The sequence below is a fragment of the Bifidobacterium sp. C0047B3 genome (assembly GCF_056590535.1).
Genome location: NZ_JBWPWH010000006.1, coordinates 1 through 57671 on the forward strand (window position 1 = coordinate 1; position 57671 = coordinate 57671).

The window sequence follows — 57671 nt, forward strand, 5'->3', positions numbered from 1 at the left end:
GTGGTTGATAGGCTAGACGTGGAAGCCCTGTAAGGGGTGGAGCTGACTAGTACTAATGGGCGATGGTGACATTCTTCTCACATTCTTGTGTGGGGGGTTTGAACTTTTGAGTATTATTCTTCTAGCGTTAATGAGTACTGAATGTTTTGCTTAACGATCAGTTGATAAAAGAGTTTTTATTCGCGTTCATGTCCGGTTCCCAAACCGCCACGTGTTGCCACTCACTGTTGGTGAGTGTATAATTTAGTTTTGCGGTGGTCATGGCTCAGGTGAGACGCCCGGTCCCATTCCGAACCCGGAAGCTAAGGCCTGACACGGCGAGGGTACTGCACTCGATAGGGTGTGGGAGACTAGCACGCTGCCGCATTAATCTTTCTAGCGGGGAACTTGATTGTTCCCCGCTTTTTATTATTCCCACATGCTGTTTTTCGGGGTTATAGGCCGAAAAGTGTGTAAAGTTAAGCTGATGAATCTTCTGCGCGTATAAGCCACATTTTAAACACTGTTACAAATTCAGTCGAGTATCCAAAGAAAGTAACGGTAATCACACAAACACTGTTAATAATTCAGTTAAGTATCCAAAGAAAGTAACGGTCATTACTCAAATACTGTTACAAATTCAGTCGAGTATCTGAGAAAGTAACGGTCATATGTTACTCGCGCAGTATGTAATCTACGTTAATAACGAATAAGCGGGGTTATACGTTACTCGCGCAGTACGCTATCTGCGCCAGTAACGGAAAACGACCGAAACTGTGCAGACGTGTAAAGTTTATGCCGCTTCCCAGCTATATTCCGACCAAAACTGTGCAGACGTGTAAAATTTATGCCGCGAACGCAAGAAAATCCGACCGAAACTTTACAGCTGTGTAAAGTTTATGCCGCTTCACAGCTAGATTCCGACCAAAACTTTACAGCTGTGTAAAGTTTATGCCGCCTACGCGCTAAACCGCAACGCTCAAGCAGGTCGTCAGCGCATACCAGTCACAGCAGAATTCCTAATGAACTACCACACAAACCTGCCCTGCCTTCGTCTTTATTGACGAAGGCAGACCTCGCTTGCGTTGAAAGCACACCGTGCTTTCAACCCTGAGCAAGCTCGGCGCGCAAATGTAGCGATAATAGTAGGGGTCAATATTCTAAAATACTGACCCCTACTATTATTTTGTAAACTGCTTATAATTTACAATTTTGTTTATTTTTATTTTGCATGTGCAAAATTTGAAAGTTTTGCAGCTTTCTTTTCTCTCTTTTTTATGACAATTCCAACTATTGAGCAAACTATTACAGCCACTGCCAACGGCGTATAAAGGTAATATGTAAAGCCACAAGTGTAATTATCTGAAGGAAGTACATGACGGAGCTCTGCATCATAATTCATAAGAAGTGATGCGGCTGCTAAGATGAGTGCAAATATAATATTTGCAACAGGCTTATTTAAAAGCGTAAACAATAGTATAAAAAGTATCGCTACAATCAGTGTAATTATAAGTACAATATTGAGTATTGCTTCACCTTTATCAAAGTTGTACCCATGATAATTGTCTTTCATTAAGAAATATAATCTAAGATTTTCTAACATCGATAAATCTACAGCGTCAATACGTTTAAAACCTATTTCTTCTGCAAGGAAGGCATTCGGATTTGACAGCAAAAAATTCCTGCATTCTCCGCATGATGAAGAATATGGTAGAAATAATCCAATTAAGCCAATTCCGCTAAAAATGAGATTAATAATCTGGTGAGTTTTTATTTTTTTTTTCATATTTTCCTACCTATAAGACTATTTAGAGTTGTTAATTTGTTTTTTGATTTAATATTTTATCAGCAAGATTTAGAATTTGCCTCATGGTAGTGATTAAATGATGATAGTCGGTGCAGAAGCAAGTGAGCTTTGAGTATTCTTTGAGTATTAAGGTATTGCGCCGATTGCAATTGGGCCAGCAATTGAGTTGATAATTGGGCTATCAATTGAAATAAAATCAAGTAATTAAGAATGCGGAATATTGTAACTAAAGCGATTGTGCTATTTGCAATAATGCTGCTAGCAGTAGAGCAATTTGCAATTATTCTGCAAATTTCATACAAGGAGTAGGTATGAATAAAGCCCTTATTAACATTGATTATACGAATGATTTCGTGGCAAGCGATGGCTCTCTGACTGTAGGTGAGCCTGCGCAAAAGCTAGAGAAGCGTATTACCGAGATTTCGCAGGAATTTCTTGACGCTGGTGAGTTCGTGGTTTTTGCGATTGATACGCATCATTTGAACGATCCGTATCATCCTGAAACTAAGCTTTTCCCACCTCACAATATCGCCGGAACTCACGGTCAGAAGTTATATGGCACGCTTGGTGATTTTTATGAGGCGAATAAAGATAAAAGCAACGTGTATTACATTCATAAAACTCGCTACTCTTCGTTTAATGGCACGGATTTGCTGATTAAGCTTCGCGAACGACATATTGAGGAGCTGCATTTGGTGGGAGTTTGCACGGATATTTGCGTGCTTCACACTGCTGTCGATGCGTATAATCTTGGTTTTAAGATTGTGGTTCACAAAGATGCAGTTGCAAGCTTTGATCCTGCAGGTCACGAATGGGCTTTGCGCCACTTTAAGACTTGCCTTAATGCGGATATTGTAGAAGGCTAAAAGTTACTTTTAAAAAATATTAAATAAGTATTAAATTATTAAATAATTGCGCTGGTTGCTTTAAGCTGCCGGCGCTTTTTTATTCGGAGTGTCGACTTGCTATTAATGAGAATCATTATTATTATTAGTAGACGTTGTTAAAAATCTTCAATAATTATTTGCGAAAAGAAGAGCGCATATAACGATAAGAAGATGAAGTGTAGAGAGCGAAATAGTAATTATGACTCAGGTCATTAGGAATATTGTGAAGCGTGCTTTTGCAATGGCAAGTGTTGCAATACTTGCGTTTGCCGTGCTTGCATCAGGATTTAGTGCAGCTTTACCAGCAGTTGCATTAGAAAATAGTAATCCTGGTGAAAAATACGATCCTACAAAAAAAGAAGTGCTAAGTCACGGTCATACAGACGTGTTTTACCCAATTCAATACAATGGTAAATTCATTATGACCGTCGAAAAAGACGCTGAAACTTTCTTAAAGCCTGAAAACACTACTTTGCGCGTAGCAAAAAGCACATACACTACAAAATCGCAACTTCCTTCTCTCGCTACTGAATACTACTATCTTGATAGCTCCGGAAATCAAAAAGGAAATCCTCTCTTCCCGGGTTGGGACACAAGTTATGCTGCAACTTTAGTTGGTGCATCTCACGCAGATGACGCAACAGCAGATATTGCAATTCAGCAAGTTACTGGACCAATGAACGGGCGCATTCTGCTTTGGACTACCGGTGGCATTGGTAAAAATACGAAGAAAGTATCATTTGAAGAAAATGATTTAGACGACGAACCTGATACTGATGGCAGTCGATTTATGCTCCCTGGCGTAATTCACCAACATACTGCTGGTCATATGCATGCAAACTGGGGATTTACGCAGCCTGGCGTTTACAAGCTAAAAGTAGCAGCAACTATTACAAATAAGAACACTAAAAAGCAGATCACAACCGAGCCTGCAGAATACACTTTTGAAGTAGAAGACACATATTCTGGCGAAGTGCCTGCTTCTGGTATTACGGAAACGCTTGATTTGCACCGTCGCGGTGATTTTATTAATCCTGACGATGATGAAGAAGCGCACGAAGCTTCCAAAGAACATAAAGACACGGATAAAGACGATGGTGGCGATATGCGCATCGGCAATATTCGCGATTCTGGAGAACACCCACATTATCATTCATACGAAGGTTATGGTGGTTTAGACTTAAAAGTAGTTAACAAACCAAAGGGTGCTCGTATTGAGTGGAGATATGTGCGCGCTGACGAAGGCCCTGACGCGTATGGAACCACTCTTTTTGCTGAGAGATTGCAGCTTCCAGCTGAGCCTGCAATGAATAAGATGAAAGTGTATGCTCACGCAACTGAAGGCGAAACGCAAGTTGGCAAAGATACTGCGTCTGCAACTATCGCTGTTGAAGATCACGGTGCTGATGGGCATCCTGTAGTAAAAGCGATTGTTCCTTATAAGCGTTTCAAACCAGGGGATACTTTACATGCGAAAACAGTATTGCTTAATCCTCATGTTGCAACTGATGCTACTACCGGTGATCCAATCGATGACCCTACGAATCCTGTAACTTCCATAGTCAAAGATTACGTTTGGTTGATTAAAAAGGAAGGGGAAAACGATTTTAAGCGCATTCCTGGTGCTGTTAGCAGCAAGTTGGACTTAAAGCTTGATGCATCAATGCAAGGTGCAACGATTCGTCCTTCCTTAGTTTTAAAGAACGGTGAGCTTTATAGAAATAGCAAATTTGATGAGTTTTGCGATTATGTTATTGAGATGAAGGGTGTTCCTCACTCTCATAACAATGATAGCGATGATGATCAAAGCGGTTCTGATTCTGAAGATGATGAGAATCCTCATGGAAAAAAGCGTCATAAGAAGCGTCATAAGAAGAGCAATAATAAGCATCATAATAAGCGTAGAAATAAGACTAAGCATTTTGTTGGTGGAAAGAACTTTTTGAAAGGTGTATTCGGTAGCACTGAAAATTCTGGACTATTCGGATCTAGTTTTAACAGTGGATTCCAATTCGAATCTAATTTCTTTAAGAAATCCAACAAAAAATTAAAGCGCACAAAGAATAATCGCAATAATACTAACCGCACTAATCGTAAGAATAATTCTAAGAATAATTCTAAGAATAATACGCAAAGTGGTTCTGGCTCTGGCTCTGGTTCTGGCTCTGGTTCTGGCTCTGGTTCTGGCTCTGGCTCTAGCTTTTTTACAAGAACAGAAAATTCAAGCGGAAAATCGTCGCATAATTCATCGCGACGAACTTCTGGTGGAACTCATACTAAGAACAAGAGCTCTAAGAAAAGTGGGCAAACTTTTCGTAATTTCGTAAGAACAGATAATAATTCTGGAAATAGTTCCGGCAATAGTTCCGGCAATAGTTCTGATTTTGTTAAGAATAATGAACGCCATGCTTCGCAGGATGCAAGGCAATACGACGAAGAATCTGATGAAGCTTATGAAGATGATTCAGATGATACGAAAGGTAATAGTTCCTCGAATAAATTGGTTGCAGTCGCAGCTTCAAGCGCGAGCGTTGGCTTATGCACAATAACTGGCGCATGTGGCGCATTGGTACGTTCTAAATTGAAATTGTTGTAAATAGTATTCGTATTATTACTAGAAAGTTTAAATAATGAATTACAAACAAAATGAAACATTGCGAGCAAAACGAAAGCATGCATATTCTACTGCGTTGCTTGCGCTCATATTTTCTTTAGTAACTTTGGTTGCATCTTTATGTGCACCAAATCCAATGCAGGAAACTGCTTATGCTAATGAAGGCAACCAGCCAGTTATGATTCAAGCAGGTCATGCTGATTTTGGACCAACGCTAATCGACGGCAAATGGAAATTGAAGATCCGCGATGATACTGGTGACGAACCAGTGTGGCGAGACCCAGAAAGTGTGGTATTTAAATTAGGTGGCAATTCAATAATTCCTATGCCTGATGACGCTGCTTACAGTTTTATTGGCGAAAAGCCTGGAACGAAGCTGTATGTTATTCCACAAACTCAAAATCCTGATGTGCCGTGGCTTGGTTGGAATACGCAGGAAGGTGGAGTGCTTAACGAACTCGATCGTGGTGCGAACCTTTCGCTTGAAGGAGTAAGCGGTCCAGGCAAATTGCATGTTTACTTAGAAAATGGCAACAATAATCCACAGCAACTTTGGGATAGTACTAAAGGTTATCCGCAAAACAGCTGGATTGAAACTAACGCTCATACTCACGTGAATTGGGTGTTTTCTAAGCCTGGAATTTATCATGTGAAGCTTACTTTTTCCGGCAAGCTTAAAAATGGACGCTCTGTAAGCGATACGCGTGTTCTTAATTTTGCAGTTGGAGATAATGCTGATCCTAATGCCGCTTTAGGTGCGGGCGCTGCTGCTGGAGCAAGTGGCGACGAGGGTGACGATGGTGACGAAGAGGATCAAGATGAAGAAGACAACGATGAAGCTGGAAAAGATGAAGCTAGCCATCATAACAAACTTCTTCACAACAAGCATAAGCACTCTCACAAAGTATCTGAAAAAAGTGACGATACAGCTTTAGTTCTTCAAATCGTAGGTATTTTTGTGGCTATTATTGCCGTAATTATTGTGATTTTTGTGCTAATAGCTGTAGTTAAAAGCAAGAAAGCACGAAATCTTGCGCTCGCTAAGCAAGTTTCTGCACAAGCTAATCAACAGTATGCAAATAATGCAAATTATGTGAATACTGCAAATGGCGAAAGTGCTTTGTCGGATTTAGTGCGTGATCAAGAAACGACAGTAATGTCGCCAATTAATAATTCTCAATATTCTCAATCGGACGATATGCAATCTGATGGTACTCAGTGGAAATAATGGTGTAACGAAAATGGTTCGTAATAGTATAAAGAAATTATCTCGCGCTTTGTTGGTGGGCGTGTGCTTGTGCGGCATGATGATGGGAACGCCTGCGGCTTTTGCTGCTGGCAATGGTAGTGACGCAACTGTTGCAAGCGGAAAGAAATCTTCTAAAGATTTTGCCGAAATAAAGAAAGCTAATTTTGAAGCGTGTGCCGCTGCTCGCTTAGATAAAACTGCTTCGCAACCTGCGGCTGATAGTAAAGCTACAATGTGCCACGCGTATGAAGGTCATACTGACGTTTTTGCAACTTTCTTTGATACTACAAATAAGCGCATGGTATTAGGTACCTTGGGTGATTCGTTTGAAAGTAAAGATCATAATGGCGCTCGTTACGATACGAATCGACTTATTTTTGAAGTCGGCTCCAAAAACATCATGCAACTTTCAAAAGATGAGAGCAATCCGGCAATAAAAGAAATCTACGCAACAACTCGCGAAGGTGTAGTTTGGTTCTTTGATCAGTCGGGAGCTGGGAAGACTGGCGCTTTGTGGCCTGGTTTAGATACTAGACCGTTATATGAGGGAGCTGGTGCTGCAAATGTTAATCCAACAGTTAAATTGTCGCTAACTGGTATCGAAGCACCTCACGACGGCGAAGTTTTTATGTACACTCGCAGCGGTGACGATTATGAGAAAATGCTCGGCTCTGTTGAAAGCTGGCCGAAAGATGTTGACATCACTGAGACTGGCGGCAAGCATTCGCACATGTATTGGTCTTTTAACCGTCCTGGTGTGTACAAGTTAAAAATGAAGGCTACTGCTACCGTCGGTGGCGAGGAGCAAAGTTCTGAGCAGACTTATACATTCCACGTAACTAATCATGATGTAACAGCTGGCGATTTTGCTGATTATGATGGCGCATCTTTTGACGGTGACGAAGATGGTGAAGACGACGAAGAAGATTCAGATGATGATGATTCTCAAAGTGAGGATCACAGCATTAATGTGCAACAAAGTAATGGATCTTTCTTCATTAACGGCAACAACAACACTGTGTATGTGACTCCATGGCCTGGAGCAAAAATGCAGCAACAAGGTCTTTTTGGAGGAAATAACGGACTCTTTGGAGGAAATAACGGACTCTTTGGAAACAATAACGGTGGTCTTTTTAATGGTGGACATAACGTTAAAGGCGGAAAGCAAGATTCTCAAAAGCAACAATCTGCTGCAACAAAGTTTAAAGACATCAAGGGTGACAAACTTGTTATAGACCACGGTCACGTTGATATTGCTGTATATACTGGCGATTCAAATAATGTTGATATGGCTGTGCAAGAAGATGTGACAGGAAGCCATGTCTTTAGAGACACAGACACAGTTGTATTCGCAGTTGGTGATGCTGGTAAAACTAACGGCGTGTATCGCATACCGCAAACACAAATTGATGGTGTGCCATGGATGGGTTGGAATAATCAGTCTATGAATCCGCATAAGCCAACTCAATTGAGCCTAACAGGAGTTGAAGGTCCTGGAAACGTGCGCGTTTGGATGTTCGGAGGCTTGGGCGGTGGAGATAAAGAGATTTTCTCCACTCAAGGAGCAACAGATTATACGATACCTGCAAATACGCATGCTCATGCGAATTGGGATTTCGACAAACCGGGATATTACACATTGCAATTCCAAGCTTCCGACGGAAATTCTACAGTAACTCGCAATATTCACGTTGCTGTTGGCGTAGATCCACAAGAAACGCCAATGGGGTATGCTGACGGCGGTGGAAAGGATGAAAAAGAGAATCCACAAGGCAAAAATGGTGGGACTCCTACACCTAAGAATCCACCAAAACCTGCTAATGGAAATAATGGCAGCCGCGGAAACGGTGCCGTTGGTGGCGGAAATCCTTTTGTTGGTGGTCGTGGTTTTGGATCAAATAATTCACACTCTGGAAAACAATTGCCAAGAAAAGCTAAAAAGCATAAAGGTCTTGTTTCAAAAATTAGTAACAAGAGGCTTGCTAAAAGTTTGTACCGACAGAAGTTGAACGATAATGACGATGTTGTGAAGTCTGAAGCAAAAGGTGTAACAGGATTATTTAAGCGAAATCCTTTACTTGCTTATTCGCTTCTTGCTGGTGGAATTATTGCTGTGCTTGGCGTTTTGGGTGCAGGAATTTGGTATCTACACAAGCGTGGACTTGTTAGCTTCAACTGGTTGTTGCGCTATTAAGTTGCACTATTAAGTTGCACTATTAGTAGTAGGAGTGTGTAAGGGTGATTCGTAAGCCCAAAAAAGTAAAGCAAACTTTGTTCTCTTCGCTTGCTGCAATTGCATCCGTTGCGCTTATTTTGCCGCTTTCTGCTTGTGGTAGTGCTAACGGGAATCGTGTAGGACATCGCGATGGTCGCATTAATGTAGTTACAACTACAGGCGTTTTGCGCGATATGGTGGCGAATGTAGCAGGTGATGCTGCAAATGTGAGCTCAATCGTGCCTGATAATGCAGATCCGCACTCTTACGAGCCGCGATTGCGTTCAATTCGAGACGTTGTGTATGCGGATGTGGCTTTTAGTAATTACATGATGCTTGAGGAGCATGGTGTTATTACTGCTTTAGATGCGAATTTGCGAAAAGGCGTGCCAAATGTGCAACTTGCTGAAGAAAGCGTGAAACATGCTGCGGATATTATTCCAATGGTCGAAGATGTGTCATTAGACACTATTTGGCTTGGTCTTGCTACAGAACGCCAAACTTCGCAGCCGGTTGAAGAAGCTAAAGACGCTAAAGAGCAGCAAAAATCTGAAGAGAAATCTCAAAAGAAATCTGATAAGTTGCAGTCTTCTCAAGTTTCTCAGTCTTCGCAATCAAACGCTCCTTCAACTGTAACGAAAGAAGGACGCGCTACTGTAATAAAGCCAAAAGCATACAACATGAAGCGTTCGGACAGGATCCGCTTAACTGCAACTAAAGTAACCGGTCCTGGTTCGCTTTTCGCTTACCTTACTGGCACTTTTGGAAGCGTAGAAACTTACGTTAATTCAGCAAACGGAATTAACGATGAAGATCATGTGGATTTGCCTGCTGACGCGCACACGCATTTAAGTTGGGCTTTTAGTAAGCCAGGAGAATACACTCTCGATTTCCACGCAGATATGCTCAATGCTCAAAACGAAAGAGTTGCAAGTTTAGGAAACGCAACTATGCGTTTTGCTGTCGGCATTAACGCGCAGAAATTAGCGAAAAAACGTGGAGCTAGCGTAGTTTTGAATCAAGGTCATGCAGATTTGGCTTACGATTTAGCTAAACGCGGATTTTTGTACAGAGTTGACACTTTGCAAGAAAAGCGGTCAGTTGCGCCAAAGCGCGTATACTATGAGCCGCGAGACATAGTAGTAGAAGTGCCGACTAATGCTTTAAAAGAAATTCCAGCTGAACAAGGCTATAGATTCCTTGGATTTGCAAGGCAGAAAATTTATCAACTTCCACAAGCTGTTCTTGGAAAACATGTTCACGGAGATATTGATCCGCATTTATGGCAGTCAGTGAAAAACGGAATTGCTTATGTGCGCACAATTGCGGACCGCTTGTGCGAAGTAGATCCTAAAAACGCTCGCAAATATCGCGCAAATGCGGATCGGTATATTAACAAACTTCTCGACGTAGATGCTTATATGCGTAAAAAAGTTGCGTCAATTCCAAAAGAGCGTCGCAACTTGGTTACAACGCATGACGCTTTTGCATACTTAGGTAAAGCTTACGGCGTAAATATCGCAGGATTTGTAACAATCAACCCTTCAAGCGAGCCAAGCGTGCAAGATAGGCGCAGACTTTCGCAAATTTTGCGCGACTTGGAAATACCTGCAGTGTTTTTAGAGCCGAATTTGATTTCTCGCTCGTCTGTACTTAAAGAGCTTGCAGCTGAAGCGCATGTGAAAGTTTGCCCAATTTATGGTGACGCTTTCGACGCGAATGTGCGAACTTATGCGGATATGATGCGAGCTAACGCGGATTCTTTAGCGAAATGTTTGAAGTGAAAGTGTTAAAGGTAGTAAATATGGAAGAAAATGCAGTAATTTGCGCACAAAATTTGAATATTTCGTACGGGAATCGCGCTGTTGTAAAAGACGTTTCTTTTACCATTAATAGTGGCGAATTCGTGGGATTGCTTGGCGCAAACGGTGCCGGTAAAACAACGCTATTTCGTGCAATTATGGGTTTGATTCCGCATACTGGAAAACTCGAAGTGCGTGCTCCTCATATGGAAGGTGCGAAACTTAATTCTCGCGTATCTTACGTTGGATATGTGCCTCAACGTCACGATATTGCGTGGGATTTCCCACTTTCTGTTTTAGATGTGGTGATGATGGGTAGGATTCGTCATATTGGTTACGTTCGTCGCGCTAAAAAAGAAGATTACGAAATCGCATTAAACTCGCTTGAACGCACAGGAATGGCTGATTTTCAAGATCGCACGATTGGAGAACTTTCTGGAGGTCAACGTCAGCGCGTACTTGTTGCTAGAGCATTGGCTGGAGAGCCGCGTTTGCTTCTGTTAGACGAACCGTTTACTGGACTCGATATGCCTACTCAGGAGCTGCTTACCGATTTGTTCTTAAAATTGTCTGCTTCTGGTGAAGCAATTCTCATGAGCTCGCACGATATTATTGGCTCAATTAACTCATGCTCGAGAATAATGCTATTTGATGGCACTATCGTGGGCGACGATGATCCGCAAAATTTGCAAACAGAACAGTGGGTACGAACCTTCCACGTAGCTCCGCAAAATCCACTTATTAAAGCAGTTGAGCGCGTAATTGGTAAGGAAAGTGTGGTAAAAGAGTAATGTTATCTCCAATAGAATTTATACAAGATTTAACAAATCCTGACCTTTGGTTTTTGTTAAAAGCGCTTATTGTAGCGTGTCTTTCTAGCGTAATTTGCGGTGTAGTTGGATGCTACGTAGTGCTTAGAGGAATGGCGTTTATTGGAGATGCTGTAGCTCACTCAGTATTCCCAGGACTTGCAATAGCCTTCGTATTGCAAGGCAATTTGTTATTTGGAGGAGCGCTCGCAGGAATTGCAACCGCGCTAATCGTATCTATTTTTAGCCAAAATCGCAGGCTTCGCGAAGACTCATTTATTGGCGTATTTTTCGTATCTGCTTTCGCTCTTGGAATTGTGATTATTTCTAAAGCATCCGGCTACGCAGGTTCTTTGGAATCCTTCTTGTTTGGCTCGATTACAGGTATTCCTGATTCAGATATTGCTGTTGTCGCTGTTACTGGTTTGATTATTTTGGCTATACTATGCATGTTCCACAAAGAGCTTGTGTGCGTATCGATGGATCGCGAAACTTCGCGCGCAATGGGATTGCCAGTTGCATGGCTAGATGGAATGTTATACGTTTTGGTGGCGATTGCTGTAGTTGTTTCCGTGCAAATTATTGGAAACGTGCTTGTGCTTGCTCTGCTTGTGACTCCTGCTGCAACTGCGCGACTGCTTACGGATAGGCTGTCGAGAATGATGATTTTAGCTCCTGTTATTGGTTGCGTTTCTTCGATTGTTGGAATGTATATTTCGTGGAGCTTTGATACAGCAACAGGCGGAACAATTGTGCTCGTAGCAACCGCTCTATTCGTGCTTGCTTGGGCGTGCTCTCCTAAACATGGGTTGATTGCAAAAGTAGGTCGTAGCGTAGGTTTATAGCGTGCGGCACAATAGAAAGCATGGTATCAAAAGGAAAACCTTCGCCAAGAAGTGCAGTAAAACCACTCAGTGATGAGCAAGTAAAGCTTTTAGCAAGTAAACACAATTTAGTTGATCCAACGTATTACTATCCGGCAGGAAAACGTAAGCCAAACCAGGCAGAAATTGACGCGCAAAATCCTAAAGCCGCCGAAAGACTGCTCGAAGGAACGTCGCGCGTATTGCGTTCGCGCTGCAAAGTAAAGGCGTGGGGATTGGAAAACGTGCCAGAAGAAGGCGTGTTTATTACCGCTTGCACACACGTGACGATGTTTGACGTTTTCATACCAATGACAGCGCTATTCCACCAAGGACGCAGGCCGCGCTACATGGCAAAAGCGGAACTTGCGCACTGGCCAATCTTAGGCAAATGGTTCCAACTTGTAGGCATGCAGTCTGTGCCGCGCAGAAGCGGAAAAGCGCGCGAAATTGAGGAAGAATCAATCAAAATCCTCACAAACGGAAGACCTTTAAGCATTTGGCCAGAAGGCACATTAACGCGCGATCCTAAAAAATGGCCTATGAGCATGAAGCCCGGAGTTGGAATAATCGCTCTCGAAGCATCGCGCAGGCTCGGGCATCAAATACCGCTATTTTGCGCTGTCACATGGGGTGCTGCAAGCATTAACCACTGGTGGCCGTGGCCGAAGAAAAATGTTGTAATGTGCTACGATGCTCAGCTCGATTATGCTGACTTGCTAAAGGGAAGCGAAAACTGGGGGGAGATGCCTCCAATGGAATCTGCTGAAGAGTTGGCTCGTCGCGTGCGTGTGCGTATGACGCAAATTATGGAAGAGATTCGTGGCGAAAAAGCGCCTGCTGGATACTTTGATTACAGGCAGATGAAACGCGTTACGGAAGAATAAAAAATATACGGAAGAATAAAATAAAGTATCTTTTTAAAATCCCGTAAAGCGGCATGTGTAGAATTATGTAATAGTGTGATTACAAATAAAAATAGCTATACAGTAGCTTATAAAACTCACAACCGAAAGGCAGGACGTAAAACATGAACGTTACGGTGTTGGGTGCTGGTGCTTGGGGAACTGCGTTTGGACAAGTGCTTGCGGATGCAGGAAATCAAGTGACAATGTGGGCAATAGAGCCGGAAATTGTTGAAGGAATTCGCGATCATCACCATAACGGCGTGCGCTTGCCAAGCGTGGAAAAACTTCCAGAAAACATGACTGCAACTGGGGATCGCGCAGAAGCTGTTGCGAACGCGGATATTGTAGTCGTGGCGATTGCAGCACAGTTTGCTCGCGTTGCGTTAGCAGAATTTGTGGGGCTGATTCCGCAAAATGCGATTGTTGTTTCGCTTATGAAAGGCATTGAGCGCACAACAGGAAAGCGTATGGATGAAGTTGTGTGCGAAGCTTTGAACTTACCGCGTAACCGTTTTGCTGCACTTTCCGGACCAAACTTAAGCAAGGAAGTTGCTTCTCGCCACCCGGCTGCAGCAGTAGTTGCTTGCGCAGAAAAATCTCAAGCAGAAGTAGTTGCAAAAGCATGCTCAAACAGCTACTTTAAAGCATTTGTATCAACCGACGTAATCGGCGTAGAAATGTGCGGCTCGCTTAAAAACGTGGTTGCGCTCGCAGTTGGTATGGCTCGAGGCGCAGGATACGGCGAAAATACTGCAGCTATGATTGAAACGCGTGGTCTTGCAGAATTGACAGCACTGGGCGTTGCAGAAGGAGCAGATTCTCGCACTTTCGCAGGTCTTGCAGGCTTTGGTGATTTAGTGGCAACTTGCGGATCCCCTCTAAGCCGTAACTACACTTTCGGTGCAAATCTTGGAAAAGGCATGAGCGTTGAAGAAGCAACTGCTGTAAGCAATGGCGTTGCAGAAGGTGTGCCAACCACAAGCGCAGTAGTTGCAATGGGCAAGCGTTTGGGCGTTGCAACTCCGCTCGCAAGTGCAATGGCTCGCGTGCTTGAAGAAGGAATCTCCTGCCAAGAAATGCTCGCAATGCTTTTCGACGACGATGTTTGCGAAGAGTAAGTAGCGTTTGCGAAGAGTAGCGCGCGTAAATAATAAAAACTAATCCAGAATAATTAGAATAATTCAAAAATATATAAAGGAAAAAAATGACGAAAAAGCGTGTAGTGTTCTTGTATGGCGGTAAAGCAGACGAACATTCGATTTCTTGCATATCTGCTGCTGGAGTGCTCAGTGCTGTAGACGAAAATCGTTTTGACATTGTGCGAATAGCAATCACAAAACAAGGCGAATGGATTGTTGGCGGCGAAGATCCTCGTAACTTCCACATGGAAGAAGGCGAGTTGCCAGTAATCACAAAAACCGCTGGAACGCGCGATGTTGTGCTTGACCCTGCAAAGGGTGCAGACGGATTTTTGGTGCGAGAGGCAGACGGCACGCTTGAAAGTTTAGGTCATATTGACGCTGTTTTCCCAGTTCTTCACGGTCCGAACGGTGAAGATGGCACTTTGCAAGGCTTGCTTGAAATGATGCAAGTTCCATACGTTGGTTGCGGAGTGTTGGCTTCGGCTGCATGCATGGATAAATACTACGCAAAGCAACTGTTTAAAGCTGCCGGAATTGACGTGGCTCCGGGAATTGCGTTGGATGCGCGCAAGTTTGCAAGCGATGCTGTAGATCGCTTTAATGCATGCGCAAACGAAATTCTTGAGCAGGTTGAAGCTGCGAAACTCGAGTATCCGCTTTTTGTAAAACCAAGCCGTGCAGGATCTAGCTTTGGAGTTACAAAAGTTGAATCGCACGATGCTAATGCTTTGGCACAAGCCGTTTATGAAGCTTCAAAGCACGATTGGCGAGTGCTAGTAGAGCAAGGAATTAACGCGCGCGAAATTGAGTGCGCAGTCCTTGCAGCTCGCGATGGCGAGGAGCCGAAAGTAAGTTTGCCAGGCGAAATTGTGCTAGACAAGCGTCAGGCTGGTGAAGACCAGTTCTACGATTTTGACAGCAAATACATGGATTCTGCAGCTTCGCACGTTGAAGTTCCAGCAAATCTTCCTGCGGAAACTTTGGAGCTCGTGCGTAAGACAGCACTCGCAGCATTCAAAGCAGCAGACGGTAGAGGATTAAGCCGTGTTGATTCGTTTGTGACTCCTGAAGGTCATGTGATGATCAACGAAATCAACACAATGCCTGGATTTACGCCAATCTCCATGTATCCAAAAGCTTGGGAAGCAACCGGAATAAGCTATAGCGATTTAATTACAAAGCTTATTGAAGGTGTGCTTAAGTAAGCGTGAATAGCGCGAGCAGCGCAAGTAATGCGAGTAAGCGAGTATCGCAAGTGTTGCAAACAGCGCAAACTTAGCACACGTCAAATAAAAAGCGAAAAATCCAAATAAAGCGTAAAAAATAATAAAAGGATGAGTATGCAAGATATACAATACGACGACCAATATTTGTTGGCGCAAAAGCGACAAGGAACTATTGGAATGTCATTATGCGTGTTCATGGTTGTGTGGATTGCTGCTGCATGTGTGCTAAGCGTATGCTTTCCGTATTTTTTGCCTAAAGAATTTTTAGAAAAATCTATTGGAACAATATTAGTATCTGATATTGCGCAATATTTAATAGCGCTTCCTATTGCAATGCTGATTATGCGAGCAGTGCCAACTCTTGCGTCGCGTGAATTTCCTATGTCTTTGCGGCAATTTTTGGGATTCTACGCAGTTAGTGTGCCAGTTATGTGCGTCGGAAGCTTAATTGGTACAACATTAGCTTCAATTATTACAGACGGTAAAGCAAAGAATCGCATTTCAGAAACTATTGTGTCTGGAAATATGTGGGAAGCGCTTGTATTCGTAGTAATTCTTACTCCTATTGTGGAAGAATGGTTTTTTAGAAAGCAAGTACTTTCTAGATTGCGTGCATATGGCGAAAAGAAAGCAATTGTGTTTTCTGCTTTAGCTTTTGCGTTATTCCACATGAATATATTCCAATTTTTCTACGCTTTCGGGCTTGGGCTTATTCTCGGCTACATGTACGTGCGCACTTCTAAATTGCGTTACAGCATATTTCTTCACATGATTGTGAATTTCCAAGGAAGCGTTGTTGCTTTATGGTTACTAAAACAGATGACAGATGCAAAAGGAAATCCTATAGAAGTTGACAAACTATCAAATGAAGAGTTAATGAATTTGCCTTCTGGATTCGTGTTAGCTGGATTATATGAAATATTTATGTTTGCAGTGTTTGTAGTTGGAATAGTATTAATTGTTCGTAATCGCCGATATTTAGTTTTCTTTGATGCGCCTTTGGAATTGCCTAAGAAAGATAATTTGAAATCGCTTTATGGAACTGTAGGAGTAATTACATTTTTGATTATTTCTGTGATTCTTAATGTGATGATGCTTTTTTCGTAGCTGTTATTTTTGGCAACTGCTATTTTTAGTAACTATTATTTTTAGTAAAAAAGAAAATTCAAAATTCAAAATTCATGACTTAAGGAGGCGAGTTATATGTTAAGCAAAAAATTAGCTAATAAAACTATTCGCGTTGGATTGCTTGGTGCAGGAACAGTCGGTTCGCAAACAGCGCGACTTATAGTTGAGCAAGGTGATGAGCTCGCGTCTAGAATTGGCGCAAATATTGAGCTCGCAGGAGTTGCGTGCTTGCGTCCGGAAGAGGTTGACGCGCCTTGGATTAAGCGTGATTTGCTAACTACAGACACGGCATCGTTGTGCACTCGCGAGGACGTTGATATTGTAATCGAGCTTATTGGCGGACTTGAGCCTGCGCATACTTTTGTAAAAAGCGCGCTGAGCCACGGAAAATCTGTTGTTACTGCAAACAAGGCGCTGCTTGCAAAGTTTGGTCCGGAATTATACGAGTGTGCAGAAAGTCACGGAGTTGACTTGTACTTTGAGGCTGCTGTAGCAGGAGCGATTCCTATTGTTCGTCCGCTTCGAGAGTCACTTATTGGCGACGAAATTACGCAAATTTTCGGAATCGTAAACGGAACTACTAATTATATTCTTGACGAAATGACTGTGCGCGGCCTAGATTTTGACTCGGCTTTGCGCGCAGCTCAAGAGAAGGGTTATGCCGAAGCGGATCCGACCGGAGATGTTGAAGGTTTTGACGCTGCAAATAAAGCTGCTATTTTGGCAACTCTCGCATTCCAAATGCCAGTAAGTATTGACGACGTTTCTGTTGAAGGAATTAGTGCGATTACGGCTGAAGATATTGCGGCTGCAGGTGCGGAAGATCGTGTAATTAAGCTGCTTGCGGCAGTTGAAAGGCATGATGACGGGGCAAGCGTTAGCGTTTATCCAGCTCTTGTTGGAGCGGAGCATCCTTTGGCGTCGGTTCACGGCAGTTTCAACGCTGTGTTTGTGAAGGCGCAGGCTGCAGACGATTTGATGTTCTACGGACGCGGTGCCGGCGGCGCTCCAACTGCAAGCGCTGTTGTGGGAGATGTTGTTAGTGCTGCTCGAAATATTGTGCGTGGATGCGCAGGTTTTGACGTGCCAATGTACAACAAGTATGTGCCGGCTTCTAGCGAGAAGACTAAAGCAGATTTTGTAATTCGTTGCAACATGGAAGATACTTCTTTGGCTTTGTGCAGCGAAGTTATGGATGTTTTTGCAGATCATGGCGTTGCAGCTGAGCGTTTGGCTTCGGCGTGCCAGGCTAAGTATGCTCAGGCTGAAGGTGATTCGGATTGCCCACAGTGCGGTCTTGGTGGACCTGGCAGCATGCGTGTGCTTGTGAGCGAATGTTCGGAAGCTGCAGTTCAAGCTATTTGCGAGGATTTGCAGAAATTGGACGTTGTGTGCGGAAAGCCGCTATTTTTGCGCGTTATAAAGTGAAAAGCGAGAAGGTGATCGTATGAATCCGGTATGTAACAGTGTTTCCGTGCGCGTGCCAGCAACTAGTGCAAATCTCGGTTCTGGGTTTGATACAGCCGGTATTGCGCTTGATTATGCGGATTCTTTAGTTTTTACTCTGGATGATAATCATTCTAAAAATTCGCTTGATTCGCTTGATTATGCTGGAAACGTGCGCGTAATTATTCACGGCGAAGGCGAGGATACGCTTCCAAAAGATGAAACGCATCTAGTTGTAGCGACTTTTCGCAAAGCTTGCAAAATATTTGGTCTGCCAAACTTGCGATTTACGTTAGAAGCGCATAATCGGATTCCGCAAGCGCGCGGTATGGGCTCTTCTGCAGAAGCGATTGTGGCTGCAGTTGCTGCTGCTTGGGCTTTTGCGCACGAAGGCGAGCTTAATCGCGAAGCAATTTTCGAAATCGCGGCTGCAATTGAAGGCCACCCAGACAATGTTGCTCCTGCAGTTTTTGGCGGTTTGACGATGAGCTGGAAGCTTGATGCTGGAGAAGGCAAAGGCTCTGTGCGCGTTGCTGGAGATTGCGAAGCTCCGCTTTCTACCGGTTTTCATACTGTACGATACAAAGTTTCGCAAGATATTTCCGTGTCTGTATTTGTTCCTGATTTCGAGCTTTCTACAGAGCTTGCTAGGCGCGCGCTTCCTGCAAAAGTGCCGTATGGTGACGCAATATTTAACGTGTCGCGAGCTGCAATGCTTCCGGTTGCTTTTGGTGAGTTAAATAGTGATTCGGAAAATGAATTAGGCACAGTAAAATCTGATATTTCGCGAAATGCGTTACTTTTTGCAGCAACTCAAGATGCTCTTCATCAACCGTATCGCGCAAATCTTATGAAGGATTCGTGGAAGCTGGTGGAAACGTTGCGCGAGAATGGTTTTGCGGCAGCGATTTCTGGAGCAGGATCGTGCGTTGCTGTATTTTATGCAGGAGATGCTGAGTATAAAAAGAGTGCGGCTCAAAAAATCGACGCAATTGCCGAGCCGTGGCTTTCGCGTACTGGCTGGCGCGTTTTGCACGTGCCTGTTGATTCTACTGGCGTTGCAATAAGTCGCGAATGATTTGTGCGAAGTTGTAAAGGCGTAAAAGGAAGAGTAAGGTATGACAGTTTCGTTGATTTTGGCCTCGCAGTCTCCGGCGCGTAGAGCGGTTTTGGCGGCAGCTGGAGTGATTCCGGTAATTCACGTAAGCGAAGTGGATGAGCCGGTTGCTTTGCGTGATGCTGCTAGTGAGCGAGGTACAAGCGTTGAGCAGTTGAGTGCATGTGAGCGCGTGTCGATTTTGGCTCGCGCAAAAGCTCAAGCTGTGTACAATGCGTGGAAACTTGTGGCGGATGCAGCGGCGAGTGCTAGTGGCGATTTAGTTGTGGGGTATCCGCTGGAAGCTGAACCTGCAGAATCTGCTGAATCTGCGGAATCTGCTGAATCTGCTGGTAACGCTTTAGCAAGCGATTCGCAATCAGATGTAACACATAACGTAGATACGGCGCAAACTCGCGATTTTTCAGGCGTAACTGTTCCTACAAAAACTTTCGATATCCACGATTTTGCATATACAAATAAATCTTCTAATGATTGTAGCGGTGTGCTGATTGTTGGCTGCGATTCCATGTTCCTGCTCGATGGCGAATGCTACGGGAAGCCGCATACCCCCGAAGTTGCATTTGAGCGAATCAAGCAAATGAGCGGAAAAACAGGACAATTGTGGACTGGTCACTGTTTAATCGACGCAAAAACCGGCAAAATCGTGTGCAAAACAAGCCACGCAAGCGTAACTTTTGCGCAAATGAGTGACGCGGAAATTCGCGCGTATGTAGCAACTGGAGAGCCGCTGGAAGTTGCAGGATCCTTTACGCTAGAAGGTTTTGGCGGAGCTTTTATTGAAAGTATTAATGGAGATCCGCACGGTGTTCTTGGAATCAGCTTGCCGCTTCTTCGCAGTATGGTCACCGAGCTTGGGTACGCATGGCCGGATTTGTGGAATAAGGAAAGCTTGGAAGAAGTTGGCGAAAAGAACGATCCGACTTCCACGGAGGTGCCTAAAGAAAATGTGCATCAGCCGGGAGATGGATGGGTGCATTGCGATTGTGGTCGAAGGCATTGGGGTCATAACGGCGCTGCCGGAGTGCTGCTTGCTAGGCGAGATGCTGAAACTGGTCGCGTGACGCACGTTGTGATGCAACATCGCGCGCTTTGGAGCGCTGAAGGTGGCACTTGGGGAATTCCGGGCGGCGCAATTTCCGATGGCGAAAGCGCGATTGAGGGCGCATTGCGTGAGTCTTTCGAGGAAGCGAATATTACTTCGGGAGATATTGAAGTTGTTGGAGCTTACCGCGAAGATCACGGAAACTGGCGTTATACAACGGTTTTTGCGTTTGAAAAGCCGGGGCATAGTGTGGATCCTTGTGCGCACGATGACGAGAGTATGGAAATTAAGTGGGTGCCGATTGACGACGTGCCTAAGCTGAAGCTGCTTACGGCAATGCGCACGGATTGGCCGTCATTCCGCGCTCGTCTCGATTCGCTCGCCTCGATTCGCTAGCAGCGCTACTGTAAAGTTTCTGCCGTTTTTTCGCGCGTAGCCGACCGTTTCTTTACGCGACTGTAAAGTTTCTGCCGGGATTGCACGTGTAGGCGGCATAAATTTTACACAGCTGTAAAGTTTTTGCCGTTTTTTGCCGGTTTTCCGACCGAAACTTTACGTCGCTGCGCAGTTTCTGCCGGATTGAGGTGGGAAACGACTTTTCCTTTACAACGCTGTAAAGTTTCTGCCGTTTTATCGCGTTTGTTTTAATTCTCTTGCAGCAAAAGATAAACGCGTACGCAATCACCCTAAAACGGCTGCAATTACGGCTATGCAAATTGGGCTAGTGACAGTAGAAAACAGTATGCCGTCGCGCGCAAAACTTAAGCCGACGTTGTAGCGCGCAGCATAATTGTAAACGTTTTGACCGGTTGGAAGCGCAGCTAACACAACGCACGCATACAAAGTCGCACCGCGAAAACCCATCACAAAGTAAGCCAGCAAAAACGCAATTGCAGGCATAATAAGATTTTTTAGCACAGCAACCGTGGCAATAGCAGCTCGATTAGAATCTTTTTGCAAAGGCTTGCTGCCGTAAAGCGACATTCCAAAAGCCATTAAAATCATTGGAACTGCAGAATCGCCAATCATCTTAATTGGATCGTAAAGAAAATTCGGAACAGGGAAGTAGCCAACTTTTGCGGAAATTGCAGAAATAATAATTCCACCAAGCGAACCAATTAAAAGTGGCTGTTTTAAAGGCTGCTGAGCTATGCGCTTAAGCGAACATTTTCCAGTAGTTGTAATGTCGAGAACCGTCAAACCAACAGGAGTAAACACAGCTTGTTGCATAACTAAAATCGGAGCAACAAGCGCAGGATTTCCCAAAATATAAGTTGCAACTGGAAGGCCAATATTGTTTGAATTCAAATAAAGAGAATTGAGAGCGCCTATAGTGCAGTCGGCTGCAGGAAGATGGAAACAAATGCGATTAAGCAGTACGAACGCAATTCCAACAATCATCGCAGAAAAGAATGCAACAAAAATCGAAGAGTGAAAAATCTCAAAAATAGGTTCTTTAGAAAGGATCGCAAACATTAAGCAAGGGCTGGAAACGAAAAAACTTACGCGATTTAGCACCATTTGAGCTTGTGAACCGCCAACGCGCATGCGAGCAGTAACGTAGCCTGCAGCAATAACAATGCCAATTACGCAAAAGCCTTGCATTGCGCTGATTAAGCCCATTTCTTGCCTCCAAAGGGTATCCAAAATAGTATTTCCAAATAGTAAGTAGTGCGCAAATATATTCGCACAAACCTCTGCTGCAACTATAGGAGCGATACGCAACTTTTGTGCGTGCTATGGATGAGTTTGAAATTATTGGAATTTTTAGTAACTGCTAATTGGCTTAAAGCAGTGATGCAAATTTAATATTCAACGAGTTATATATTTGACTCGGCAATATGGCATACTAGAGAGCGGTGGCACTGCAAGCCGCCAGGCAATCGATGGCGTCGATCCCCTCGTGAGCGTTTTCCGAGGCTGGCGTCCGCTGTCGCGCAGCTAGACTTTGTAGAGAGCTTTGGGGTGGCTCGCGCACGTGCGTGCTCAACTTAAAGCCAGGGATGCGAGGCGATGCAGCGTCTCGTGAGGAGCATAGTGCCCAGAATAATAAGAGAACGCTTCAATGAATCTGAAGCTGAAAATAGTAGAACTGTGTTTAAAACTGCTACTTCTGCGGATATGTCCGAAACAATGCAATCTGCAGATTCTTCGGAAAGTAACATAGCTGCCGGTGATACTTTGCAGCAAAGCTCTGGTGTTACGCGTCGCCGTCGCGGTCGACGAGTTACGCGTGGTGCCGGTGCGGCTGGAGAAGCAATGGAACTAAAAGTTGAGGATTCTAGTGCGAAGAATTCTGAGCCGCATGTTGTTAAATCGCGCCCGATAACTTCGCTGCTATTCCAGGAGCCAGTTCTTCCTAAGGTAGTGAACGATCGTAGTGAAGAAAGCAGCGGTTCGCGCGACGACTTGCGTGACGGTTTGCGTGACGGTTTGAATGATGACTTGCGCGATGGCTTGAATGATGATTTGCGTGATGACTTGCGCGATATTTCTCGCGGAAGGCGCGCTGGACGCAATGGCCGTGATGCTCGTGATGCTCGTGATAGTCGTGATAGTCGTGATTCTCGCGATAGTAGAGAACGCAAGTCACGTTCTGAAAGACGCGAGAATTCGAGCGAAATGAAGCGTGATAGCGGCAGAGGAAATAGCCGTGAAACATCGCGTGAAACAAGTCGTTCTATGTATTCTCAAGATTCTGAGTACGCTAAGGATTTTCAGGATTCGCAAGATGGTCGCGATGAAAAAACTCGCAAAAACCAGCGTTCTCGCCGTTCTCGCAGGTTGAATGCTGTTGAGCGACGTGCTGCAGCTGAAGTCGAGCAAATTGAAGAAGATCTTACATACGACAATATTGTTTACGCTCCTATTGATACGCGCATCGATGAAACTCTTGACGTTAGCGATATTTTATCTGCAGAAAATACTTCAAATAGGCGTTCTAATCGTCGCAATATGTCAAATAACATTTCTGATGATGATGACGCTCGAAATGAAAGCGATGCAGTAGACAGCAGAAGTGGCAGCGATAGCAGAGATAACAGAGGTAATCGCAATAACAGAGACGGTCGCGATAGAAGAGATAGCCGCGATAGCAGTGACGAAAGCGATAACAGAAGCGCAAACGACGACTATAATGCAAATAATGACAATGATGACGACGAAATAATGATTACGCGCCGCCGTCGTCGCCGCCGTAACTCTCGCGCTGATCGCAACGAAAGCCGCAACGAAAGCCGCGATTTCGACATCGATATTTCTAACGATCTTGACGATGACGCAAATTCTCGCACAAAACGCGCAAGAATAGATGAAGTCTCTCAAGAAGATCGCGATTTAATTCCAGATCCAGAAGAACTTCGTGAGCAAGATGAGGAAGAAACTCTTTATACGCGTCGCCGTCGTCGCCGCCGTTCTAAATCATCCGATGACGCAAATTCCGCATCTTCTCAGGAAGAGTCGTCCGACTACACTAATGCGAACGATGACGACTTGACTTCTCGCCGCTCGCGCAAGCAGCAGTATATAGACGAAATTACGGATATTGAAGGCTCTACGCGACTTGAGGCAAAGCGCCAACGCCGTAGGGATAATAGACGTGAGCGTAGCCGTCAGAACCTTCTTATGGAGCAAGATTTCCTTGCTCGTCGCGAAAATGTTGAACGATTAATGGTTGTTCGTGAGCGCGATCGCCACACGCAAATTTCCGTTATTGAAGACAATATTCTTGTTGAACACTACGTTTCTGATATTCAAGAAGTTGCTACTGTTGGAAATATTTATCTTGGGCGTATTCAAAACGTGCTTCCAAGCATGGAAGCGGCATTCGTAGATATTGGTCAAGCCAGGAATGGCGTGCTTTATGCAGGCGAAGTTAATTGGGATATGGCTCGTCTTGAAGGTCAGCCTCGTAGAATTGAGCTTGCGTTTAAGTCTGGCGATCCTGTGCTTGTGCAAGTTACTAAGGATCCAATTGGACATAAGGGTGCTCGATTGACTTCGCAAGTAACTCTTGCAGGGCGTTTCTTAGTGCTTGTGCCATCTGGCGGCATGACAGGTGTGAGCCGCAAGCTTTCGGATCGAGAGCGCTCGCGTTTGCGCGCTATTGTGTCGAAGATTGCGCCAAAAGATATGGGCGTTATTATTCGTACTGCTGCTGACGGTGCAAGCGAGGAGTCGATTGAAAAAGACTTAGATTCGCTTGTTAAGCAGTGGGAGCGCATTGAAGCTAAGCGCGAAGAATACTTGCATGGAAAGCGCCCTAAGCTGTTACAGGGTGAGCCTGATGTGGCAATTCGTGTTGTGCGTGATATTTTCAACGATGACTTCCAAAAGCTTATTGTTGAAGGCGAGGGAGTGCGTCAGCGAATTGATGAATATCTTGAGATGATGGCTCCAGATTTGCGCAGCAAGGTTGAATATTGGGATCCTGCTGAGCATGAAGGCAAGGACGTTTTCGATAAGTGGCAGATTGATAGTCAGCTTCGTAAGGGCATGGAGCGTCAGGTTTATTTGCCGGCTGGCGGCTCTATTGTGATTGATCGTACGGAAGCAATGACTACGATCGATGTGAACACTGGACGATTCATTGGGCGCGGTAAGTCTTTGGAAGAAACGGTTACTCGTTGTAATTTGGAGGCTTCTGAAGAGATTGCGCGCCAGCTTCGTTTGCGCGATATTGGTGGCATGGTCATGATCGATTATGTTGATATGGTTATGCCAGCGAACCGCGATTTGGTTTTGCGTAGGCTTTTGGAATGCTTGGCTAGGGATCGCACGAAGCATCAAGTTGCTGAAGTTACGTCTCTTGGTCTTGTGCAAATGACACGTAAACGCGTTGGTCAAGGCTTAGTTGAAGCGTTCTCTGAAGAGTGTCCAACGTGCAAGGGACGTGGATTTATTTTGCACGATGAGCCTACTGTTTCTTCGGAATATGCGGATCCTTACGCGCTTAAAGGCGGAGATCCTTTTGTTAAAACAAACAAGTATGGTCATGGAAGCGCAACGGAACAGCCTGCTCCCGTTAAGCAGCAGGGTTCTAGCGCGGAAGTGAGAGCTAAGTTAGCGCGTATAGCTGCCGCGTCTGTAATCACTGACGCAGCTCATAAATCTGAAGAAGAAACGCAGTATAGTAATTTTTTGAATTCTGAAGAAGATTCTGTATCTTCTAATGCGGATGAAACTGGCGAAATTGCGGAAACTGGCGAAGTTGCGGATGCTGGCGAAATTGTGGAAACTAGCGAAGCTAGTGAAACTGCGGAAGCTAGTGAAGCTGCGGAAACTAGTGAAGCGGATAAAACTTCTGAAGAATTAGTTGAAAATAATTTAGAGGATACTACGCAAGAGATTGCTGAGTATGAGGAACCTGCGCAAGAACCTGCGCAAGAAACTACGCAAGAAACTGCGCAAGAAACTGCGCAAGAAACTACGCAGGAAACTGTTCAGGAACCTGCGCAAGAACCTACAGAAAGTGATGATTGCGCCTCTGAATAGTGACTAAGTATATGCCTTGAGTACAATATTGAATATTGTCTGCATTGACTCATGAATCTAGCGACTTGACGTTAGTACATGGGTAGGTGTATTTTTGATAGTCGGTGTCTTGCCGCGCGCGTTTTGCTGTGCGCAAGGCAAAAGTAAGCTTTCAATTGAGCTAAGGAACGAATTATGTACGCGATTGTGAAGGCCGGTGGCCATCAAGAGAAGGTCGAGGTTGGCGACGCCATTCTCGTGAACCGTCTCGATGCAAAGAAGGGCGATACCGTGGAATTCCCGGTCGCGCTCGTTGTTGACGGTGCTAAGGTGACCTTGAGCGCCAAGGATCTTGCTAAGATCACGGTGAAGGCAGAAGTCTTGAACGACGAAGCCAAGGGTCCAAAGATTAGCATTATGAAGTATAAGAACAAGACTGGTGTGGCTCGTCGCAAGGGTCATCGTCAGAAGTTGACTCTCGTCAAGATCACGGCCATCGCCTGATTGACGGTGTTATAAACCTGAAAGGACAGTGAGATGGCACATAAGAAGGGTGCGTCTAGCTCGCGCAACGGTCGCGACTCACAAGCGCAATATCTTGGTGTTAAGAAGTTTGGCGGTGAAGCTGTAGTGGCTGGCAACATTATCGTTCGTCAGCGCGGCACTAAGTTCCACGCAGGTCAGAACGTTGCTTTGGGCAAGGATCACACGCTGTACGCTTTGGTGGACGGCAATGTGAAGTTCGGTATTCGTCGCGACCGCAAGGTTGTTGACGTCGTTACCGCCTGAATCTTAGCTAAGCCTAAGCGCTTCAACAATAAGTCGACGGCAATAAGTCGACGATAAAACGTTTAAGCCGCACCCAGTTCGGTGCGGCTTTTTTGTTCTCGCATGTTCCAGAGAATTTAAGTGTTTATCTTCGAGTAAGGTAGCAGTATGAGTGATTTTGTAGACCGCGTAACAGTGCATGTAAAAGGCGGAGATGGTGGAAACGGATCTGCCGGAGTTCGTCGCGAAAAGTACAAGCCATTAGCAGGCCCAAATGGCGGTAATGGCGGTGACGGCGGTTCCGTTATTTTTGTAGCTGATCGCAACGCAAATAGCTTACTTGACTACCGCTTCATGCCTCACCGCACTGCAGAAAACGGTACGATGGGCTTAGGTGACACTAAAGACGGTTCAAAAGGTGCAGACTTAGTACTTCCTGTGCCTGTTGGAACTGTTGTTTTTACAGCACGCGGTGCCGCAGGCTCTCAAAAGCGACCGGGCGAAGTTTTGGCGGATTTGCAACATGTTGGAGACAAATTCGTTGTAGCGCAGGGAGGTGCTGGCGGTCTTGGCAACGCAGCACTTGCAAACAAAACTCGTCGTGCCCCAGGATTCGCGCTTTTAGGCGAGCCTGGCGAAGAGCGCGACGTAATTTTGGAACTCAAATCTATCGCAGACGTAGCTTTAGTTGGATTCCCTTCCGCAGGAAAATCAAGCTTAGTTGCCTCAATTAGTGCAGCTAAGCCGAAAATTGCTGATTACCCGTTTACTACTTTGGTGCCAAACCTAGGCGTTGTAAGCTTTGGCAACTATCGCTACACAATTGCAGACGTTCCAGGCTTAATTCCAGGAGCTTCCGTAGGAAAAGGCTTAGGTCTTGAGTTTTTGCGTCATATTGAGCGCACAGAAATTATTGCGCACGTAATCGATTGCGCAACGCTGGAGCCAAATCGCGATCCAATTAGCGATTACCACGCTCTTGAGCATGAGCTTGCGCAATACGCTGATAAACTTGAGCTTCCGTTGGGTGCGATCCCAATTCCAGAGCGTCCGCGCATTATTGTGCTAAATAAAGTTGATGTGCCTGAAGCTAAAGAATTGGCTGATTTTGTACGCGGTGAATTTGAGAAGATGGGATTGACTGTATTCGAGATTTCTACCGCATCGCATGAAGGCTTGAAAGAGCTCGGTTTTGCGCTTGGGCGAATGGTTGAAGAAATGCGTGAGAAGCTCGCTGCCGAGGAAGCAGCGCGTGAAGAAGAGCGTGTTGTCATCCAGCCTCTTGAGCAGCAGACTTCAGCTTTGCGTCGTCGTCGCGATGATGGACGTGGAAATAGTGCAGACTTTGAAATTAAGCGCGAAGAAGACAGGAATGGTGATTTTTGGTTCACTGTTACTGGAACGAAACCTGAGCGCTGGGTTGTGCAAACGAATTTCGACAACGACGAAGCCGTTGGTTATTTGGCAGATCGCTTAGCAAAGCTTGGTGTTGAGGATGAATTGCGCAAGAAGGGCGCGCGTCCAGGAGACGAAATTCGTATTGGCACTGGGAACCATATGGTTTGCTTCGACTGGGATCCAAGTATTGCTGCTGGTGCAGAAGGATTGGACGGCGCTAACTTGGGTGCGCGTGGCAAGGATTTGCGAATCGAAGCGAACGATCCTCGCGGAGCAAGACGCACGAATGCTGAGCGTAGACGAGATTATCACAGCATGATGGATGCAAAGAGCGCAGTTCGAGACGCGATGATGGCTGAACGAAAGTCGGGTCACTGGGCGGATCCTTCTGTGGATGACGATCGCCATGACGAAAATAGCTTGTTTGGCCGTGGCGAAGAGTAAGAAAACTAGAAGAATCAATGTCAAAAGGAATCTTATGAATAATCCAGAAATTGAGCTTACCGAAGATGGGGTTCGGTGTTCAATTCGTGAGGCGCGCACAATCGTTGTAAAAGTTGGCTCAAGCTCACTTACGAGCGCGTCCGGGCAGCTGGATTTGCAAAAGTTGCGCGCTCTTGTGACTGCAATAAGTCACGCGCAAATGCAAGGCGCTCGCATTGTGCTTGTGTCTTCTGGCGCAATTGCAGCTGGATTTGGTTTGCTCGGCTTTAATGAGCGTCCTAAAGATGTGCCGACTCAGCAGGCAACAGCTTCAGTTGGTCAAGGATTGCTTATGGCTCAATACGAAGCTGCATTTTCGCAATTTGGTTTCAGAGTCGGGCAAATGCTTCTTACTGCGGACGTTACTATTTCGCCGTCGCGCTACCGCAATGCACAGCGCACAATGCTACGTTTGCTTGAGCTTGGCGTAATCCCAATAGTAAACGAAAATGATGCACTTTCTAGCAACGAAATTCGATTTGGTGACAACGACCGTTTGGCGGCTCTTGTAGCAAATATTGTGCGAGCGGAAGCTCTTGTGTTGCTTACGGATGTGGATTCTCTTTATACTGCGCCTCCTAGTGAGCCGGGTGCTAAGCGTGTGAGTTTTGTGCCAGATGTGACGCGTGCGATTGAAGAAGTGAAAGTTGGCGCAAGTGTTTCAGGCGTAGGTACCGGTGGTATGGTGACGAAGATGGAAGCTGCGCATGTTGCTGCAGTTTCTGGAATTCCAACTGTGCTAACTTGCGCTGGAAATGCTGGTCCGGCACTGGCTGGAGATGCTGTTGGCACTGTGTTTGCGCCGGTGCATACGCGCGATTCTTCAAGGCGACTTTGGATTGGTTTTGCTTCGCATCCGCACGGAGCTTTGGTGGTTGATGATGGTGCTGCGAAGGCGGTTCGCGGAGGTCGCGCAAGCTTGCTTGCGGCTGGTATTGTTGGCGTGCGCGGCGAGTTTTCGGCGACGGATCCTGTGTGGATTGACGATGAGCAGGGTAATCACTTGGCTAAGGGCTTGGTGGCTTTCGACGCGGAGGAAATTCCGGAGATTATGGGGCGTACGAGCGATGAGCTTGAAGAATCACTCGGCCGTCAGTATGCGCATCCGGTGGTTCATCGCGATAATCTCGTGCTTGTGTGATTTATGCGTTTTGTCTCTTGTTTCTGAGTTTGTGTTTTTAAAAGGGCGACTTGAGACTGAAACGCGGTCTGTGTTATGCGCGGCGGTCTTTTGCTTTTAGTGGCGCGAGTTTTGGGAGATTTCTCTCCTCGTACGTCCCGTCCTTCACTCCGCTTTCGTGTAAAATTCTTTTACGTTATTTAACTTTATTTATCTTGTGTTGCGTTCGCTCAGTCCTCTTTTAGTACTCGTAGAGAAATCTCCCAAACTCTGCTTACCAATCGTTAATAACCTCATCCTATCGCCGAGATTTTCGATTTTTCTTCTTCGCTTGGCGAATCAGCAGCCTGCGGCTCTGACGTTCGCCGCGCTCAGTGCGAAAAATCTCAAATCTCTACCTCATTAATCTCCCTCACTAAAGTAGCTATATCACCTCCGTTGTTTTGTTTGGTAGTGGTTTTGTTTGGTGTGGTGTGTGTGGCAGATTTGTCGTTTCGCGGCTTAAGGTTACACTGTAAATCATGGCAGAGAATATTGCAGAAACTTCATCCTCAGAAAATTGGCGCGTATTAAGCGAGCGTATAAACCGAGTCGCTCCGAGCGCAACTTTGGCAGTAGACGGCAAGGCAAAAGCTATGAAAGCTGACGGCATTGATGTTGTAAGCTTTGGCGCGGGCGAGCCAGATTTTCCTACTCCTTCTTACATTGTTGATGCTGCAACGCAAGCTTGCAAAGATCCGCGCAACTATCGTTATACTGCTACGGCAGGTTTGCCAGAGCTTAGGGAGGCGATTGCGCGCAAAGTGCAGCGAGATTCCGGCTACGAAGTTTCCCCAAATCAAGTCGTAGTTACAAACGGCGGAAAGCAAGCTGTGTACGAAGCTTGCCAAATTCTTTTAAATGATGGCGACGAAGTTATTATTCCAGCTCCGTATTGGACGAGTTATCCGGAAGCAGTAAAGCTTGCAGGCGGCGTGCCTGTGCCGGTTTTGGCAGGTGCAGATCGCGGTTTTGAGCCAGATATTGAGGCAATTGAGTCCGCTCGCACTTCACGCACGCGCGCAATTATCGTAACTTCGCCTTCGAATCCTACAGGTGCTATTTGGAGCGCGCAAACTATTCGCGCAATCGGCGAGTGGGCTGTAAAACACCATATTTGGGTTATTTCTGATGAGATTTACGAGCACTTGCATTACGACGGCATTTCGACTTCGTATATTGGCGTCGAGGTGCCGGAAATTCGTAAGCAGCTGCTGATTTTGAATGGTGTTGCGAAAACTTACGCCATGCCTGGCTGGCGTGTTGGCTGGATGGTGGCGCCGGAAGATGTCGCTAAAGCTGCAATTAAGCTTCAAAGCCATATGACTTCTAATGTTTCTAATATTTCGCAGCGCGCAGCAATTGCTGCAGTAGGCGGTTCGCTGGACGTGGTTGCCACTATGCGTGAGGCTTTTGATGCTCGACGCAAAGCGATTGTGGAAGCGTTGAACAATATTGACGGCGTTACTTGCCCTCTTCCTCATGGTGCTTTTTACGCGTTTGCTAACGTTGAAGCGCTGCTTGAGCGTCCGCTTGGCGAGAAGCGCGAAGTGCCGCATACTTCTTCTCGATTTGCTGAAATGTTGCTTGACGAAGCGCATGTTGCTGCGGTTCCGGGAGAAGCTTTTGGTGCTCCTGGCTATTTGCGATTCTCTTGCGCTCTTGCTGACGACCAGCTTGCTGAGGGCATGCGTCGCATGAAGAAGTGGGTTGAAGCTTAAGCAAGTATTTATTGCAAAATAAGAACTTGCTTGCAGTTGCAAAATGCGACACTCGCTTTTGCACGACGATATAACGAAATCATGCCCATGAGATAGTATGTCTATCTGGCGGTTTGCTATTTCGTTCCTTTTGGGGTATGATGAGCAAGTTCACCTTAGGGATGTGGCGCAATTGGTAGCGCAACGGTCTCCAAAACCGTAGGTTGTGGGTTCGAGTCCCGCCGTCCCTGCCAGTTTTTTGTTCAAGTTTTACACGAAGGATTCAAGCATGGCGCAGGCACGCAGTAATAAGAAAGCAGTAGAGCATAACTTGTTCGTGCGTATTGGCATGTTCGTTAAGCAAACTATTGACGAGACGCGCAAGGTTATTGCACCTCACGGCAAAGAGTTGTTTGCTTGGTCGTCTGCAGTTTTCATATTTGTTGTATTTTTGATGGCTTTCGTCACCTGCATGGACTTCGGTTTGGGTAAGTCCGTAATGTGGCTGTTCGGCTGAGTTGAAATTGGCTGAGTTGAAATTTTGAAGGTGTATGCAAGATGACTGATGAATTCAATCTCGAAGAAGCAAATGAAGCTGATGAGGCTTTTGCTTCTCTTGATGCTGACGAAGCAAATCATGATGCTGACGAAGCAAACGAATCAGCTGTAGATAATGAAGCTGCTGTATCTAGCGAGTCTGTTGAAGCTGATGTAGCTGAGGAAGCTGCTGCTGAAGCTGCTGTAGCTGATGGCGCAGCTTCTGCTGAAAGTGCTTCTGCTGACGATGCTGCTGATGCTTCTAGTGATGATGGCGATGCTGACGATGCCGACCCAACTGATGCCGGCGCAATCGCTGTAGCAGAATTTTCTAAGAAACTTCGAACTTTGGAAGGCAAGTGGTACGTTCTTCATACGTATTCTGGTTACGAAAAGCGCGTAAAAACTAACGTTGAATCTCGCGTGCAGAGCTTTGGTTTGGAAGATAAGATTTTCCAGATTGAAGTTCCTATGGAAGAAGTCGAGAAGCATACGGAAAAGGGTAAGAAGGTTATTACTCGCGTGCGTGTGCCAGGCTATGTGTTGATTCGCATGTGGCCGGATGAGAACGCTCGTCGCATTGTGCGCGAAACCGAGGGCGTGACTGGTTTCGTTGGTCCTTCTAGAGAGCCTGCACCATTGAGCCGCAAGGAAGTTGTGGCAATGATGGCTCCGATGATTGCTTCCGAAGCTTTGAAGAATGCTGGCGATAAGCCGGCTGCAGCACGTAAGCGTAAGGTTGAGGTTGCTTACAAGGTTGGCGATCAGGTAACAGTTACCGACGGTCCATTCTCAACGATGGCAGCTGTGGTTTCGGATGTGGAGCCTACAACTCAGAAGCTTACAGTGTTGGTTTCCATCTTTGGTCGTGAAACTCCTGTGGAGCTTGGATTTAACCAAGTGGAGCCGATTGTTTGAGTTGAAAGCCTAGGCTTTTGTAGCTAGCTTTTGTAGTTAGCTTTTGTAGATTTTACAAACCGGGGTGCGTATTGCACTCCGGTTTTTTGTTTTGTTTTTTGTTTAGTTTTTTGGTTTTGTTTGGTTTTTCGTTTTAGTTAGTTCGCTTATTTACTACGACACGCCGTAAAATTTGGAAATAATCCTAAATTTTCTTGCAATTATCGTGCTTTTATCAATTTAAATAATAAATATTTCTAAATATATAGTTTGGCTTGCAAATAGGCATGGGGGGGGGGGTATAGTGCTGAGTGTTTGAGAAGAGCGTTTTTAGCAGAGAATTTTAGCGAGAATTTTAGCAGAGTGTTTTGCAGGGAATTCGAGTTTTTAGTGCCGTTGTAATAACGACATTATGATATAAGAGGGCGAATTAGGTGGTAGGTGTATATGTTTAATTTGCATATATTTAGCCGTTTCCTTCGACTAGTGCGCTCAATTCGCCGTTCCCTATTTGCTTTTTTCGTGACGATTGCAATGTTGCTTGCTACTTTTGTGATTGCTCCAACTTATGCTTTAAGTGCTGGTGGTGCTGGCGAGAAAGTTAGCACTGAGAAGGCTGAGGGTGCTAAGTCTGGTTCTGTTAAGGATGAGGGTGGGCAGAAGCTGCAGTCCGAGCAGAGTGAATTTAATAATACTGAATCTGATAAGAATAATAATAATAAAGAGTCGAATCCTGTTGAAAAGCAGAAGCCTGATAGTAACAAGGTTGATGATAAGGCTAAGTCGACTGATTCTGATGTAAAGAAAAACGTTAAAAAGCAAGATGTTGATTCTGCGAAAGCTGTTAACGGCACTGACAGAAGCACGAATGAAGAGCCTCAGCTTCATCCAGAGTGCAATGGTAAGAAAAAGTATAATACTCCTGAAAAATGCTACAGCATTACTTATAGTAAGGAGTTAAGCATTAAAGGTACTGAGAGTGAGCCTTATTATAAGGTTCCTCAGATTATTACTCCAACAATAAAGGTTGCTGGTAAAGAGCAGAAAACATTGCCTGATGGCGTGTGGCTTGAGTTGAAAAAGTATGGTAATGATGATTCTGTAAATTATGCTTTTTTCAAGGGCGAGAATGATAAGAATGATAGCTACACTGCCAAATCTACGGAAGGTGTATCTAATAGCGATGGTTCTATACGCTTTTTCCCAAGCAAATGGTTAGTAGCTGATAAGAAATATAAGTTTAAAGTCGCAATACATTATCCAGGTGTTTCTGAACCACAATCTAAGAACATCATCAACGCGAAACTAGATAAAAAGGATTTGCCTAATCCTCAATCTGGTGATTTATCGCTGAGCGTATACGATTTTGTGAATAAGCAGGATGATGTTGCGGTAAGTGGTAATAAAATTACTATAAAATCAAAGTCTAATAGTCAAGGTGCTAGCGGAGGCACTGCTGGCAGTACTGATAAAAAAGACGTTTACGATTCTATTAATAAGCTTTTTATTGATTCGCAATCGATATATAAGCGAGGCGAGCTGTACCATCACATGATTTGCAAGGATGATGCCAATAATTACACTGTAGATAATTTTAATGGTTTGAGTCTTAAAGATAAAAAAGATAATCCTTCTGCAGATAATCAGACTCAGTTCAAGCATATGGTAAAACAGAATAATCCAAAGGATAGCACTGCAGATAAGTATGCTTTGTATGAGAATGATGATTATACTGAGCGCTCTCAAAGTTGGATTAGTGGCAAGCCTGCGAAGGCTGGAACTTTTGAGTGCAAAGTGTTTGCTATTAAAAAAGATGTTGAATTAGAGAGAAAATCAGACGGCGGTAAAGAGCCGGAATCTTCTAATCTAGTAAAAGAGTTTGATACTAGAGCAGCAACTCCGGCAGGTAAGCAATCTCTGTTTGAGGGAAACATCGTTGACACGAAGTGGGACAATAAGGCGTCTATTAAGCAAGGCGTTGACTGGGATTATAAGTCAGTTACGATTGAGGTGAAGTCGAGTAATCCTCCAAAGCCGAAACCACCAGAAATTGGTGATAATGATCTTATGCTGAAGGTGTATCCGTTTAATGGTTCTAAAACAGCGTTGACTAGCGACAATAACAAGATTTCTGCGATACTTGGTATGGAGCTTAAGCCGTTTGTTGATGCTACTTCTGCGGCGGATAGCAAGAATAAGATTACGTTGCGCGTGCTGTGTTCGAAGGGCGAGAAGAAGAATAATGCTGGTGGTGGCGGTGCTTCGACCGGAGGTGCTGGCTCTGCTGAAAGTGGTTCTGCTGTAGGTGGCTCAAGTGGCGCTATTACTGGCACTGGCTCGCAAGCTGAGCAATCTTCTGGATCATCGCAACCTGCGGAGAATCTTGAATACAAGACTTGGAGTAGTAATCTTGCCGAGCTTGGGTTGAGTGTGCCTGCGGATGATAATCAAAATACGTGCCACTCTGATAAAGAAGGCAAGAAGACTTGTGTGTCGGCTGATCCTAAGACGAATGTGGCTGCACGAACTGATAAGGAAGTGAGCATAAAGCCGGCTGAGGTTGGCGATTACCAGTGCGTTGTGTTTGCTCTGAAACCTAAAGCACTCGAAACGTTTGATGGTCTAAAAGGCAGTTTAACCCCTACGTCGATAAAATCTTCGCTAACTGCTGCTCCAGCATCTTTTAAAGAACATAAGGATTTTGCTGCTTTTACGCTCAATATTCACTTGGTGAGTAATTTTACTTTGCCGCACACGGGCGGTCAGAGTTGTAATTTGCAGCTGGGTATTCTTGCCGCATTATTGGTGAATCTGCTTGCTGCTGGCTTCGTGGTAAGTCAAAGTGAGCGCGGTCGCAAATTAATTTTTGGAAGGTGGCGAGGCTTATGCAATTACGTATGAAGCAGTTGTATATGCATTTACTCGCGGTGCTTCGCATAAGGCGACTACGTACGCATTTGCGCATAAAGCCTTCCTGTTTCGCGCATTGTTTTATTGTGCATTGTTTTATTGCGCAGTCTTTCGGGATTCGGGAGCGTGATAACACAAGGTAAATGCTAAAAATTTTAAAACTTTACTCGTATGAGCATTATTAATGCAAACTAATTCTCTAGTTGCCGTAAAACGGCAAATGAAAGGAGTGAACATGAAAAAGTTCACTAATAAATTCGTGGCGGCGGTGGTGTCGCTTGCGATGGCTGGCACGCTGTGCGTCGCCGGTGCTGTAACTGTATCTAGTGTCGCGTGGGGTAAGGGTAATAATTTACAGGGAGGAACGGATGGACCTGCTCCGGCTCCGTGGGAGAATGATGCTCCTAAGAAAGGTACTATAACCATCCTTAAGTGCGTGAAGGATACTACTTCTTCTACTACTTCTGGAGGTAGGGGGAAGGTTGTTACTCAGGGTGCATCAGTTTCTTGCCTTACTGGTTTTAAGCCGCTTAAAGACGCTGAGTTCAAATTGACTAAAGTCACTTCTGTTAAGGAAGGTGACAAGTATGTTGACTTAGATCTTAGCAAGTTTGATTCTTGGCAGAAGATTGCGAAACTTGTTACTAAGCTGAACGATCACACTATCGCAGATAGTGGTGAAAACGCTGAAATTACACTCGGTACCGTGACTGAGGGTGATGGTAAAAATGTGTTCACTGGCAAAACTGACAATAAAGGTATAGCCAAGTTTGGTGATGGGAAAAATTCTCTTGACCTTGGCTTGTACAAGGTTGAGGAAACTAGCGCGCCTAAGGGCTATGGTGTTTCTGACTTGCAATCCTTCTATATGACGCTTCCTTTGCCAGAGTACACTACGACGCAAGCCTATGGTAGTAACAAAACCAAGACGACTGTGGCTTATAACTATAATCCTACTGTGAAGCCAAAGAATAAGGATCTCTCGGCTACTATTGAGAAGGTTTACGATAAGACTAAGTTCGCTAGCGTTAAGGATAAAGTGCCTTTCACGATTACTGCCGGCGTGAACATAGCTAAGCGTGATGACAGGAATTTGACCGCTAACGATCTTCAGGGCTATAAGGTCTTCGATGATGCTCCAACTGCTGCTTTGACAGTACAAAAGCCTGATGGATCAACAACTACTCCAACTCTTGCTGATGCTGTGAAGACTGTGAAAATTGGTAAAACGACTCTTGAAAAGGGTACTGCAACTGAACCTAAAGATTACAAAGTCACTTTAGTCACTGATAGTAAGACAGATGAAGGTAAGGATCTTGCTTCTGGTCACACGCGTATTTTAGTAACGTTTGAAAAGGCAGGTCTTGATAAGATTGCTGAAGAAATAAACAAGTGTACTAAGGCAGGAGACACGATTAATGTTGAAGTAGATCTTGAGTTTGAGATTAATCCTGATTACCAGACTTACACTGCTCCTGCTGATGGTCAGACTGCAGCTGACACTAGCAAGGATCAGATTATAAACAAGTCCGGCTTCTTCCCAGCTCATGAGAAGGATGCTAGTGCTTTGCCACCAATCATTCCTGATAATGATCATTCTCAAGCGACTATTGACTTCGGTTTCCTTGATGTCCATAAGTACTACATGAAGGACGGCAAGCAAGAAGATCTTAAGGATGCTGAGTTCAGGATTTTTGCTGATGAGAAAAAGGCAAATGCTTGCGCTCAAGGTATTAAGGAAAATAAGGAACTTGACAAGATTTACGCTTGCAAGGCTGCGTCAACTATTGGTGATGCTGCTGGCGCTACTACTGACGTACAGACTGCTACAACAAATGATAGCGGTAACTTCGCGACTCCGTACAAGACTCGCGCTGGTGAGCCGGTTTATCTTGTTGAGGTTAGAGCTCCTAAGGGTTATGCGATTTCTCCTGTAGTCCACGCTGTGACCGTTGAGAAAGATAAGACTACGACTGAGCCGTTTGAGAACTTCCCACTTAAGGGTGGCGACGATGGCAAGAGCTTCTGGTTCAACCTTCCTGCAACTGGTGCTTATGGCGTGCTGATTTTCGCTGTTGTGGGCATGGTTCTTATTGTTGCGAGCGTGATTATGTACGTGCGCAATCGCAAGGAAGAAGAACAGCAGCAGAACGCTTGATCCGCTTTCTAAAGCTGGTCTTGTAGTCTAATAGCAAAGTGTGAGTCTAGGGTTTACTGAACTAAATCCTAGACTCATATTTGTGTGGCAGAGATTCGAGATTTTTCGCCCTGAATAGAACTTGACTTCAAGTAAACAAAATCAAGAACACTTCCCCGATTTTGTTTACTTATCTGGCGTGTTGGTAAACAAAACCAAGAACAGAATGCCAGTGAGGGCTGGGTGATTCTTGGTCGAACAGTATAAGAGCGGCAGCCGATACCAAATAATCCAAATGATCAACCACTACAAACAAACTTCAACCAAAAAACAAAATCAAAGCCAAATCGGAACAACCGCAACACCATGCAAGACGCAAGAGGCAGAGCGTTGTAAGACAAGAAACACCCAGCCCTCAGCAACGCTAAATAGGAAAATCGCGCGCGTTATATTTGCATTATGAGTGAGACAAATCTAACGAAATTAAGCTAAAAAACGTTACAAATGTCTCATCTATGATGCAAATATAACGAATTTGGGTCAAAAAACGTTACATATGTCTCACGCGAAAGACATATGTAACAAATCTTGGGAAAAGCTCGAATGCAGGTCATGTCGTTCGCGCAACAACAAGTAAGGGAAGTGCGCAACACTTGATAGTAGTGAAGCGTGAAAATATGTTGGAGTAGGAATGAAGGCTAAGAAAAAGGAAAAGCAAGTAAAACGCAAGAAATCGCATTTGCGCCGTATTTTAGAGCCAATTGCCCTCGCGCTTGCTGCAATTCTGTGCTTCACATACCCGGTTGCGTCAACATTGTGGAATAACAAGGTGTCGAAGGAGATTTCCGCTGCGTATGATCGTTTGAGTCGTAAGCAGACTGCGAGTGCTCGCGAGAAGATTTTGAACGCGGCTCGTCGTTATAATGCGCGCCACAAGTCGATTATTACGGCTGATCCTTACGATGGCACGACGGATTACATGAAGACGCCGGAGTATAAGGAGTACGCTAAGCAGCTGGATGAGCCGATGGGGATTATGGGTATCGTAAAAATCCCGAAGATTGGCGTTAAACTGCCGATTTATCACGGTAGTTCGCAGGAGGTTTTGGCGTATGGCGCTGGGCACTTGTATGGCACGGATTTGCCGGTTGGTGGCAAAACGCGTCACGCGGTCGTGACGGCGCATACGGGTTTGCCGAATGCGACCATGTTTGATGATTTAGTGGAGTTGAAAAAGGGCGACTATTTCTATTTTGACGTGCAAGGGGAGACGCTGCGTTACAGGGTATTCCGAATTAGCGTGGTCGATCCGCATGATATTAGGTTGCTTCAACGCGAGAATGGGCGCGATTTGGCGACGCTGCTTACGTGTACTCCGTATGGTGTGAATACGCAGAGGCTGTTGGTTACGGGATATCGTGTGCTGCCAGATCCAGTTTTCGCACCTGGCGATAAGTTGCAGTGGCCGCTTTGGATGACGATGTTCATGCTCGCGCTCATCGGTTGTGCGGTGATTCTTGCGACGATGATTATTGCTGCGGTTCGCAAGCGTCGTCGCCGTGCTGCAAACCTTGCCAGCGCTAAGCATGTGGGTAAAAAATATGTTGTTAGTAAATAGTTGATAAGTCTAATTAATATGTGATAGCATTTCGTATACGAAAGTATTGAGAGTTGGAGTGATTATGGCTAATTTTCGTGGTGAAGGTGGCGTTGATGTCACTGATGAAATGCTCGATAAATGGGAAAGTGATGCTGAAAAAGGTATCTATCATGGGAAAGCTGGTAATTTGCGTATTAAAAAGCCGCTTGGTAGACCGCCTCTTTACAAAGAAGCTATGTTGCCTATAACTTTTCGTATATCTGCTGAAGATGCTGATGCTTTAAAAGCTTCTGCGGATAAGCAGGGTGTGAAGATTGGGGATGTTGTGCGCGAAGCATGCAAACTGCTTCTTTCGCAGCAAGTGCGGTGATTGTTAAGCGTTTGCAAACTTCCGATGTCTGTCTTTCAACTTTCTTAAGTTTGTACCCAACTTGGAAGTAGACTTACAACTTTTGCTGTTGTGCAAAAATAGCCGCAGCTTCCGTAATGCAGCGTGTCGCGAAGATGTGGCATAATAGGAAGGCTTGTGACTGGAGGAGGAATCCGCTAGCACAGCACAGCAATACAAGATGCGGGAGGAAGCTGCAAAACGGCTTTATAGCAACGTTTCGTAAGTGCTTTACTTCTGTAAGAAGCGACTATACCAACGTTTGCAGCAACCGTTTGAACCGCTTGTACAAGAAAGAAGAACCATATTATGGCTCCGAAAAAGAAAGTCTCCGCGCTTATTAAGCTCGAGATTCAGGCTGGTAAGGCAAATCCAGCTCCACCACTGGGCCCAGCATTAGGCTCCCACGGCGTGAACATCATGGACTTCTGCAAGGCGTATAACGACCAGACGAAGGACAAGATGGGTCAGATCGTCCCAGTTGAGATCACCGTTTACGAAGATCGTTCCTTCACCTTCATTTTGAAGACCCCACCAGCCGCTGCTTTGTTGCTTAAGGCTGCTGGAATCCAGAAGGGCACCGAGAATCCATTGACTCACAAGGTTGGTTCTGTGACCAAGGCTCAGGTGCGCGAAATCGCCGAAATTAAGATGCCTGACCTCTCCGCACGTGACGTCGAGGCCGGTATGAAGATCATCGCGGGTACTGCTCGCTCGATGGGTATTACCGTTACCGACTGAAAGGGAGTGTAGAAATGGCTAAGCGTTCTAAGAAGTATCGTGAAGCGGCTGAGAAGATCGACCGCAATAACCTGTACACCCCAGCTGAAGCTATCGCTTTGTTGCAGAGCATGCCAAAGCACGCTTTCGACGAGTCCGTTGAGGCTGTTATGCGCCTTAACGTGGATCCTCGCAAGGCTGATCAGTTGGTTCGTGGCGTAGTTAACTTGCCAAACGGCACCGGTAAGACCGCTAAGGTTTTGGTGTTCGCTCGTGGCCCAAAGGCTACTGAGGCTCAGGAAGCTGGCGCCGACATCGTTGGTGATGACGAGCTTATCGAAAAGGTTGCCGGTGGCTTCCTTGACTTCGATGCAGTCGTTGCAACCCCAGATATGATGGGTAAGGTTGGCCGCTTGGGTCGTGTGCTTGGTCCTCGTAGCTTGATGCCAAACCCAAAGACTGGCACCGTGACTATGGATGTAGCCAAGGCTGTTGCTGATATTAAGGGCGGTAAGATTGAGTTCCGCGTGGATCGCCAGGGCAACCTGTCCTTCCTCTTCGGCAAGCTCTCCTTCGATGCTAAGGCTCTTGAAGAGAACTTCAAGGCTGTTGCAGACGAAATCCGCCGCTTGAAGCCAAGCACCATCAAGGGTCGTTACATTACTAAGGTAACTGTGACTTCCACTATGGCTCCTGGTGTTCCAGTTGATATCGCCAGCATCGCTGCCTGATTTATTGCTTGCATAGTTTGTGCGAAAGCATGGCTGGTAAGTAGTAAATTAAGTTTAAAACTTATAAACGCTGAAAATGTGCTCTTTTGAGTCATGTTTTCAGCGTTTTTTGTTACTCGCGTCACTGCGTTTCTGCGTTAGTAACGAATAATTGTGATTTTGCGTTACTGTTGCAGTACGTTATCTGCGTTAGTAACGAATAATTGTGATTTTGCGTTACTTGCGCAGTATGCTATCTGCGTTAGTAACGCGAATAGGTTACGTGAGATGTTTTGGCGCGGGAGAGGTCGCGCTTATAGAGAATTCGCGACGCATGTAGGCTCACTGCGTGTTGTGATTTAGCGCCAAGTTCTAAACATTCTCTTATACTACTAGTAGTTTGTTTATTGCAAAAAATGCCCTTATTTAGGTGTTTTTCTTTAAAATGCTTTCTATTTGTAAAAAAGTGGTGTACCCTGTGTTATTGTAATCTAGATTGGTTTATTCCGGGTTGGTTTATTCCGAGTTGGTTTATTCCAGTTTTAATATTGGTATCTTGCTTCTGCGTTTTAGCACTAACTTTTTTGCAGGGGTTAGATAAAAGAGATTGAAGGTCTAATATGTTAAAGAAGAAGACCATTGCAGCTTTTGCTGCAGCTGCTACTTTGTTTGCAGGTTGTGCTTTTGCTGCTCCAGCAATGGCTCAGGATGAAGATCATACTGTACTTACTGAGTACGGTACTCCAGATCCATTGAATGGACAAAATTTGTATCCAGAGACTCATGAGGCTCCTGCTAATCCTGAGGGCTATACTGATCCTACCCAGGTTCCTGATAGGAATCACTGCTACAAGAACTCCTTGGGCACTGTAGTTTGCGAGCCTGCTACATATACTTTGTACAACAAAGCCACTACTAGCGACTTCCATGAGAATGATAAGAAGCCAGCTCCAGCTAAGCCAGCTCCAGCTAAGCCAGCTCATAAGCTTCCTCCTACCGGTGCTGCAGTAGCTATGGTTGCTGTAGTTGCTTCTGCTCTTGCCGGCATGGGCGCTGCTCTTCGCAAGATTCGTCACTAAATTAGTGTTGTAAGCACAAGCCAATATATTCTTATTCCTTGTGCTTACTTTTTCTTGCACTTTAGCGTGTGGTGTGAAACCTTTGGTTTTGCGCCGCACGTTTTTTTTTGTTTGTAAAATTAGAGTTATTGTGAATCGCGAATTTAGACTTAGTGTGAATCGCGAATTCTGCCAATTGTTATAGCTGTTTGCAGCACATAAGCGGCGCGCGGATCCGTAGCATCCCATCCTGTAGTTTGCGCAACTTTACGTAAACGATAACGCACAGTATTTGGATGCACATTAAGTTCGTGTGCTGTTTGGTCGAGAGCTCCACCAAAGCGCAAGAACATATCAATAGTTTCCAAAGTCGGATCGTCGTGGCTGTAAGGAGCCAAGCTTTGATAAACCTTGTTGTAAAGAGTATCAAAAGCTGTGGCATCGCCAATAAGCGCTCGCTCTGGAAGCAAATCATCCGTGTGAATTATTTGCGGCAAATGTTTTACTGCTGGAGCAACAGCAATCGCGGCAAGCGTAGCAGTAAGAGCGGAAGAAATCTGCTCAACTCCTTCAACCATGCTGCTGACACAAATCGGTTTATTAGAATTTTCAAAAACTTTGCACAGCTTCTCTAAAGCCTGATCGCTAGGATTTTCGCGCACAGCAAGCAGAATAATGTGAGAAGGTGCTGCAAAATTAGAAGAATTTTTTGTAGATGCCGATATCAGTGCTTGCGTTTTTTGCCAAGCTCCCGTAATGCGTTGCAAAGCACTACTTTGTGCGCGCTCAACTATCGCATCGTAAGCATTGCAACTGCCGAGCTGCGGCCAAATATTTCGGCGCAAAGTGTCAGTGTTATCAGGTGGAATATCTGGTGCTGGCTTGCGATTTGGTCCGTCATCTGGCTTAATTGCAGTGCCGAAAGTTCCTGCAATAACAATAACTTTTGGCGAATCTGACCATTGAAGCAAATGCATGAAAGCGTCAATGCGAGCATCTGCAATACCATTCATTAAGCACGTTGCAATAATCGAATGTAATTGCAAACGCATAGCAGCGTCAAAAACTTGACCATCACGATTGTCGAAAATTCTAAGCGGCTCCGAGCTAGTTGATTTTTGCGCGCTGGGCAATGGAGTAAAACTCGGTGAATTATTGCCTCTACTATTTTCAGAAGATTGACTTGAACGACTTGAACGACTTTGATTTGATGAAAGACGATGCCACAAGTGATGCTTGTGCTTTTCTTCGTTTTCTTGCTCTGCTTTAGAAGAATCTTCTTGATCATTTGATACAGCGTTTACTTGCGTTTTGTTCAACTGTTCACTTTCAAGAGAATTAGCAATATTAGAATCTTCCGCATGATTTTCTGCTGCCTGTACGCTTGCTAGTATCGAAAGAAAATCGCTACTAAGTAAGTTGTTTTCCTCAAGTTTATCTTCATGATTCTCTTCGGACATAACAGAAGAAGCAGCGCTGCTATCTTGCGCAAACTGAGGTGTATTCTTCTCGTCCATCTTGTGCCTCTGATCCTAACATTCTTTACTATTATAGCGCGCTTGAGTAAAAGTATCTCGCCAAAAAGTAAGCGCTACAAAGCAGAAAACAAAAGCTAACGGTAGCATATGCCGATCAAAATTATTAGCTGGAGCAAGAATCATAACTCCAACTAGCAAGGCAAGTGGAATATGCCATAACAATGTACGCCAACGGCGAAGAATAATTTCTGCAACACCGATAAGTAGTGTAAAAATAACGAAAGTATTTCCGTGAATTGGCCAACTTAAAACAGGAATATCGCTAAACGTGCTAATATCTTCTGCAAATTTAGCTCTCCACTTAGGATTCCAATATTTAATCCAATCAGATTTTTGTATGCTGTCAGTGTCTATGTAATATTCTGGTCCAACATACGGGCGGTCAAAAATATCAAAGTATCCGTAAGTTTTCGCAAGAAAAGCGTCAGTTGCAACGAGTGGACTATGCGTAATCATTTGCCACCAAGCGAAATCTAATTTACGGATATTATCTTTAGTAACGTATCTCCAACGATAACTCACTTTTTTAGACTGCAATCCGGAAGATTTCACAGGGTCTGCGTCATAAGGTTTGTATGCTTCTGCAGTTTGATCCAGATTAAAAATTGGTGCAATAATGCGCTTTGCGCTACGCGGTATGCTATGCGGATCAAGCTTAGCTATACGTGCAATTTGTTGTAACTGAATGCCGCGACTCTCAATAGGATCGCCGCTAATAATAGCACCGCTCGAAATAAGCATAATTAACGAGCCGTGAATCACAACGATCGGAAGCAAAATTCCGCAAACCCACAAACGCCAGCGTTTGCGCTCAAAAATAATTAAAAGCACGAATTGAAAAACCAGAATATACCAAGCGTATTTTGCAGCAATAAGCATTACGCACACTGAAATAATTAATTCCAAAACAGTGTGAAGTCTAGGCTTTTGCGCACTCGGCTCTGTGCTAGGTGTATTTTTAGTGTCGTTCGCATGATAGCAATTAGTTAACTCGTAATTTATGCCGAACCACCAAACAAAAGCGAACGCAAAAAGCGGAGATTTTGTAAGCGCAATAGTTGAGCACAACACAAGCGGATTAAGCAAAAACATAAGCAGAATAACGAATCTTGCAAAAGTTGTTGTGTTGCAATTTGTTGAGCTAGATTCTGCGTTAAGCCAAGGTTTGTTTAAGAAGCGGTGTGCTGTTGCGCAAACGCACCATGCTGCAAATGCAAATTGCATGAAAGCAAGAAGTACAATTCCAGCGTCGTTTGAGTCGGTAAAGTATCTGGAGACTGCTGTTGTTGCGCCATAAATAACAGTTAGAACAATGTTGTGCTGATCTGTTAAATAAGTTGGGTGAGGCGGCCACAAGTAGTGCGCAGTCGGGTAAATATCCATTGGGACAAAGCTAAAGAAGCCGATATAAGGCTGATCTAAGCCTGTAACTTTATTCCAAGTCCAACTGTACTCGCGAATTTGCGAGCATATGTCCGCGCCGTATGCAGCAAGTAACGTAGCTGGAACCCAAATCCAACCCACGAAAAAAGTAAGAAATAGGTTTCTTCTGTTGCGAGTGGAGTGGTTAATAAACCATTTAGCGCAATTAAAAAATAGTTTTGCAGATTTTAAAAGAAAATGCGAAATATTGCGGAAAATAGTGTGTTTAGTAGTAAATTTTTGTAATTTTGACTGTTTTTTATTTTCGCTATTTTTTCTTAACGCAATTGACTTTATTAATTTCGTAAAAGGTTGATATTTAGGCAAAAACTTTTTATTTTTACCGTAGTAAATAAGCGCAGCCAATATTAGTGCGTATATTATGAAGGCAGCAACGAAAATAAAAGAATTAACTGACGAAAAATCAGCGATTGACCCTAAATGAACTTTAATATTTTGACTGCGGAAAATTGGCCCCAAGCTAGTGCAAAAAGCAAGTATAAAACATAACAAAGCAGCAAGAGTGTAATCCAAAAAACGTGCTGCAATAGCACGCAATTTACGCGGCTTTTCGTACTGCGTTTTGCGACGTATGCGCTCCATGTGTTAACACCTGCTTAATTGATGCCTAGCTACTTTGTTTGCTATTGCGCGCAAAACATGCAATGACGCGCGCAAAAATATGATCTGATGTAAATTATACATATGACTATTTTTTCTTCGCAAAGTGTGGCATTGATGCCGCAGACATCAGAAGTAGCAGATTTGGTAAAATATTTCGCAATTACAGATTCTACGCAAAATATTGCGCGAGAAATGATACAAAAAGGCGAAATAATCGCGCGAGATGACGGAAAGCCAGCAATAGTTGCTATTGTGGCAGACAAGCAAACAGCAGGTCGCGGCAGGCTTGGACGCGCGTGGGTAAGTCGCCCGGGGGAAAGCTTTTTAGTTTCATTCGTAACTTTGCTGCCGAAGTCAATTGTTATGGACGCAAGTCACAATGGGTGGCTGCCTATTATTGCAGGGCTTGCAGCGCGTGACGCACTTCTAGAAACGTTTAAAGAGTGCGGAAGCTCGCCAATGCACGGTGATGCTTGCGAGATAAAACTTAAATGGCCTAACGACGTGTTTTTGCACGATTGCAAAGAAGGCGGAATATTAACAGAAATCGTAGCTAATCCAAGCAAGGATGGTGTTATTGGAGTAATTTTTGGAATTGGATTGAATTTGCACGTGCCGCAAGAAGTATTGCCAATTAAAATGGCGACTTCGCTGCAAATGCATATGACTGATTTGCCGGAAGCTAAAGAATTGCGCGATGAGATTGCTGCAAAAATCGTTACTGGATTGCGTTCTAGACTTGGTGATTTTATGCGCGATTATCCATGTAACGCTGCAGATTTGCTTCAAGAAGTAAATGGTGTGTGTTGGACTCTTGGGCGCGAAGTTAACGTGCATCCAGTTGGCGGAAGCGTGGTGACAGGAACTGCTGTGCGGCTTGGAGAAGATGCGTCGCTTACGATTCGTGAGGCATCTGGCGAGGAGATTGTGGTAAAAAGCGGTGATGTGCACGCAGTTGCGTATGAAAAATGAGATTTAAATAAAGCAAACGCGATGACTTGCTTTCTGCACTAGTGTCTCATTTTGCTTGTTTTGGGACACTAGTGCAGTTGAGTTACTGCGTGAGTGTCTCTTGATTGTGGTTTTGGGACACTAGTGCAGTTGTCGTTCTGCGCACGTGTCTCAAAACAGGCAGAATGGGACACTCGCGCAGTGCGACGACATGCCTGAGCGCTTGTTCCGAACGGCTATTTGGTAGCCGTTCGGCTGATTTGGCATGTGAAGCACACTGTGCTTCACATTTGAGCCAAATCACGCTTTGACCGAGCTTGAAATCCCAGTGATTTCAAGCTCGGTCAAAGCGCGCCTTTTTATTAAGTGCGTTGTACAAGCCGGAGCAAGCCGCGCTCGCAACAAAAGCCTTAATCAAATCGCCAATCATGAAGATAATCAAGGTTGCTGCGGCAGTTGAAAGTGGCATGCCAGTTAAGTAGCTTTGGCCGAAAATGCCGAATGCGTAAATCACAATCGTGCCGATTATAGAAGCTACAGAGTAAGTGCAGAAGCGTGCGAAAGTCTTCTTGAAGGAGTTTTCTGGCATCATTGCGTCAAGAGCTACGTCAAATACGCGCTTCAAAGCAGCGGTTGCAGCAACGCCAAAAATGAAACCGGCTAAGAATCCTGCAGTAGGGCCGACGAAAACAGCCCATCCGCCCTTAAAGCCAGCAAACACAGGCAAACCTGCTGCTCCAACAGCAAGATACATAACTACAGAAGCTACGCCTTCGCGCCAGCTCAAAGTTAAACCAATAATGCACAAAACAAGAGTTTGCAACGTAATAGGCACAGGAGTAATAGGAAGATAAATTGCGCCTGCCATAGTAGAAAGAGCCAAAAGCACAGTGAGAAGCGCTGGCTTTGCAAGCCATGCTGCAGCTACTTTCAACTTATTTGCAACGTTTGAATTTGCTGATGCTGTTGCTGCATTATTTTGATTTATGTTAGTCATGAAAACCTTCTTTTGGTTATTTCCGGTTTGCCGTTTGCGGCTAATAGGTTGTCAATTAAACGGTTTTGCCGGTTGTTTTCCGTTTCGCTAATCACATTACGTGCCTAAAAAATCATGTGCATTGGAGAAGTGTACAAAATTTTGCTCTAGCTTTTGTGTATGTCGACTCATCCGTAAACGCAACTTTTCTAATATCTTGTAACGTATGGTTACGAATATCAAAAAAATTCTCATCGCAAACCGCGGTGAAATCGCCTTGCGAGTTATTCGCACGGCTCACGAAATGGGCATTTTTACCGTTGCTATTTACGCACCGACTGATCGCAATGCGCAGTTTGTAGAAATGGCAGACGAAGCGTACGCACTTTCCGGAGACACGTATCGCGATACTTATTTAAACGAAGATGCGATTCTTGACATTATTAAAAGAAGCGGCACGGATGCAGTACACCCGGGTTACGGTTTCCTTTCGGAAGTTGCGTCTTTTGCTAAGAAAGTTAACGATGCTGGAGTTATTTGGATTGGTCCGCGTCCGGAAGCTCTTATTGATTTGGGAGATAAAATTACGGCTCGTCGCGTGGCAGTTCGCGCGAAAGTGCCGCCAGTTCCAGGCATTTCGGAGCCTGTAAAAGATATTCGAGAACTTTTAACTTTTGCGCAAACGCACGGCTATCCTGTGATGATGAAGCGCACGGATGGCGGCGGCGGACGCGGCATTACAGTCGTTCGTAACGACGACGAGTTGCGCGGTTTTTACATGAATCACGACGCTCTTCAGGGCGGCGACTTAGACGAATATTTTATTGAGCGTTTTATTGACAAAGCTCGCCACGTTGAAACGCAGTGTGGCCGCGACGCTCACGGAAATTTCACCGTATATTCCACGCGCGATTGCTCGGTGCAGCGCCGAAACCAAAAGCTGGTTGAGGAAGCTCCTGCACCGTTCTTGACTGACGATGAAAAAGATCAGCTTTACCGATATTCTCGTAACCTATTTGAAGCTGTTGACTACGTTGGTCTTGGCACGTGCGAATATATGGTGACTTCTCAGCATAAAGTCTACTTCTTGGAAGTTAATCCGCGATTGCAAGTTGAGCACACGGTTAGTGAGGAAGTTAGCGGACTTGATTTAGTGCGAGAACAGCTCAATATTGCTGACGGCGGCGAGTTGATTAAGGATCCAGAGCCTCGCGGACACAGCTTCGAGCTTCGCATTACTTCGGAAGATCCTGCTACGAATTTGACTCCAAGTTCCGGCACTTTGACGAAGATTAAGTGGCCTTCCGGCCCTGGTATTCGAGTCGATTTTGGTGTTGAAGTTGGCGATAATATTTCGCCAAAATTCGATTCGATGATGGGCAAGCTTATTATTACTGCGCAAAGTCGCGAAACTGCTGTTGCTCGCGTGCGTCGCGCTTTGAAGGAACTTTGCATTGAGGGCGTGCCAACTCCAGCGAAACTTTTTGAGCAGATTTTTAACGACCCTGAGTTCACTGCGGAAAATCACAGTTTTGACGTGTCTACTAAGTGGATGGAACGCAAGTATTTGAACCGCGTTCCTGCAGCTTCCTTGGGTGGGCAGCCGGCTTCGCTTGTTTCTGGAAAGTCTGCTGATGAGTCCGAAAATAAGCAGCCTGCAATGGAATCCTTCATTATTGAGGTTGATAATAAGCGCGTAAAGCTTACGATTCCGCAAGATATTGTTGACAATTTGACTGGTTCTGCGCGCGTTCGTAGCGTTTCTAGAGCTTCGCAGCCTTTGCGCGGACGTTCGCTTCGCGGCAGTACTCACAAATCTGAAGAGCAAAAGCAGATTCCTGGCGTAATCGCAGCGCCTATGCAAGCTGTTATTACGCGCGTGAATGTTGCTGAAGGCCAGCAGGTTGCCAAGGGTGATTTGCTTGTGGTGCTTGAGTCTATGAAGATGGAAAATTACGTTTACGCTCCTGCAGCTGGTACTGTTACTGGAATTTTTGTGGGGCCTGGTGACGGCGTGGAATCGGGCGCAAAGCTTGTGACGATTGACATTTCTGGTTCAAATAAGGGAGATTCGTCTGAAGGTGAGAAGTCTTCCGAAAAGTCTTCCGAGAAGTCTTCCGAAAAGCCGGAAGGAGAGCAGAAATGAGCACTTTAGTAAAAGAAAAGTCTGAAATTTCGGAGAAAAGTGTGAATAATTCTGACGAAACAAACTTGCAGCCTCGTCGCGGAAAAGCTGCAGTTCAGCACGCAGCACAACTTGCTCGTGACGCAGAACAAAAAGCTTTAGAACGTCAGCACGCAAAAGGCAAAAGCACTGCTCGCGAGCGTCTCGACCTGCTTTTTGACACAGGCTCATTCGTGGAAATCGGACGCTTTAACGGCGGTGACATAAATAACGATGTTGCCGGATGCGCTGTAATCACCGGTTTTGGCGAAGTTTACGGACGCAAAGTTGCTGTGTACGCACAAGACTTTTCTGTGCGCGGCGGAACTTTAGGTAAAGCTGAAGGCGAGAAAATCTGCCATCTTTTAGATATGGCTGTTGAACTTCGCGTGCCAGTTGTTGCTGTAATTGATTCCGGCGGCGCTCGCATTCAGGAAGGCGTTAGCGCGCTTATGCAATATGGTCGCATCTTCAAAAAAACTTGCGAAGCAAGCGGCTTGATTCCGCAAATCTCAATTATTTTGGGTCCTTGCGCTGGTGGTGCAGTTTATTGCCCTGCATTGACGGATTTGATTATTATGACTCGCGAGCACTCAAATATGTTCGTAACTGGCCCGGATGTTGTTAAAGCTGCAACCGGCGAGGCTATTAGCATGGACGATTTGGGCGGCGGTCTTGTGCATAACGCAACTTCCGGTGTCGCTCACTATTTGGGTGAAGATGAAGCGGATGCAATTGACTACGCGCGCACAGTTTTGGCTTATTTGCCATCTAGCTGCGAGGCAGAGCCTCCAACTTTTGCATACGCTGCAACGCGCGCGGATCGCGAAACTGCGCGCGAGTTGGCAAGTATTGTGCCAGATAACGACCGTCAGCCTTACGATGTGCTCGACGTGATTCGCAGAATAGTTGACTACGGTGAGTTCGTGCAAGTGCAAGAATTGTATGCTGCTTCTGCAGTGGTTGGTTTCGCTTGCATTGAGGGTCATCCTGTTGGAATCGTAGCAAATCAGCCGAAGGTGAATGCTGGTATTTTGGATGTAAATTCTTCCGAAAAAGTCGCGCGATTTGTGCGATTATGCGATGCGTTTAATTTGCCTGTGGTGACTCTAGTAGATACTCCTGGTTATAAGCCTGGTTCGGATCAAGAGCACGCAGGAATTATTCGCCGAGGCGCAAAAGTGATTTATGCGTACGCGAATGCGCAAGTTCCGCTGGTTACAGTTATTTTGCGAAAGGCTTTCGGTGGAGCTTATATCGTTATGGGTTCCAAGTCGATGGGTGCGGACGTGAATTACGCGTGGCCAACCAGCCAGATTGCGGTTTTGGGTGCGCAAGGTGCTGTGAATATTATTCATCGTAAAGATTTGCAAAAAGCTAAAGAGCGCGGGCAAGACGTTGCAGCTCTTAGGAAGCAGCTGGTTGACGAGTATGAGGCGACTACTGTTAATGCAAATCTTTCGCTGGAAACTGGTCAGATTGACGCAATGATTGATCCGGAGCAGACTCGCGATATGATTGCTGGCTCATTGAAGCTTTTGCGAAGTAAAAAGCGGGTTTCCAGAACTGGAAAGCATCACGGAAATCAGCCAATGTAAGCATATTTATAAAAATTATAGGAATTATCAAACTTATAACTAAAAACTATAGAGCTTACAGAATTTATAAACCTTACAAAACTTACAGAATTTATAAAACTTATCCAAATCAACGAGAAGGAAACATCATGACAACATACTTTTTCGACCAACTCGCTAATAATCCGCATGCACTCGTGTTTGCAGGTCAGTCAACTCCGTGGGTTGAAGCTTTGCGCGAGCTTAGTTCAGACGAAGAATTAAACGCAGAACTTCACGAGTATGAAGCAGGCGCAAAAGCTTTGCTGTCTCCAATTTATTCTGAGCTTTTAGCAAATGCAGGCGGCGACATAAACGTGTTTGACGCGCTAGAAAATAAGCATATTAACGCCGCAAACGCGCTTCTTAGCGTGCCTGGAATTACGCTTGCACAGTTCGGTGCAGTGCGCGACTTAACAAATCTTGGATACAACTTTGAAGTAAACAAGCCGTGCGCAGTTTTGGGCCATTCTCAAGGCGTAATCGCAGCAGAAATGGTAAAAGCTCGCATAAAGGCAAAGTCTTGGCAGAAGGCTCGCGCTCAAATCGAAGAATTACTTGCAATTGCCTACTTAATTGGAGCTGCAGGAGATCGCGAATCTCGCATGCTTGAAATTACTGGTGACGGCGAGCACACGCCAATGCTGTCACTTAAAGGAGTTACTAAAAAGCAGGCAGAAGCGTTAATTTCACGCGTAGAGCGCACGCGCGGTGAAGTGTCAATTGCTGTTAAAAACGCTTACAATCACGTGGTTATTGCAGGATACCCGGAAGATATGGAAGCTGTTGCAAACGAAGCGCAAAAAGAAACAAAGCGTTCGAAAAAATTGCGCGAAATGAAAGTTCGCGGTGGAGCTGTATTTGCGCCAGTTGCTGAATATTTGGATGTTACAGTGCCATTCCATTCTCCAATGCTTCAATCTGCAGTTGAGCAGGTAGTAGAGTGGGCGAGCGAGGCTGGCTTGAACACTACAGTTGCTCGCGAATTGGCGGATGCAGTGCTTGTAACTCCTGTTGATTGGGCTGCGCAAATTGGCGAAGTTTTGGAGCAGAACGACGCGCGCTCGCTTTGGATTTTAGACATGGGTCCTAGCGAAGTGCTCGGAAAGCTTACTGGAGTGCTTGTGCAAGGAACAGGCGCTGGAATCGTAGAGGCTGCTACATTGCGCTCTCGCGCTGAGCTTTCAACAGCTGACTCGGCTTCTGAGCCAGAGCGTACGGGCTGCTGGGCTGATTTTGCGCCTCGAGTAATCAACACGCCTGCAGGACGCAAAGTACTTACTAAATTTAGCAAGCTTACAGGCAAAGCTCCTGTGCTTCTTGCAGGAATGACGCCAACGACAGTAGAGCCGGAAATCGTTGCTGCAGCAGCAAATGCAGGCTACTGGGCTGAGCTTGCTGGAGGCGGTCAAGTAACTGCAGAAGTTTTCGATCGTCATATGAAGTCGCTTGAAAATCAGCTTCGCGAAGGCGCAACTATTGAATTTAACGCCATGTTTATGGATCGCTACCTGTGGAATTTGCAATTTGGTTCGAAGCGAATCGTGCCAAAAAAGAGGCAGTCGGGAGCTCCTATTGATGGTGTAGTTATTTCTGCAGGCATTCCAGAACTTGACGAAGCCAAGGAATTAGTAGCATCTTTGCAAGCTGATGGATTCCCTTACGTAACGTTTAAGCCAGGAACAGTTGACCAAATTCGTCAAGTTGTGCGAATTGCTAAGGCTGTTGCTCCAGCAACGATTATTGTTCAGGTTGAGGGTGGTGCTGCAGGCGGTCACCATTCGTGGGAATCTCTTGACGATTTGCTTATGACAACTTACGCGCAAGTGCGCGAGTGCGAAAATTTGGTGCTTGTTGCAGGCGGCGGTATTGGCACTCCTGAGCGTGCTGCAGACTACATTTCTGGCGAATGGGCTAATGAATACGGTTTGCCAAATATGCCAGTTGATGCTGTAATGATTGGCACAGCTGCAATGACAGCAAAAGAAGCACATACAAGCCCTGAAGTAAAGCGTATGCTTGTGGAAACTCCGGGTATTGCGATGCCGAAATCTTCTAGCATTGAAGGTTTTGATGAGGATCCGTTCGCACCTTTGGGGGAGCGTTGGGTGCCTTCTGGCAAAGTTATTGGCGGCGTGACGAGCGGTTTAAGCCATTTGCACGCAGATATTTACGAGTTAGAAAACGCTTCTGCTCGCTGCGGTCGATTGCTCGTTCATATGATGAAACATCCTGAAGAGCTTGAAGCGCGTCGCGATGAAGTAATCGAAGCACTTAACTCTACTGCAAAACCATATTTTGGTGACGTAGAAAGCATGACTTATGCACAATTTGCTCAACGTTTCCTAGATTTGGCATACCCTTGGGTGGATCCGACTTACGCAGATCGCTACATGCATTTGTTGCAGCGTATTGAAGCGCGTTTAATTAATCAAGATTCAGGCGAATTTGATTCTATTTTGCCTTCTATCGAAGAAGTTTCTAAGCACCCTCAAGCTGCTTTATATACGCTGATTGATGCGTTGCCTCAAGCTCGCGAGATGAACGTTGTGCCAATGGATGCCGCTTGGTTCCCAACTTTGGTGCGCGAATACCCTAAGCCAATGCCATTCGTGCCAGTTATTGACAACGATTTGTTGCGTTGGTGGGGTCAAGATCAGCTTTGGCAGTCGGAAGATTCGCGTTACTCGGCAGACGCTGTGCGCGTAATTCCAGGACCGATTTCCGTGGCTGGAATTACGACTATGGATGAGCCGATTGCGGATATTCTAGGACGTTTTGAAGCAGCTATGCTCAATCGTGCAGAATCTGGAGCGGAAACTGGAGTAGAAGCAGAAAATAAGGAAAACGCTGCAAGCAAGTCTTCAAAATCTGCTTTTAGTCAGATTGCTGATGCTAAAAACGTTGAAGCTTACGTGCGCGCATGCCCGAATATTTCTTGGGTTGGTCATGTAACTGCAAACCCTGCTTACGGAACGTCTTTAGGAGACGAAAATTACGTAATTACAGTAACTTCTACTAATAATGACGTAATTTTGCTTGATTTAGATATTAAGCTAGATACATTCTGGGATAATCAAGAAAATCAGGAAGCACAGAATGCTGCTAAACACTCTACAAAAAACGCTGCAAACTCGCCAAATCGCAAGCATGCAGTACGAGATATTGTAATTCCGCTAACTGTTGACGCAAGTCAAGCTGGAAGCATACCAGTAGTAGACCGCGAGCGCTTGCCAAAGCACGTGTACGAAATGCTTGCAGCAACCGCAGGTATTGGAAATACTGCGATTACTGGCGATGTGCTTGACGCTATGCCTAAGGTTGAAACAGTAAAAGAAGATGGCAGTTTGGCAAAATTGCCGGAAGATTTGCTTGCAGAAGGTTATAGAGATTTCCCATTTGGATTGGTTCATTCTTCCTATACTTTCTCGAGAAATCTTGGAATTGACCACGAGTCTGCTACTGCTGGAAGACTTCCAGATGGATTGCTTGCTTCTCGCATTGTGCCAGACGCGTTAGTAGGCCCTGCTTGGCCAACTATTTACTCGGCTTTGGGTTCCGTAATGGTTGATGGCTACCCGATTATTGAGGGTCTGCTTAACGCTGTTCACCTAGATCATTTAGTAGAGCTTGACGTCGATGCCGAAGATTTCCGCAAGTATGTTGATAAGCGAATTAATTTACTAGGCTGGGCTGAGCCGTATGCAGAATCTGCTTCCGGACGCGTGGTAACTATTCACGTAGTGCATACTGCAGCTGACGGCACGCGACTTGCTCACGAAACCGAGCGTTTTGCTATTCGTGGACGAAGCTTCAGCAATGCGCTTCCTGCTCCAGCTGCGCAATATGGCGAAGCTGCAGGATTGCACGGATACGAAATTGAAGACACGCCTCGCAGAGCTTTGCGCAGAGTAGTAGTTCGCGCTCCTCACGATATGACCGCTTTCGCGCGTACTTCTGGAGATTTCAACCCGATCCACACTTCTAAGCGAGGTGCTGCAATTTCCGGGCTTTCTGCTCCTTTGGTACACGGTATGTGGCTTTCCGCAACAGCTCAACATGTTGCTCAAGCAGTTGATGAAAAAGGTGCTCGCTACGAGCTCATTGGCTGGTCCTACAACATGTACGGCATGGTTCAGCTTGATGACGAAGTAGAAATCACAGTTGAACGCGTTGGAAAAGTTCGTCGCGGCGGACTTGCTTTGGAAGTTACGTGCAGAGTTGATGGGCAAATCGTGTCTAAAGCAAGCGCGCTTACTCGCGCTCCACGTGCAGCATTCGTATACCCAGGTCAGGGTATCCAAAAGCAAGGAATGTCGCTGGATGAGCGTGCAAAGTCGCCTGCAGTGCGCGATACTTGGGAGCGAGCAGACAAGCTTACTCGCGAAAAGCTTGGATTCTCAATCCTCGCAGTCGTGCGCGATAATCCGAAGGAACTTACTGCTCACGGCGTAACTTATCACCATCCTGAAGGATTGCTTAATTTGACGCAATTTACGCAAGTTGCGCTCGCAACAGTTGCCTTTGCGCAAACCGCGCGTTTGCGTGAAGCAGGATGCGATATTTGGCCTGCTTACTTTGCAGGACACTCGCTTGGCGAATACAATGCTTTGAGCTCCTTCGCGCAAATTATTCCGCTCGAAACTGTGCTTGAATTGGTGTTCCACCGCGGATCTACAATGCATCACTTGATTGAGCGCGATGCACAAGGTCGTTCGAACTACCGCATGGGTGCTCTTCGACCAAACCAGTTTGGAGTATCAGACGAAGGCGTAAACGCTTACGTTGATGGTATTTCCAAGGCTACTGGCGAATTCTTGCAAATTGTAAACTACAACTTGGCAGGTCAGCAGTACGCAATTGCTGGAACTATTAAGGGCTTGAAGGCATTGGCTGCAGACGCTTCTAAGCGCGCTAAGGAGTATGGTGGCAAGCCTCCATTCATGTTTGTTCCAGGAATTGACGTGCCGTTCCACTCTCGAATTCTTCGAAAGGGCGTGCCGGAATTCCGCGACAAGCTCGATTCGCTGCTGCCGAAGCATATTGATTACTCTGTGCTTGTAGACCGTTACATTCCAAACCTTGTGGCTTGCCCGTTTGAGCTTACGCGAGAATTTGCGCAAAAGATTTTGGATGTTGTGCCATCTGAGCGCATTGAAGCAGCTTTGGAAGATGAAACTACATGGCAGTCTTACGCTGCTGATGAGCAAAAGCTCGGTCGTTTGTTGCTTACCGAATTGCTTTCATGGCAATTTGCTTCTCCAGTTCGCTGGATTGAAACGCAGGCTCTTATGTTTGCCGATCGCGCTCGCGGTGGTCTTGGCGTTGAAGAGTATGTTGAAGTTGGTTTAGGAAACGCGCCAACTTTGGCAAATCTTGGTGCTAAAACTCTTGCTTTGCCGGAGTTTAGTGGCGAAAAAGTGACTGTTTACAACGTTGGTCGTGATGAAGGCCGCGTTTATATGACTGACACGGATTCGCTTGTGCCTGAAGTGTTTACTGAGGAAGATAGTCAAGAAGCAAGTAGCACTGCTGATGCGGCTGCGACTGCGGCTCCTGCTGCAAATGTTGCCTCTGCTGCTCCTGCGGCTGCTGCTCCTGCTCCAGTTGCTAACGCAGCAGCAAGTGGACCTGTAGCAGACTTGCCGTTCAAAGCATCCGACGCAATCTCAATGCTGATTGCGTATAGTGCAAAAATCCGTCTTGATCAAATCGGCGACACTGACACAACTGATACGCTCACAAACGGCGTATCTTCGCGCAGAAACCAGCTTCTTATGGATATTAGTTCCGAGCTTGGCGTGGCTAGCGTGGACGGTGCTGCAGAAGCTCCAATGAGTGCGTTGCGAAAGCTTGTGGATTCGGTTGCTCCTCGCTACAAGGCTTTTGGTGCAGTGCTTTCCGATATTGTGCGCGAACGTTTGCGTGCGCTTTTCGGTGCTGCAGGCGTGAAGCCAGCGCAAATCGACAAGCGTATTTCGGAAGTCTGGCAGCTTGGCGAAGGCTGGCGTGCGCACGTGCTTGCGGCTTTGGTTTTGCAAACGCGTGAAGGTGCTAGCGTGCGCGGTGAAAATCTTGCGCAACTTTCAACTGATCCTGCAAAGAATACTGCTGCAGCCGACGCTTTAATCGACGCAGCTATACAGCAAGTTGCACAAGCTCACGGCGTTAGCGTTTCTCAGCCTGGCTCTACTGGCGCAGCCGGT

The 57671-nt window shown here is 45.4% G+C and carries 38 protein-coding genes, 1 tRNA gene and 1 rRNA gene (1 of these 40 running past the window's edge); 35 read left to right on the forward strand and 5 right to left on the reverse strand.

The genetic code is table 11. The features are described from left to right. Positions 1-250 precede the first annotated feature (250 nt). Positions 251-367, forward strand: a 5S ribosomal RNA gene (gene rrf, locus AC1EKT_RS05850). 834 nt (positions 368-1201) lie between these two features. Here the strand turns inward: rrf and AC1EKT_RS05855 are convergent. Further along, positions 1202-1765 carry a hypothetical protein gene (locus AC1EKT_RS05855; protein ID WP_481615795.1) on the reverse strand — a complete coding sequence of 188 codons (564 nt, stop codon included), beginning with the start codon at positions 1763-1765 and terminating at the stop codon, positions 1202-1204. 332 nt (positions 1766-2097) lie between these two features. On the opposite strand from AC1EKT_RS05855, the gene AC1EKT_RS05860 reads away from it, so the two are divergent. The 14 genes from AC1EKT_RS05860 (at position 2098) to AC1EKT_RS05925 (ending at position 20633) form a co-directional block, all read left to right on the forward strand. Continuing rightward, complete coding sequence (locus AC1EKT_RS05860; protein ID WP_004118531.1) at positions 2098-2652, forward strand: cysteine hydrolase family protein; 555 nt, start codon at positions 2098-2100, stop codon at positions 2650-2652. 220 nt (positions 2653-2872) lie between these two features. Then, positions 2873-5269: a choice-of-anchor M domain-containing protein gene (locus tag AC1EKT_RS05865; RefSeq protein WP_481615796.1), complete on the forward strand. Its 2397-nt coding sequence runs from the start codon at positions 2873-2875 to the stop codon at positions 5267-5269. A 34-nt stretch (positions 5270-5303) separates the two neighbouring features. Further along, entirely contained in the window at positions 5304-6515 is a 1212-nt protein-coding gene (locus AC1EKT_RS05870) for a TIGR03773 family transporter-associated surface protein (protein WP_481615797.1), read from the forward strand. Positions 6516-6528: 13 nt separating this feature from the next. Next, positions 6529-8730, forward strand: a complete 2202-nt coding sequence (locus tag AC1EKT_RS05875) for a choice-of-anchor M domain-containing protein (RefSeq protein WP_415687591.1) — start codon at positions 6529-6531, stop codon at positions 8728-8730. A 44-nt stretch (positions 8731-8774) separates the two neighbouring features. Next, the gene (locus tag AC1EKT_RS05880) at positions 8775-10535 is read left to right on the forward strand and encodes an anchored repeat ABC transporter, substrate-binding protein (RefSeq protein ID WP_481615798.1); all 1761 of its coding nucleotides are present in this window, start codon (positions 8775-8777) and stop codon (positions 10533-10535) included. Between the two features lie 20 nt (positions 10536-10555). Next, positions 10556-11344 (forward strand): anchored repeat-type ABC transporter ATP-binding subunit, encoded by a 789-nt coding sequence (locus AC1EKT_RS05885; protein ID WP_004109106.1) that lies wholly within the window; start codon positions 10556-10558, stop codon positions 11342-11344. After that, positions 11344-12207, forward strand: coding sequence for an anchored repeat-type ABC transporter permease subunit (locus AC1EKT_RS05890; protein WP_391496025.1), 864 nt, complete (start codon positions 11344-11346; stop codon positions 12205-12207). Before AC1EKT_RS05885 ends, AC1EKT_RS05890 begins: the two co-directional genes overlap by 1 nt. Positions 12208-12227: 20 nt before the next feature. Beyond that, positions 12228-13112 carry a lysophospholipid acyltransferase family protein gene (locus tag AC1EKT_RS05895; RefSeq protein WP_415683599.1) on the forward strand — a complete coding sequence of 295 codons (885 nt, stop codon included), beginning with the start codon at positions 12228-12230 and terminating at the stop codon, positions 13110-13112. Between the two features lie 143 nt (positions 13113-13255). Continuing rightward, positions 13256-14251, forward strand: coding sequence for an NAD(P)H-dependent glycerol-3-phosphate dehydrogenase (locus AC1EKT_RS05900; RefSeq protein WP_415683601.1), 996 nt, complete (start codon positions 13256-13258; stop codon positions 14249-14251). 86 nt (positions 14252-14337) lie between these two features. After that, positions 14338-15480 carry a D-alanine--D-alanine ligase family protein gene (locus AC1EKT_RS05905; protein WP_415683603.1) on the forward strand — a complete coding sequence of 381 codons (1143 nt, stop codon included), beginning with the start codon at positions 14338-14340 and terminating at the stop codon, positions 15478-15480. Between the two features lie 135 nt (positions 15481-15615). Further along, positions 15616-16608: a CPBP family intramembrane glutamic endopeptidase gene (locus AC1EKT_RS05910; RefSeq protein WP_415683605.1), complete on the forward strand. Its 993-nt coding sequence runs from the start codon at positions 15616-15618 to the stop codon at positions 16606-16608. A 96-nt stretch (positions 16609-16704) separates the two neighbouring features. Further along, positions 16705-18057, forward strand: coding sequence for a homoserine dehydrogenase (locus AC1EKT_RS05915; protein WP_481615799.1), 1353 nt, complete (start codon positions 16705-16707; stop codon positions 18055-18057). 19 nt (positions 18058-18076) lie between these two features. Next, the gene (thrB, locus tag AC1EKT_RS05920) at positions 18077-19153 is read left to right on the forward strand and encodes a homoserine kinase (protein WP_481615800.1); all 1077 of its coding nucleotides are present in this window, start codon (positions 18077-18079) and stop codon (positions 19151-19153) included. 40 nt (positions 19154-19193) lie between these two features. Continuing rightward, positions 19194-20633, forward strand: a complete 1440-nt coding sequence (locus AC1EKT_RS05925) for a Maf family nucleotide pyrophosphatase (protein WP_481615801.1) — start codon at positions 19194-19196, stop codon at positions 20631-20633. A gap of 285 nt (positions 20634-20918) precedes the next feature. Here AC1EKT_RS05925 and AC1EKT_RS05930 read toward each other — a convergent pair whose 3' ends face one another. Beyond that, a complete protein-coding gene (locus AC1EKT_RS05930) occupies positions 20919-21860 on the reverse strand; it encodes an AEC family transporter (RefSeq protein ID WP_415687575.1) in 942 nt (313 codons plus the stop codon). A gap of 414 nt (positions 21861-22274) precedes the next feature. Between AC1EKT_RS05930 and AC1EKT_RS05935 the strand changes: the two genes are divergently transcribed. From AC1EKT_RS05935 to AC1EKT_RS06010, 16 genes are all read left to right on the forward strand, one after another. Next, complete coding sequence (locus tag AC1EKT_RS05935; RefSeq protein WP_481615802.1) at positions 22275-25730, forward strand: Rne/Rng family ribonuclease; 3456 nt, start codon at positions 22275-22277, stop codon at positions 25728-25730. Between the two features lie 174 nt (positions 25731-25904). Further along, complete coding sequence (gene rplU / locus AC1EKT_RS05940) at positions 25905-26213, forward strand: 50S ribosomal protein L21 (protein WP_004111933.1); 309 nt, start codon at positions 25905-25907, stop codon at positions 26211-26213. 33 nt (positions 26214-26246) lie between these two features. Continuing rightward, complete coding sequence (gene rpmA, locus AC1EKT_RS05945; protein ID WP_004106248.1) at positions 26247-26498, forward strand: 50S ribosomal protein L27; 252 nt, start codon at positions 26247-26249, stop codon at positions 26496-26498. Positions 26499-26645: 147 nt separating this feature from the next. Further along, positions 26646-28319, forward strand: coding sequence for a GTPase ObgE (gene obgE, locus AC1EKT_RS05950; protein ID WP_481615803.1), 1674 nt, complete (start codon positions 26646-26648; stop codon positions 28317-28319). 34 nt (positions 28320-28353) lie between these two features. After that, complete coding sequence (proB, locus tag AC1EKT_RS05955; RefSeq protein WP_391496014.1) at positions 28354-29499, forward strand: glutamate 5-kinase; 1146 nt, start codon at positions 28354-28356, stop codon at positions 29497-29499. Positions 29500-29999: 500 nt separating this feature from the next. Then, complete coding sequence (locus AC1EKT_RS05960) at positions 30000-31238, forward strand: pyridoxal phosphate-dependent aminotransferase (RefSeq protein WP_415683626.1); 1239 nt, start codon at positions 30000-30002, stop codon at positions 31236-31238. A 157-nt stretch (positions 31239-31395) separates the two neighbouring features. Next, positions 31396-31471: transfer RNA gene (locus tag AC1EKT_RS05965), tRNA-Trp, on the forward strand. A 35-nt stretch (positions 31472-31506) separates the two neighbouring features. Beyond that, positions 31507-31734 (forward strand): preprotein translocase subunit SecE, encoded by a 228-nt coding sequence (secE, locus tag AC1EKT_RS05970; protein WP_415687565.1) that lies wholly within the window; start codon positions 31507-31509, stop codon positions 31732-31734. Positions 31735-31775: 41 nt separating this feature from the next. Beyond that, positions 31776-32672 (forward strand): transcription termination/antitermination protein NusG, encoded by an 897-nt coding sequence (nusG, locus tag AC1EKT_RS05975; RefSeq protein WP_481615804.1) that lies wholly within the window; start codon positions 31776-31778, stop codon positions 32670-32672. Between the two features lie 426 nt (positions 32673-33098). Further along, positions 33099-35552 (forward strand): hypothetical protein, encoded by a 2454-nt coding sequence (locus tag AC1EKT_RS05980; RefSeq protein WP_481615805.1) that lies wholly within the window; start codon positions 33099-33101, stop codon positions 35550-35552. Positions 35553-35796: 244 nt separating this feature from the next. Then, a complete protein-coding gene (locus AC1EKT_RS05985) occupies positions 35797-37719 on the forward strand; it encodes a SpaH/EbpB family LPXTG-anchored major pilin (protein ID WP_481615806.1) in 1923 nt (640 codons plus the stop codon). Between the two features lie 670 nt (positions 37720-38389). After that, the gene (locus AC1EKT_RS05990; RefSeq protein ID WP_481615807.1) at positions 38390-39316 is read left to right on the forward strand and encodes a class C sortase; all 927 of its coding nucleotides are present in this window, start codon (positions 38390-38392) and stop codon (positions 39314-39316) included. A gap of 64 nt (positions 39317-39380) precedes the next feature. Further along, positions 39381-39668, forward strand: coding sequence for a toxin-antitoxin system antitoxin subunit (locus tag AC1EKT_RS05995; RefSeq protein ID WP_419399234.1), 288 nt, complete (start codon positions 39381-39383; stop codon positions 39666-39668). Between the two features lie 327 nt (positions 39669-39995). Next, complete coding sequence (gene rplK / locus AC1EKT_RS06000; protein WP_004118588.1) at positions 39996-40427, forward strand: 50S ribosomal protein L11; 432 nt, start codon at positions 39996-39998, stop codon at positions 40425-40427. A gap of 14 nt (positions 40428-40441) precedes the next feature. After that, entirely contained in the window at positions 40442-41137 is a 696-nt protein-coding gene (gene rplA, locus AC1EKT_RS06005) for a 50S ribosomal protein L1 (RefSeq protein WP_004106273.1), read from the forward strand. Positions 41138-41736: 599 nt separating this feature from the next. After that, complete coding sequence (locus AC1EKT_RS06010; RefSeq protein WP_415687944.1) at positions 41737-42195, forward strand: hypothetical protein; 459 nt, start codon at positions 41737-41739, stop codon at positions 42193-42195. A gap of 149 nt (positions 42196-42344) precedes the next feature. On the opposite strand, the gene AC1EKT_RS06015 is transcribed toward AC1EKT_RS06010, so the two are convergent. Both AC1EKT_RS06015 and AC1EKT_RS06020 read right to left on the reverse strand, forming a co-directional pair. Further along, complete coding sequence (locus AC1EKT_RS06015) at positions 42345-43691, reverse strand: helix-turn-helix domain-containing protein (RefSeq protein WP_415687554.1); 1347 nt, start codon at positions 43689-43691, stop codon at positions 42345-42347. A gap of 15 nt (positions 43692-43706) precedes the next feature. Next, entirely contained in the window at positions 43707-45737 is a 2031-nt protein-coding gene (locus tag AC1EKT_RS06020) for a DUF6020 family protein (protein ID WP_415687552.1), read from the reverse strand. 102 nt (positions 45738-45839) lie between these two features. Between AC1EKT_RS06020 and AC1EKT_RS06025 the strand changes: the two genes are divergently transcribed. Then, entirely contained in the window at positions 45840-46730 is an 891-nt protein-coding gene (locus AC1EKT_RS06025; RefSeq protein ID WP_415687550.1) for a biotin--[acetyl-CoA-carboxylase] ligase, read from the forward strand. 313 nt (positions 46731-47043) lie between these two features. On the opposite strand, the gene AC1EKT_RS06030 is transcribed toward AC1EKT_RS06025, so the two are convergent. Beyond that, positions 47044-47706 carry a biotin transporter BioY gene (locus AC1EKT_RS06030; protein WP_415683648.1) on the reverse strand — a complete coding sequence of 221 codons (663 nt, stop codon included), beginning with the start codon at positions 47704-47706 and terminating at the stop codon, positions 47044-47046. 205 nt (positions 47707-47911) lie between these two features. Between AC1EKT_RS06030 and AC1EKT_RS06035 the strand changes: the two genes are divergently transcribed. The 3 genes from AC1EKT_RS06035 to AC1EKT_RS06045 all read left to right on the forward strand — a co-directional run. Further along, complete coding sequence (locus AC1EKT_RS06035; RefSeq protein WP_415683650.1) at positions 47912-49831, forward strand: ATP-binding protein; 1920 nt, start codon at positions 47912-47914, stop codon at positions 49829-49831. Continuing rightward, the gene (locus AC1EKT_RS06040; protein WP_481615808.1) at positions 49828-51447 is read left to right on the forward strand and encodes an acyl-CoA carboxylase subunit beta; all 1620 of its coding nucleotides are present in this window, start codon (positions 49828-49830) and stop codon (positions 51445-51447) included. Before AC1EKT_RS06035 ends, AC1EKT_RS06040 begins: the two co-directional genes overlap by 4 nt. A gap of 128 nt (positions 51448-51575) precedes the next feature. Beyond that, positions 51576-57671 carry the 5' portion of a fatty acid synthase subunit beta domain-containing protein gene (locus tag AC1EKT_RS06045; protein WP_481615809.1) on the forward strand. The gene runs 3489 nt beyond the window's last position, so only the first 6096 of its 9585 coding nucleotides appear in the window; it begins with the start codon at positions 51576-51578; the stop codon falls past the right edge of the window.

What these genes read in the sequence shown, in the direction of transcription:
- AC1EKT_RS06035 (WP_415683650.1), top strand. Translation starts at nt 47,912, where the DNA reads ATGGTTACGAATATCAAAAAAATTCTCATCGCAAACCGCGGTGAAATC.
- AC1EKT_RS05865 (WP_481615796.1), top strand. Translation starts at nt 2,873, where the DNA reads ATGACTCAGGTCATTAGGAATATTGTGAAGCGTGCTTTTGCAATGGCA.
- AC1EKT_RS05990 (WP_481615807.1), top strand. Translation starts at nt 38,390, where the DNA reads ATGAAGGCTAAGAAAAAGGAAAAGCAAGTAAAACGCAAGAAATCGCAT.
- obgE (WP_481615803.1), top strand. Translation starts at nt 26,646, where the DNA reads ATGAGTGATTTTGTAGACCGCGTAACAGTGCATGTAAAAGGCGGAGAT.
- AC1EKT_RS05885 (WP_004109106.1), top strand. Translation starts at nt 10,556, where the DNA reads ATGGAAGAAAATGCAGTAATTTGCGCACAAAATTTGAATATTTCGTAC.
- AC1EKT_RS05895 (WP_415683599.1), top strand. Translation starts at nt 12,228, where the DNA reads ATGGTATCAAAAGGAAAACCTTCGCCAAGAAGTGCAGTAAAACCACTC.
- AC1EKT_RS05985 (WP_481615806.1), top strand. Translation starts at nt 35,797, where the DNA reads ATGAAAAAGTTCACTAATAAATTCGTGGCGGCGGTGGTGTCGCTTGCG.
- AC1EKT_RS05860 (WP_004118531.1), top strand. Translation starts at nt 2,098, where the DNA reads ATGAATAAAGCCCTTATTAACATTGATTATACGAATGATTTCGTGGCA.
- AC1EKT_RS05915 (WP_481615799.1), top strand. Translation starts at nt 16,705, where the DNA reads ATGTTAAGCAAAAAATTAGCTAATAAAACTATTCGCGTTGGATTGCTT.
- AC1EKT_RS05905 (WP_415683603.1), top strand. Translation starts at nt 14,338, where the DNA reads ATGACGAAAAAGCGTGTAGTGTTCTTGTATGGCGGTAAAGCAGACGAA.
- AC1EKT_RS06030 (WP_415683648.1), bottom strand. Translation starts at nt 47,706, where the DNA reads ATGACTAACATAAATCAAAATAATGCAGCAACAGCATCAGCAAATTCA.
- AC1EKT_RS05995 (WP_419399234.1), top strand. Translation starts at nt 39,381, where the DNA reads ATGGCTAATTTTCGTGGTGAAGGTGGCGTTGATGTCACTGATGAAATG.
- AC1EKT_RS05960 (WP_415683626.1), top strand. Translation starts at nt 30,000, where the DNA reads ATGGCAGAGAATATTGCAGAAACTTCATCCTCAGAAAATTGGCGCGTA.
- proB (WP_391496014.1), top strand. Translation starts at nt 28,354, where the DNA reads ATGAATAATCCAGAAATTGAGCTTACCGAAGATGGGGTTCGGTGTTCA.
- rplA (WP_004106273.1), top strand. Translation starts at nt 40,442, where the DNA reads ATGGCTAAGCGTTCTAAGAAGTATCGTGAAGCGGCTGAGAAGATCGAC.
- AC1EKT_RS05890 (WP_391496025.1), top strand. Translation starts at nt 11,344, where the DNA reads ATGTTATCTCCAATAGAATTTATACAAGATTTAACAAATCCTGACCTT.
- AC1EKT_RS05910 (WP_415683605.1), top strand. Translation starts at nt 15,616, where the DNA reads ATGCAAGATATACAATACGACGACCAATATTTGTTGGCGCAAAAGCGA.
- AC1EKT_RS06040 (WP_481615808.1), top strand. Translation starts at nt 49,828, where the DNA reads ATGAGCACTTTAGTAAAAGAAAAGTCTGAAATTTCGGAGAAAAGTGTG.
- nusG (WP_481615804.1), top strand. Translation starts at nt 31,776, where the DNA reads ATGACTGATGAATTCAATCTCGAAGAAGCAAATGAAGCTGATGAGGCT.
- AC1EKT_RS05980 (WP_481615805.1), top strand. Translation starts at nt 33,099, where the DNA reads ATGTTTAATTTGCATATATTTAGCCGTTTCCTTCGACTAGTGCGCTCA.
- AC1EKT_RS05870 (WP_481615797.1), top strand. Translation starts at nt 5,304, where the DNA reads ATGAATTACAAACAAAATGAAACATTGCGAGCAAAACGAAAGCATGCA.
- AC1EKT_RS05875 (WP_415687591.1), top strand. Translation starts at nt 6,529, where the DNA reads ATGGTTCGTAATAGTATAAAGAAATTATCTCGCGCTTTGTTGGTGGGC.
- rpmA (WP_004106248.1), top strand. Translation starts at nt 26,247, where the DNA reads ATGGCACATAAGAAGGGTGCGTCTAGCTCGCGCAACGGTCGCGACTCA.
- AC1EKT_RS06020 (WP_415687552.1), bottom strand. Translation starts at nt 45,737, where the DNA reads ATGGAGCGCATACGTCGCAAAACGCAGTACGAAAAGCCGCGTAAATTG.
- AC1EKT_RS05925 (WP_481615801.1), top strand. Translation starts at nt 19,194, where the DNA reads ATGACAGTTTCGTTGATTTTGGCCTCGCAGTCTCCGGCGCGTAGAGCG.
- secE (WP_415687565.1), top strand. Translation starts at nt 31,507, where the DNA reads ATGGCGCAGGCACGCAGTAATAAGAAAGCAGTAGAGCATAACTTGTTC.
- AC1EKT_RS06025 (WP_415687550.1), top strand. Translation starts at nt 45,840, where the DNA reads ATGACTATTTTTTCTTCGCAAAGTGTGGCATTGATGCCGCAGACATCA.
- rplK (WP_004118588.1), top strand. Translation starts at nt 39,996, where the DNA reads ATGGCTCCGAAAAAGAAAGTCTCCGCGCTTATTAAGCTCGAGATTCAG.
- AC1EKT_RS05855 (WP_481615795.1), bottom strand. Translation starts at nt 1,765, where the DNA reads ATGAAAAAAAAAATAAAAACTCACCAGATTATTAATCTCATTTTTAGC.
- AC1EKT_RS06015 (WP_415687554.1), bottom strand. Translation starts at nt 43,691, where the DNA reads ATGGACGAGAAGAATACACCTCAGTTTGCGCAAGATAGCAGCGCTGCT.
- AC1EKT_RS05900 (WP_415683601.1), top strand. Translation starts at nt 13,256, where the DNA reads ATGAACGTTACGGTGTTGGGTGCTGGTGCTTGGGGAACTGCGTTTGGA.
- AC1EKT_RS05930 (WP_415687575.1), bottom strand. Translation starts at nt 21,860, where the DNA reads ATGGGCTTAATCAGCGCAATGCAAGGCTTTTGCGTAATTGGCATTGTT.
- rplU (WP_004111933.1), top strand. Translation starts at nt 25,905, where the DNA reads ATGTACGCGATTGTGAAGGCCGGTGGCCATCAAGAGAAGGTCGAGGTT.
- AC1EKT_RS06010 (WP_415687944.1), top strand. Translation starts at nt 41,737, where the DNA reads ATGTTAAAGAAGAAGACCATTGCAGCTTTTGCTGCAGCTGCTACTTTG.
- thrB (WP_481615800.1), top strand. Translation starts at nt 18,077, where the DNA reads ATGAATCCGGTATGTAACAGTGTTTCCGTGCGCGTGCCAGCAACTAGT.